Annotated in this window: 51 protein-coding genes and 1 pseudogene (2 of these 52 running past the window's edge); 16 read left to right on the top strand and 36 right to left on the bottom strand. The window is 59.4% G+C overall.

What is annotated here, in order from left to right:
- The 5 genes from AC1RS8_RS17260 to AC1RS8_RS17240 form a co-directional block, all read left to right on the top strand.
- On the top strand, positions 1 to 1683 hold the end of the coding sequence (locus tag AC1RS8_RS17260) for a translocation/assembly module TamB domain-containing protein (RefSeq protein ID WP_489338878.1). 1989 nt of this gene lie to the left of the window's left edge; 1683 of the gene's 3672 nt are visible here — the last part of the coding sequence; the start codon falls outside the window, past its left edge; its stop codon occupies positions 1681 to 1683.
- A gap of 237 nt (positions 1684 to 1920) precedes the next feature.
- Positions 1921 to 2394, top strand: a complete 474-nt coding sequence (locus tag AC1RS8_RS17255) for a MarR family winged helix-turn-helix transcriptional regulator (protein WP_090456640.1) — start codon at positions 1921 to 1923, stop codon at positions 2392 to 2394.
- Complete coding sequence (locus tag AC1RS8_RS17250; protein WP_489338877.1) at positions 2391 to 3860, top strand: efflux transporter outer membrane subunit; 1470 nt, start codon at positions 2391 to 2393, stop codon at positions 3858 to 3860. Before AC1RS8_RS17255 ends, AC1RS8_RS17250 begins: the two co-directional genes overlap by 4 nt.
- Before the next feature lie 15 nt (positions 3861 to 3875).
- Entirely contained in the window at positions 3876 to 5078 is a 1203-nt protein-coding gene (locus AC1RS8_RS17245; protein ID WP_489338876.1) for an EmrA/EmrK family multidrug efflux transporter periplasmic adaptor subunit, read from the top strand.
- Positions 5079 to 5224: 146 nt separating this feature from the next.
- Complete coding sequence (locus AC1RS8_RS17240; protein WP_489338875.1) at positions 5225 to 6757, top strand: DHA2 family efflux MFS transporter permease subunit; 1533 nt, start codon at positions 5225 to 5227, stop codon at positions 6755 to 6757.
- A 125-nt stretch (positions 6758 to 6882) separates the two neighbouring features.
- On the opposite strand, the gene lpxH is transcribed toward AC1RS8_RS17240, so the two are convergent.
- Together lpxH and AC1RS8_RS17230 are read right to left on the bottom strand one after the other, a co-directional pair.
- On the bottom strand, positions 6883 to 7635 hold the full coding sequence (lpxH, locus tag AC1RS8_RS17235) for a UDP-2,3-diacylglucosamine diphosphatase (RefSeq protein ID WP_090456633.1): 753 nt from the start codon (positions 7633 to 7635) through the stop codon (positions 6883 to 6885).
- Entirely contained in the window at positions 7632 to 8135 is a 504-nt protein-coding gene (locus AC1RS8_RS17230) for a peptidylprolyl isomerase (protein ID WP_008053603.1), read from the bottom strand. Before AC1RS8_RS17230 ends, lpxH begins: the two co-directional genes overlap by 4 nt.
- Before the next feature lie 250 nt (positions 8136 to 8385).
- On the opposite strand from AC1RS8_RS17230, the gene AC1RS8_RS17225 reads away from it, so the two are divergent.
- The gene (locus tag AC1RS8_RS17225; RefSeq protein ID WP_150812606.1) at positions 8386 to 10083 is read left to right on the top strand and encodes a glutamine--tRNA ligase/YqeY domain fusion protein; all 1698 of its coding nucleotides are present in this window, start codon (positions 8386 to 8388) and stop codon (positions 10081 to 10083) included.
- 20 nt (positions 10084 to 10103) lie between these two features.
- Positions 10104 to 11486 (top strand): cysteine--tRNA ligase, encoded by a 1383-nt coding sequence (gene cysS / locus AC1RS8_RS17220; RefSeq protein WP_007970481.1) that lies wholly within the window; start codon positions 10104 to 10106, stop codon positions 11484 to 11486.
- A gap of 214 nt (positions 11487 to 11700) precedes the next feature.
- On the opposite strand, the gene AC1RS8_RS17215 is transcribed toward cysS, so the two are convergent.
- Positions 11701 to 13539: a sigma-54-dependent Fis family transcriptional regulator gene (locus AC1RS8_RS17215; RefSeq protein WP_218496193.1), complete on the bottom strand. Its 1839-nt coding sequence runs from the start codon at positions 13537 to 13539 to the stop codon at positions 11701 to 11703.
- 376 nt (positions 13540 to 13915) lie between these two features.
- On the opposite strand from AC1RS8_RS17215, the gene AC1RS8_RS17210 reads away from it, so the two are divergent.
- The 6 genes from AC1RS8_RS17210 to AC1RS8_RS17185 are packed head-to-tail and all read left to right on the top strand — an operon-like array spanning position 13916 to position 19869.
- On the top strand, positions 13916 to 15010 hold the full coding sequence (locus AC1RS8_RS17210; protein WP_057714145.1) for an ABC transporter ATP-binding protein: 1095 nt from the start codon (positions 13916 to 13918) through the stop codon (positions 15008 to 15010).
- On the top strand, positions 15010 to 16125 hold the full coding sequence (locus AC1RS8_RS17205; RefSeq protein ID WP_057714146.1) for an ABC transporter ATP-binding protein: 1116 nt from the start codon (positions 15010 to 15012) through the stop codon (positions 16123 to 16125). The genes AC1RS8_RS17210 and AC1RS8_RS17205 overlap by 1 nt, the downstream gene beginning before the upstream one ends.
- Positions 16122 to 16988 carry a carbohydrate ABC transporter permease gene (locus AC1RS8_RS17200; protein ID WP_008046507.1) on the top strand — a complete coding sequence of 289 codons (867 nt, stop codon included), beginning with the start codon at positions 16122 to 16124 and terminating at the stop codon, positions 16986 to 16988. Before AC1RS8_RS17205 ends, AC1RS8_RS17200 begins: the two co-directional genes overlap by 4 nt.
- Before the next feature lie 7 nt (positions 16989 to 16995).
- The gene (locus tag AC1RS8_RS17195; RefSeq protein WP_008046506.1) at positions 16996 to 17796 is read left to right on the top strand and encodes a carbohydrate ABC transporter permease; all 801 of its coding nucleotides are present in this window, start codon (positions 16996 to 16998) and stop codon (positions 17794 to 17796) included.
- 10 nt (positions 17797 to 17806) lie between these two features.
- Positions 17807 to 18079 (top strand): DUF2160 domain-containing protein, encoded by a 273-nt coding sequence (locus AC1RS8_RS17190; RefSeq protein WP_057716585.1) that lies wholly within the window; start codon positions 17807 to 17809, stop codon positions 18077 to 18079.
- A gap of 47 nt (positions 18080 to 18126) precedes the next feature.
- Positions 18127 to 19869 (top strand): ABC transporter substrate-binding protein, encoded by a 1743-nt coding sequence (locus tag AC1RS8_RS17185; RefSeq protein ID WP_150755568.1) that lies wholly within the window; start codon positions 18127 to 18129, stop codon positions 19867 to 19869.
- Between the two features lie 175 nt (positions 19870 to 20044).
- Here the strand turns inward: AC1RS8_RS17185 and AC1RS8_RS17180 are convergent, their stop codons facing one another.
- From AC1RS8_RS17180 to AC1RS8_RS17045, 28 genes and pseudogenes are all read right to left on the bottom strand, one after another.
- Complete coding sequence (locus AC1RS8_RS17180) at positions 20045 to 21079, bottom strand: 2Fe-2S iron-sulfur cluster-binding protein (protein WP_159390264.1); 1035 nt, start codon at positions 21077 to 21079, stop codon at positions 20045 to 20047.
- Between the two features lie 68 nt (positions 21080 to 21147).
- Positions 21148 to 22059, bottom strand: coding sequence for a diiron oxygenase (locus AC1RS8_RS17175; protein ID WP_407515626.1), 912 nt, complete (start codon positions 22057 to 22059; stop codon positions 21148 to 21150).
- 43 nt (positions 22060 to 22102) lie between these two features.
- Positions 22103 to 22801 carry a glutamine amidotransferase gene (locus AC1RS8_RS17170; protein ID WP_493163142.1) on the bottom strand — a complete coding sequence of 233 codons (699 nt, stop codon included), beginning with the start codon at positions 22799 to 22801 and terminating at the stop codon, positions 22103 to 22105.
- A gap of 446 nt (positions 22802 to 23247) precedes the next feature.
- A pseudogene (locus AC1RS8_RS17165) lies at positions 23248 to 23364 on the bottom strand (PIN domain nuclease); the annotation flags it as partial.
- Positions 23361 to 23531 carry a hypothetical protein gene (locus AC1RS8_RS17160; RefSeq protein WP_493163140.1) on the bottom strand — a complete coding sequence of 57 codons (171 nt, stop codon included), beginning with the start codon at positions 23529 to 23531 and terminating at the stop codon, positions 23361 to 23363. The gene AC1RS8_RS17160 and the pseudogene AC1RS8_RS17165, both read right to left, overlap by 4 nt.
- A gap of 213 nt (positions 23532 to 23744) precedes the next feature.
- Positions 23745 to 25208 carry an NADH-quinone oxidoreductase subunit NuoN gene (nuoN, locus tag AC1RS8_RS17155; protein ID WP_489338873.1) on the bottom strand — a complete coding sequence of 488 codons (1464 nt, stop codon included), beginning with the start codon at positions 25206 to 25208 and terminating at the stop codon, positions 23745 to 23747.
- A gap of 7 nt (positions 25209 to 25215) precedes the next feature.
- Positions 25216 to 26748, bottom strand: a complete 1533-nt coding sequence (nuoM, locus tag AC1RS8_RS17150; RefSeq protein ID WP_104447789.1) for an NADH-quinone oxidoreductase subunit M — start codon at positions 26746 to 26748, stop codon at positions 25216 to 25218.
- A gap of 39 nt (positions 26749 to 26787) precedes the next feature.
- On the bottom strand, positions 26788 to 28647 hold the full coding sequence (gene nuoL / locus AC1RS8_RS17145; RefSeq protein WP_493163137.1) for an NADH-quinone oxidoreductase subunit L: 1860 nt from the start codon (positions 28645 to 28647) through the stop codon (positions 26788 to 26790).
- On the bottom strand, positions 28644 to 28952 hold the full coding sequence (gene nuoK, locus AC1RS8_RS17140) for an NADH-quinone oxidoreductase subunit NuoK (RefSeq protein WP_007946416.1): 309 nt from the start codon (positions 28950 to 28952) through the stop codon (positions 28644 to 28646). Before nuoK ends, nuoL begins: the two co-directional genes overlap by 4 nt.
- A 2-nt stretch (positions 28953 to 28954) precedes the next feature.
- Positions 28955 to 29458 (bottom strand): NADH-quinone oxidoreductase subunit J, encoded by a 504-nt coding sequence (gene nuoJ / locus AC1RS8_RS17135; RefSeq protein ID WP_053161453.1) that lies wholly within the window; start codon positions 29456 to 29458, stop codon positions 28955 to 28957.
- Between the two features lie 9 nt (positions 29459 to 29467).
- Positions 29468 to 30013: an NADH-quinone oxidoreductase subunit NuoI gene (gene nuoI / locus AC1RS8_RS17130; RefSeq protein ID WP_191622226.1), complete on the bottom strand. Its 546-nt coding sequence runs from the start codon at positions 30011 to 30013 to the stop codon at positions 29468 to 29470.
- A 12-nt stretch (positions 30014 to 30025) separates the two neighbouring features.
- Complete coding sequence (gene nuoH / locus AC1RS8_RS17125) at positions 30026 to 31033, bottom strand: NADH-quinone oxidoreductase subunit NuoH (RefSeq protein ID WP_090456620.1); 1008 nt, start codon at positions 31031 to 31033, stop codon at positions 30026 to 30028.
- Complete coding sequence (gene nuoG, locus AC1RS8_RS17120) at positions 31030 to 33744, bottom strand: NADH-quinone oxidoreductase subunit NuoG (protein WP_489338871.1); 2715 nt, start codon at positions 33742 to 33744, stop codon at positions 31030 to 31032. Before nuoG ends, nuoH begins: the two co-directional genes overlap by 4 nt.
- A 135-nt stretch (positions 33745 to 33879) precedes the next feature.
- Positions 33880 to 35235 carry an NADH-quinone oxidoreductase subunit NuoF gene (nuoF, locus tag AC1RS8_RS17115; RefSeq protein WP_057714158.1) on the bottom strand — a complete coding sequence of 452 codons (1356 nt, stop codon included), beginning with the start codon at positions 35233 to 35235 and terminating at the stop codon, positions 33880 to 33882.
- The gene (gene nuoE / locus AC1RS8_RS17110; RefSeq protein ID WP_008020715.1) at positions 35232 to 35729 is read right to left on the bottom strand and encodes an NADH-quinone oxidoreductase subunit NuoE; all 498 of its coding nucleotides are present in this window, start codon (positions 35727 to 35729) and stop codon (positions 35232 to 35234) included. Before nuoE ends, nuoF begins: the two co-directional genes overlap by 4 nt.
- A 2-nt stretch (positions 35730 to 35731) precedes the next feature.
- Positions 35732 to 37516, bottom strand: a complete 1785-nt coding sequence (gene nuoC, locus AC1RS8_RS17105) for an NADH-quinone oxidoreductase subunit C/D (protein WP_057714159.1) — start codon at positions 37514 to 37516, stop codon at positions 35732 to 35734.
- Positions 37517 to 37588: 72 nt separating this feature from the next.
- Positions 37589 to 38263 (bottom strand): NuoB/complex I 20 kDa subunit family protein, encoded by a 675-nt coding sequence (locus AC1RS8_RS17100; RefSeq protein ID WP_046037844.1) that lies wholly within the window; start codon positions 38261 to 38263, stop codon positions 37589 to 37591.
- Between the two features lie 10 nt (positions 38264 to 38273).
- The gene (locus AC1RS8_RS17095) at positions 38274 to 38687 is read right to left on the bottom strand and encodes an NADH-quinone oxidoreductase subunit A (RefSeq protein ID WP_003223812.1); all 414 of its coding nucleotides are present in this window, start codon (positions 38685 to 38687) and stop codon (positions 38274 to 38276) included.
- 644 nt (positions 38688 to 39331) lie between these two features.
- Positions 39332 to 40657 carry an isocitrate lyase gene (gene aceA / locus AC1RS8_RS17090; RefSeq protein ID WP_034146910.1) on the bottom strand — a complete coding sequence of 442 codons (1326 nt, stop codon included), beginning with the start codon at positions 40655 to 40657 and terminating at the stop codon, positions 39332 to 39334.
- A 473-nt stretch (positions 40658 to 41130) separates the two neighbouring features.
- The gene (locus AC1RS8_RS17085; protein ID WP_489338870.1) at positions 41131 to 41892 is read right to left on the bottom strand and encodes a secretin N-terminal domain-containing protein; all 762 of its coding nucleotides are present in this window, start codon (positions 41890 to 41892) and stop codon (positions 41131 to 41133) included.
- A gap of 361 nt (positions 41893 to 42253) precedes the next feature.
- On the bottom strand, positions 42254 to 42679 hold the full coding sequence (locus tag AC1RS8_RS17080; protein WP_057714161.1) for a GNAT family N-acetyltransferase: 426 nt from the start codon (positions 42677 to 42679) through the stop codon (positions 42254 to 42256).
- Positions 42672 to 43841, bottom strand: a complete 1170-nt coding sequence (locus tag AC1RS8_RS17075; protein WP_489338869.1) for a ribosomal protein uL16 3-hydroxylase — start codon at positions 43839 to 43841, stop codon at positions 42672 to 42674. The genes AC1RS8_RS17080 and AC1RS8_RS17075 overlap by 8 nt, the downstream gene beginning before the upstream one ends.
- An 87-nt stretch (positions 43842 to 43928) precedes the next feature.
- On the bottom strand, positions 43929 to 45299 hold the full coding sequence (gene purB, locus AC1RS8_RS17070) for an adenylosuccinate lyase (RefSeq protein WP_007972090.1): 1371 nt from the start codon (positions 45297 to 45299) through the stop codon (positions 43929 to 43931).
- Between the two features lie 124 nt (positions 45300 to 45423).
- A complete protein-coding gene (gene hflD / locus AC1RS8_RS17065; protein ID WP_057714163.1) occupies positions 45424 to 46047 on the bottom strand; it encodes a high frequency lysogenization protein HflD in 624 nt (207 codons plus the stop codon).
- The gene (gene mnmA, locus AC1RS8_RS17060) at positions 46044 to 47177 is read right to left on the bottom strand and encodes a tRNA 2-thiouridine(34) synthase MnmA (RefSeq protein WP_489338868.1); all 1134 of its coding nucleotides are present in this window, start codon (positions 47175 to 47177) and stop codon (positions 46044 to 46046) included. The genes hflD and mnmA overlap by 4 nt, the downstream gene beginning before the upstream one ends.
- 59 nt (positions 47178 to 47236) lie before the next feature.
- Positions 47237 to 47683, bottom strand: a complete 447-nt coding sequence (locus AC1RS8_RS17055) for an NUDIX hydrolase (protein ID WP_489338867.1) — start codon at positions 47681 to 47683, stop codon at positions 47237 to 47239.
- A 215-nt stretch (positions 47684 to 47898) separates the two neighbouring features.
- On the bottom strand, positions 47899 to 50124 hold the full coding sequence (locus AC1RS8_RS17050; protein ID WP_489338866.1) for an NADP-dependent isocitrate dehydrogenase: 2226 nt from the start codon (positions 50122 to 50124) through the stop codon (positions 47899 to 47901).
- A gap of 327 nt (positions 50125 to 50451) precedes the next feature.
- Positions 50452 to 50619 (bottom strand): hypothetical protein, encoded by a 168-nt coding sequence (locus AC1RS8_RS17045; protein WP_167362871.1) that lies wholly within the window; start codon positions 50617 to 50619, stop codon positions 50452 to 50454.
- On the opposite strand from AC1RS8_RS17045, the gene icd reads away from it, so the two are divergent.
- Positions 50618 to 51874, top strand: coding sequence for an NADP-dependent isocitrate dehydrogenase (gene icd, locus AC1RS8_RS17040; RefSeq protein WP_007972065.1), 1257 nt, complete (start codon positions 50618 to 50620; stop codon positions 51872 to 51874). The genes AC1RS8_RS17045 and icd overlap by 2 nt on opposite strands.
- An 80-nt stretch (positions 51875 to 51954) precedes the next feature.
- Here icd and cspD read toward each other — a convergent pair whose 3' ends face one another.
- Complete coding sequence (gene cspD / locus AC1RS8_RS17035) at positions 51955 to 52221, bottom strand: cold shock domain-containing protein CspD (protein WP_057714167.1); 267 nt, start codon at positions 52219 to 52221, stop codon at positions 51955 to 51957.
- Positions 52222 to 52445: 224 nt separating this feature from the next.
- On the opposite strand from cspD, the gene clpS reads away from it, so the two are divergent.
- Entirely contained in the window at positions 52446 to 52829 is a 384-nt protein-coding gene (clpS, locus tag AC1RS8_RS17030) for an ATP-dependent Clp protease adapter ClpS (protein ID WP_020799529.1), read from the top strand.
- 30 nt (positions 52830 to 52859) lie between these two features.
- Positions 52860 to 55130, top strand: coding sequence for an ATP-dependent Clp protease ATP-binding subunit ClpA (clpA, locus tag AC1RS8_RS17025; protein WP_057714168.1), 2271 nt, complete (start codon positions 52860 to 52862; stop codon positions 55128 to 55130).
- Positions 55131 to 55480: 350 nt separating this feature from the next.
- Here clpA and infA read toward each other — a convergent pair whose 3' ends face one another.
- The 4 genes from infA to trxB form a co-directional block, all read right to left on the bottom strand.
- Positions 55481 to 55699 (bottom strand): translation initiation factor IF-1, encoded by a 219-nt coding sequence (gene infA, locus AC1RS8_RS17020; protein WP_002553999.1) that lies wholly within the window; start codon positions 55697 to 55699, stop codon positions 55481 to 55483.
- Between the two features lie 111 nt (positions 55700 to 55810).
- The gene (locus AC1RS8_RS17015; RefSeq protein ID WP_489338865.1) at positions 55811 to 56518 is read right to left on the bottom strand and encodes an arginyltransferase; all 708 of its coding nucleotides are present in this window, start codon (positions 56516 to 56518) and stop codon (positions 55811 to 55813) included.
- 57 nt (positions 56519 to 56575) lie between these two features.
- The gene (aat, locus tag AC1RS8_RS17010) at positions 56576 to 57256 is read right to left on the bottom strand and encodes a leucyl/phenylalanyl-tRNA--protein transferase (protein WP_057714170.1); all 681 of its coding nucleotides are present in this window, start codon (positions 57254 to 57256) and stop codon (positions 56576 to 56578) included.
- 62 nt (positions 57257 to 57318) lie between these two features.
- Positions 57319 to 57456: the 3' portion of a thioredoxin-disulfide reductase gene (gene trxB / locus AC1RS8_RS17005; RefSeq protein ID WP_057714171.1), read on the bottom strand. Its footprint extends 822 nt past the window's final position; only the last 138 of its 960 coding nucleotides appear in the window; its start codon lies off the right edge, out of view; its stop codon occupies positions 57319 to 57321.

The following is a 57456-nucleotide window of genomic DNA, read 5'->3' as shown; positions in this document are numbered from 1 at the left end:
CAAGGGCCAGCGAAACTCGAACGTCTGGCGGACGGCAAAATCACCTTTGGCGCCCATTGCTGGGCCTCCGGCCAGGCCAGCCTCTGCGGTGAAGACGCGCGCCTGATGCCCGAGCCGAAGCTGCGTTATCACCTCAAGCAATTCCCGATCGACAGCCTCGCGCAGTGGTTGCCGAAGGATTTCGCCTGGCAGGGCCGGCTCAACGCCGACCTGCAACTGGACCTGCCGGCCAGTGGCCCGAACGGCCAGGTCAGCGTCGATGCCGGCGGCGGCACGTTGCGCATCAAGGACAAGGATCAGTGGCTGGACTTCCCGTACCAGACCCTGAAACTCACCAGCAAACTCACGCCCAAGCGCATCGACACCGAGCTCAACTTCGTCGGTGGCAAACTCGGCGAGCTGATGGTGCAGGCGCAGCTCAATCCGTTGCCGAAGAACAAACCGTTGAGCGGCTCGTTCCGCTTGAGCGGGCTGGACCTGTCGGTGGCGCGACCGTTCGTGCCGATGGTCGAGAAACTGACCGGGCGCTTGAATGGCAGCGGCACGATTTCCGGTGGGCTGCTGGCACCGCAGGTCAATGGCAGCCTGCAACTCAGCGACGGTCAGATCTCCGGTCCTGAATTACCAATGGAGCTGAAAAATCTGCACCTCCAGGCGCTCATCGCCGGTGAAAGCGTGCAACTGAACGGTGGCTGGGACAGCGGCAAGGCCGGGCATGGCAGCCTGAACGGCAACGTCGCGTGGGGCCAGGCGCTGGTGGTGGATCTGGCGCTCAAGGGTTCGCAGTTGCCAGTCACCGTCGAGCCTTACGCCAAGCTGGAAGTCGCGCCTGACCTGAAAATCTCGATGAAGGGCGATGAGTTGGCCATCGCCGGCAAAGTGCTGGTGCCCAGGGGCGACATCACCATTCGTGAATTGCCGCCATCGACGGTCAAGGTCTCCGATGACACGGTGATCGTCGGTCAGCAGACCGAGGAGGGCAAGCCGCCGCTGGCAATGAAAATGGACATCGAAGTGCTGGTCGGTGAGGACAAGCTGAGCTTTGCAGGATTTGGCCTGACCGCGAATGTGCAGGGGCATGTGCACATCGGCGACAACATGGACACCCGTGGCGAGCTGTGGCTCAACGATGGGCGATATCGCGCCTACGGCCAGCGGCTATCGGTGCGCCGGGCACGCTTGCTGTTCGCAGGTCCCATCGATCAGCCGTACCTGGACATCGAAGCCATTCGCAAGACCGACGACATCATCGCCGGCATTCGTTTGAGTGGCAGCGCCGAGCAGCCGACCACGCAGATCTTTTCCGAACCGGCCATGAGCCAGGAGCAGGCCCTGTCCTATCTGGTGCTCGGGCGTCCGCTGAGCAGCAATGGCGAAGACAACAACATGCTCGCCCAGGCGGCCCTCGGGTTGGGCTTGATGGGTAGCTCCGGGGTGACCAGCGGCATCGCCAAGAACCTGGGCATCCAGGACTTCCAGCTGGACACCCAGGGCAGTGGCGATGCCACCAGTGTGGTGGCCAGCGGCAATATTTCCGAGAAGCTCAGCCTGCGCTATGGCGTCGGCGTGTTCGAACCGGCCAACACCATTGCCCTGCGCTACAAGCTGAGCAAGAGGGTCTACCTCGAAGCCGCCGGCGGCGTGGCCAGTTCGCTGGACATCTTCTACAAGCGGGATTTCTAGGCCTGCGTTTTCGTTAAAACCGAGTCGCCCCCATCGCGAGCAGGCTCGCTCCTACAAGGTCCAGTGCGATCCCTTTGGGAGCGAGCTTGCTCGCGATGGCGTCAGTGTGGCCGCAACAAATTCCGACGCCATTGATCAGCTATTTACCAAGCATGCTAACTATTGCGTTGACATTCGCTGCCTAGGCAGTAACATCTTGACATACATTCACTGCCTAGGCAGCTAATTGGTGGTCAGATGAAACATTTCTCCCCGGAAGATTTCCAGAATTGCCATCTCGGCCTGTTGCTCGGGCGTGCCGCGCTGCTCAAGGACCGGATCATCGACACCCACATGGAACCCCACGGCATCACCGCCGCGCAGTTCAAGGTGTTGATCATCATCGCCCAGTACGGCGTCGATTCGCCGGGCGAGTTGTGCCGGCACCTGTCCCTGGACAGCGGCTCGATGACGCGCATGCTCGATCGTCTGGAACAGAAAGGTTTCCTTGCCCGCCAACGCTCCGAGGCAGATCGCCGCCAGGTGCAGCTTGTGCTCACGGAAGAAGGGCAGAAGCTCGCCGGGCGGTTGCCGCATATCGGCGCCGAAGCCATGAATGAACTGGCCGGTGCCATCACTCCGGAAGAACTGAAAACCCTGGAGTTGATCCTGAAGAAAATTTTGGTGGCAGCCGGTGACGCGATCACCCTGCTGCGGGTAGGTGACAAATGAGCAGTAACCCCTTGCGTACCGGCTTGAGCCTGGTGCTGTTGGCCATGAGCGTCGCCGGTTGCGCCAGTTACAGCGGCCTGAAAACCGAAGGCGTCAGCCTCGACGCGAAGACCCTCAAGGCGGGGCAATCTCTCAGCGGTGTGACGTTGTCCCCCGCGGCCTGGCCAAAAAGCGACTGGTGGAAAAGCCTCGGCGACCCGCAACTCGATGACCTGATCCGCGAGGCCCTGCGCGACAGCCCGGACATGCAGATCGCCGATGCCCGTGCCCATCAGGCCAGCGCCGCAGCCTACGCCGCCGACGCTGCGCGGATGCCGACCCTGGATGCCAGCGCTGGTATCAGCCGCTCGCGCCTGGCCCGGGACCAGGACCCGCTCGGGCAGGGTGACGCTTACGCCACCGTTCGCAACATCAGCACCGGTTTCAACTACGACTTCGACCTGTGGGGCGGTCAACGCGATGCCTGGGAAGCGGCCCTCGGCCAGGCTCGCGCCGCCGAAGTCGACCAGCAGGCTGCGCAACTGACGCTGGCCGCCGATGTCGCCCGGGCCTATAGCGATCTCGGTCAGGCGCACATCGTCTACGACCTGTCCAACGAAGACCTCAAGCGCACCCGGCAAATGCTCGACCTCAGCCAGCGGCGCCTGACTGCCGGGATTGACAGCCAGTACCAGTTCCAGCAGACCGAAAGCCTGGAAGCCACTTCCCGGGCCAACCTGATCGACGCCGAAAAACGCTTGAACAGCGCGAAAATTGCCCTGGCCGTTCTGCTCGGCAAAGGCCCGGACCGCGGCAATGAAATTGCCCGCCCGAACATTCTTCAGTCGAGTGCGGTAGCGCTACCTTCGGTGCTGCCGGCCGAGTTGCTGGGGCGTCGCCCGGACCTGGTGGCCGCGCGCTGGCGGGTCGAAGCGGCGAGCAAAAGCATCGACGCCGGCAAGACCCGGTTCTATCCCAACCTGAACCTCAGCGCCGCCGCCGGTGCCGAATCCTTGCTGGGCGATGCGATGTTTGGTTCGGCCAGCCGCTTCTTCAACATTGCACCGACGATCTCTGTGCCGATCTTCGACGGTGGCCGCTTGCGCGCCGACCTCGATTCCCGCGACGCCGATTACGACCTCGCCGTGGCGCAGTACAACAAAAGCCTGGTCAAGGCGCTGGGGGATGTCAGTGACAGCGTCAACCAGCTGCGTGACATCGGCCGGCAGATCGCCGCCCAGCAGCACGCCACCGACATCGCCCAGGATTCCTACAACACCGTGGTCCAGCGTTACGGTTCCGGCATCGGCAACTACCTGGACGTGCTCAGCATCGAGCAGCAATTGCTCCAGGCCCAGCGCCAGCTGGCCAACCTGAATGCCGAGCAGATTGACCTGTCGATCCAACTGATGCAGGCGCTGGGCGGCGGTTTCCAGCCTGAGGCCATCGCCTCGGCCAACACCGCGCCAGCCACGCTGACCCACTAATTCAAGGTACTTGTCATGGCCACTGCCGATACAACTCAACCTCCTGAAAACACCCAGGGCAACCCCAATTCGGGCAAGCGCAAGTTCATGCTGCTGGTCCTGGCTGCCGTCGTCGTGCTCGGTTGCGCGGGTGTCTGGGCCTACCACGAGTTCTACGGGCGCTGGAGCGAAAGCACCGACGACGCCTATGTGAACGGCAACGTGGTGGAAATCACGCCGCTGGTCACCGGCACCGTGGTCAGCATCGGCGCCGATGATGGCGATCTGGTGCACGAAGGCCAGGTGCTGGTGAACTTCGACCCGAACGACGCCGAAATCGGTCTGCAAAATGCCCAGGCCAATCTGGCGCGTACCGTGCGTCAGGTGCGTGGCTTGTATAGCGATGTGGACGGCATGAAGGCCCAGGTCAACGCCCAGAAAGCCGAAGTGCAAAAGGCCCAGGACAACTTCAGCCGCCGCAAGAACCTCGCCGCCGGCGGGGCGATTTCCCAGGAAGAGCTGTCCCACGCCCGTGACGACCTGACCTCGGCGCAAAACGCCCTGGCCAATGCCGAACAAAAGCTCAAGACCACCAGCGCGCTGGTCGATGACACCGTGGTTTCATCGCACCCGGATGTGATGGCCGCCGCCGCGCAACTGCGCCAGGCCTACCTGAACAACGCCCGCAGCACCTTGATTGCGCCGGTGACCGGTTACGTGGCCAAGCGTTCTGTACAACTTGGCCAGCGCGTGCAACCGGGTACCGCGCTGATGGCGGTGATTCCCCTGGATCAGCTGTGGATCGACGCCAACTTCAAGGAAACCCAGTTGCGTGACATGCGCATCGGCCAACCGGTGCAGATCGAGACGGACCTGTATGGCAGCAGCGTCAAATACAGCGGCACCATCGACAGCCTCGGCGCCGGGACCGGCAGTGCGTTTGCCTTGCTGCCAGCGCAAAACGCCACCGGCAACTGGATCAAGATCGTGCAGCGCGTGCCGGTGCGAGTCCACGTCAACGCCGAGGAGCTGGCCAAACATCCGCTGCGGGTCGGCCTGTCGACCATGGTCGATGTGGACCTGCACGACCAGAGCGGGCCGGTGCTGGCGCAACAGCCGCCGCAGAAGGCTTCGTTCAGCACCAGCGTCTATGACCGTCAGCTGACCGAGGCCGACGCGATGATCACCCAGTTGATCCACGACAACAGCGCCGCGGTCAGCAAGACCGCACAACGCTGATATGCCATCACATCGACCCTGTGGGAGCGAGCTTGCTCGCGATAGCGGACTGACATTCAACATCAATGTCGACTGAACCAACGCTATCGCGAGCAAGCTCGCTCCCACAGGGTTAGCGGCGCTAGCCGAGTTTCAAAGGATTTGCGATGAGCAATAACGCGTCTTTCACACCGCCCAGCCTGTTGCTCAGCACCATCGGCCTGTCGCTGGCGACCTTCATGCAAGTGCTCGACACCACCATCGCCAACGTGGCGCTGCCGACGATTTCCGGCAACCTGGGCGTGAGTTCGGAGCAGGGCACCTGGGTCATCACCTCGTTCGCCGTGAGCAACGCCATCGCCTTGCCGCTGACCGGTTGGCTCAGTCGGCGTTTCGGCGAGGTGAAGCTGTTTGTCTGGGCGACACTGCTGTTCGTACTGGCTTCGTTCCTGTGCGGGATTTCCACCTCGATGCCGGAGCTGGTGGGCTTCCGGGTGCTGCAAGGGGTAGTGGCCGGGCCACTGTACCCGATGACCCAGACCCTGCTGATTGCGGTTTACCCCCCGGCGAAACGGGGGCTGGCGCTAGCGCTACTGGCGATGGTCACGGTGGTCGCGCCGATTGCCGGGCCGATCCTCGGCGGCTGGATCACCGACAGCTACAGCTGGCCGTGGATTTTCTTCATCAACGTGCCGATCGGCCTGTTCGCGGCATGGGTGGTCACCCAGCAGATGAAAAAGCGCCCGGTGGTCACCAGCCGCCAACCGATGGATTACGTCGGTCTGATCGCGCTGATCATTGGCGTCGGGGCTCTGCAGATCGTGCTCGACAAGGGCAATGATGCCGATTGGTTCGAATCCAGCTTCATCGTGATCGGCTCGGTGATTTCGGTGGTGGCCCTGGCGTTCTTCGTGATCTGGGAAATGACTGACGAACACCCGGTGGTCAACCTGCGCCTGTTCGCCCATCGCAATTTCCGCTACGGCACCATCGTGCTGATCCTGGGCTATGCCGGGTTCTTCGGGATCAACCTGATTTTGCCGCAGTGGCTGCAAACGCGGCTGGGTTATACCGCGACCTGGGCCGGTTTTGCCGTGGCCCCGCTGGGGATCCTGCCGGTGCTGCTGGCGCCGTTTGTCGGCAAGTACGCACCGAAATTCGACATGCGCCTGCTGGCGGGCGGGGCATTCCTGGCCATCGGCCTGAGCTGTTTCATGCGCGCAGGCTTCACCAATGAAGTGGACTTCCAGCACATCGCCATGGTGCAGTTGTTCATGGGGATCGGCGTAGCGCTGTTCTTCATGCCGACCCTGACCATCCTGCTCTCGGACCTGCCACCGAACCAGATTGCCGACGGTTCGGGGCTGGCGACGTTCTTGCGGACCTTGGGCGGCAGTTTCGCGGCGTCGTTGACCACCTGGATCTGGATTCGTCGGGCGGACCAGCACCACGCCTACCTGACCGAAAGCATCACCCCCTTCGATCCGGCGACCCGCGAAGCGCTGACCCACCTGGGCGGGGCAGGGGCCAAGGCCTATACGCAGCTGGACCAGATGGTGATCAGCCAGGCGTACATCATGTCCACGGTGGACTACTTCACCTTGCTGGGCTGGATGTTCGTGGGGTTGATACTGATTGTCTGGCTGGCAAAGCCGCCGTTTACGGCGAAGGCCGGGCCAGAGGCTTCCACGGGGCACTGACAAACACAGTGGAATCCATGTGGGAGCGAGCTTGCTCGCGATAGCGGTGGATCAGTCAACAAAGATGTTGGATGTTAATCCGCTATCGCGAGCAAGCTCGCTCCCACAGGGATCTCCTACAGCCTTCAGTTCGCGGGTGCTGCCAGTTGCGGTGGCGGAGTGAAATCAAACGGCGCCAGCGCAAACCCTTGCTCATCCACCTGCAATGCCCACCCTTGACGATCCCAATCCCCCAGCACAATGCGCCGGGCCGCTTGCTCGCCAAGCTGCAACTTGTGAATCGCGGGGCGGTGGGTGTGCCCGTGGATCAAGGTCTTCACGCCGAATTCCTGCATGATCCGCGGAATCTCTTCGGGCGTGACATCGACGATGTCATTGGCCTTCATCCGCGTTTGCGCACGGCTTTCACTGCGCAGTTTGCGCGCCAGCTTGTGCCGGGTGCGCAGCGGCAGATGCCGCAGGATGAACAGGGTGATCGGGTTGCGCAGGTAGCGACGCAGCTTCATATAGGCTTCGTCGCGGGTACAGAGGCTGTCGCCGTGCATCAGCAGCACCGGCTCGCCGTTGAACTGCACGACACTCGGATCCTTCAACAAGGTGCAGCCGGCTGCTTTGCAGAAGGCCTTGCCCAACATGAAGTCGCGATTGCCGTGCATCAGGAAAATGGCCGTGCCGCTGTCGCTCAATTCGCGCAGGGCCTGGCAGATGGAACGCTGGAAGGGTGTCATGGCGTCGTCGCCAATCCACACCTCGAAGAAGTCGCCCAGAATGTACAACGCACTCGCCGAGCGGGCGCGTCCGGCGAGCAAATCCAGAAACGCCCGGGTAATGTCCGGGCGCTCCTCTTCCAGATGTAAATCTGAAATCAGCAATATCACTCAATGATCTCGGCTTTCTCGATGATCACGTCGTCTGCCGGTACGTCCTGGTGGCCGGACTTGGAAGTGGTGGCCACGCCTTTGATCTTGTCGACAACGTCGGTGCCGGCGGTCACTTTACCGAATACCGCGTAGCCCCAGCCCTGAACGTTCTTGCCGCTGTGGTTCAGGAAGCTGTTGTCCGCCACGTTGATGAAGAACTGTGCGGAAGCCGAATGCGGCTCCATGGTGCGGGCCATGGCGACGGTGTATTTGTCGTTGGAAAGACCGTTGTCGGCTTCGTTCTGGATGCTTGGACGCTTGTCTTTCTTTTCTTTCATGCCTGGCTCGAAACCGCCGCCCTGGATCATGAAGTTACCGATGACACGGTGGAAAACGGTGTTTTCGTAGTGACCGGCTTTAACGTACTCAACGAAGTTGGCCACGGTGATCGGGGCTTTGTCGGCGTTCAGTTCGAGGACGATGTCACCGAAGTTGGTAGTCAGTTTGACTTGGGTCATGATCGTTACTCACTAGAGGAATTCGTGGTGTTGGAACATCGCGTCCCGCCACCGGTTCAGCCTTTTTGGCCAAGGTGCGCAGTTTAGCGTGCCAGACGCGAATTTCGAGGCTGTTTTTTCATTTACGGCCTATTAAATGCGACGGTTTACAGAGTGCGCTCTGTCAGGTACTTGACGGCATCGGCTATGATAGCGGCTTTGTTTTGTCCGGCCTTCATTACGGCCACGCACTTGTACGTTCAAGGATCCTATGAGCAAGCCCACTGTCGACCCTACCTCGAATGCCAAGACCGGCCCTGCCGTGCCGGTCAACTTCCTGCGGCCGATCATCCAGGCAGACCTGGACTCGGGCAAGCACACGCAGATCGTCACCCGTTTTCCGCCTGAACCCAACGGCTACCTGCACATCGGCCACGCCAAGTCGATCTGTGTGAACTTCGGCCTGGCCCAGGAGTTCGGCGGCGTCACGCACCTGCGTTTCGACGACACCAACCCGGCCAAGGAAGACCAGGAATACATCGACGCGATCGAAAGCGACGTCAAATGGCTGGGCTTCGAATGGTCCGGTGAAGTGCGCTACGCCTCGCAGTATTTCGACCAGTTGCATGACTGGGCGGTGGAGTTGATCAAGTCCGGCAATGCCTACGTCGACGACCTGACCCCGGAACAAGCCAAGGAATACCGCGGCAGCCTGACCGAGCCGGGCAAGAACAGCCCGTTCCGCGACCGCAGCGTCGAAGAGAACCTGGACCTGTTCGCCCGCATGAAAGCCGGCGAGTTCAAGGACGGCGCACGGGTGCTGCGGGCCAAGATCGACATGGCCTCGCCGAACATGAACCTGCGTGACCCGATCATGTATCGCATCCGTCACGCTCACCACCACCAGACCGGTGACAAGTGGTGCATCTACCCCAACTACGACTTCACCCACGGTCAGTCGGACGCCATCGAAGGCATCACCCATTCGATCTGCACCCTGGAGTTCGAAAGCCACCGTCCGCTGTACGAGTGGTTCCTCGAGCACTTGCCGGTACCGGCCAACCCGCGCCAGTACGAGTTCAGCCGCCTGAACCTGAACTACACCATCACCAGCAAGCGCAAGCTCAAGCAGCTGGTCGATGAAAAGCACGTCAATGGCTGGGACGACCCGCGCATGTCCACGCTGTCGGGTTTCCGCCGCCGTGGCTACACGCCTAAATCGATCCGCAACTTTTGCGAAATGATCGGCACCAACCGTTCCGACGGCGTGGTCGACTTCGGCATGCTCGAATTCAGCATCCGCGACGACCTCGACCACAGCGCCCCGCGCGCCATGTGCGTGTTGCGTCCGCTGAAAGTCGTGATCACCAACTACCCGGAAGGCCAGGTCGAAAACCTCGAACTGCCGTGCCACCCGAAAGAAGACATGGGCGTGCGCGCGTTGCCGTTCGCCCGTGAAATCTACATCGACCGTGACGACTTCATGGAAGAGCCGCCGAAGGGCTACAAGCGCCTGGAGCCGGCCGGTGAAGTGCGTCTGCGTGGCAGCTACGTGATCCGCGCCGACGAAGCGATCAAGGACGCCGATGGCAACATCGTCGAACTGCGCTGCTCCTACGATCCGGACACCCTGGGCAAGAACCCGGAAGGTCGCAAGGTCAAAGGCGTGATCCACTGGGTGCCGGCCGCTGCCAGCGTCGAGTGCGAAGTGCGTCTGTACGATCGTCTGTTCCGTTCTCCAAACCCGGAGAAGGCCGAAGACAGCGCCAGTTTCCTGGACAACATCAACCCTGATTCGCTGCAGGTACTCACCGGTTGTCGTGCCGAGCCTTCGCTGGGCAATGCACAGCCGGAAGACCGTTTCCAGTTCGAGCGCGAAGGTTACTTCGTCGCCGATCTCAAGGACTCGAAACCAGGTCAGCCGGTATTCAACCGTACCGTGACCCTGCGTGATTCGTGGGGCCAGTGATTTAGCGTCAAGGAATAAACGTGCTTACGATCTACAACACGCTCACCAAGAGCAAAGAAGTCTTCAAGCCGCTCGATGGCAACAAGGTGCGCATGTACGTGTGCGGCATGACCGTGTACGACTATTGCCACCTGGGCCACGGCCGCAGCATGGTCGCGTTCGACCTGGTGACGCGCTGGTTGCGCTTCAGCGGCTATGACCTGACCTACGTGCGCAACATCACCGACATCGACGACAAGATCATCAATCGGGCCAACGAGAACGGCGAGTCGTTCGAAGCCTTGACCGAGCGCATGATCGCGGCGATGCACGAAGATGAAGCGCGCCTGAACATCAAGAAGCCGGACATGGAGCCGCGTGCCACGGATCACATCCCTGGCATGCACGCGATGATCCAGACCCTGATCGACAAGGGCTACGCCTACGCCCCGGGCAATGGCGACGTGTACTACCGCGTCGGCAAGTTCATGGGCTACGGCAAGCTGTCGCGCAAGAAGATCGAAGACTTGCGCATCGGCGCACGCATCGAAGTCGACGAGTCCAAGCAGGACCCGCTGGACTTCGTTTTGTGGAAAGCCGCCAAACCGGGCGAACCGAGCTGGGAATCGCCGTGGGGCGCCGGGCGTCCGGGCTGGCACATCGAGTGCTCGGTGATGTCCACCTGCTGCCTGGGCGAGACATTCGACATTCATGGCGGCGGCAGCGACCTTGAGTTCCCGCACCACGAAAACGAAATTGCCCAGAGCGAAGCGGCCACCGGCAAGACCTACGCCAACGCCTGGATGCATTGCGGCATGATCCGTATCAATGGCGAGAAGATGTCCAAGTCCTTGAACAACTTCTTCACCATTCGCGACGTGCTCGACAAGTACCACCCGGAAGTCGTGCGTTACCTGCTGGTGTCGAGCCACTACCGTAGCGCCATCAACTACTCGGAAGACAACCTCAAGGACGCCAAAGGCGCTCTGGAGCGTTTCTACCACGCGTTGAAAGGCCTGCCGAACGTGGCGCCAGCGGGCGGCGAAGCCTTCGTCGAGCGCTTCACCCAGGTGATGAACGACGACTTCGGTACTCCGGAAGCCTGTGCGGTGCTGTTCGAGATGGTCCGCGAGATCAACCGCCTGCGTGAGAGTGACCTGAACGCTGCGGCCGGTCTGGCCGCCCGTTTGAAAGAACTGGCCAGCGTGTTGGGTGTGTTGCAACTCGAAGCCGATGACTTCCTGCAGGCTGGCGCCGAAGGGCGCGTGGACGCAGCCGAAGTCGAGGCGCTGATTGCCGCGCGTCTGGCGGCACGCGCTGGCAAGGACTGGGCCGAATCCGACCGCATCCGCGACCAGCTCACCGCCATGGGCGTGGTGCTGGAAGACGGCAAGGGCGGCACGACCTGGCGTCTGGCTGACTGACAGCTGTAGTGCTTGAAAACAAAACCCGCCTTGTGCGGGTTTTTGTTTATGGGGTTGGACTCCAGGCTTGTGTTGACAGGGCTGACACCATCGCGAGCAAGCTCGCTCCCACAGGTTCTGTGGTATGCGCAGATTTTGTGTTCGACACGGACACTGTGGGAGCGAGCTTGCTCGCGATGGTCTCAAGCCGAATATTACCGCTGCGATTCACTCGTCATTCAGTCTGGCGCAACCGCTTGTAAAGGGTATTGCGACTAACCCCCAACCGCCGCGCCAGATGGGAAATATTCCCCCCAACCGCCTGCAGCTGCCGATTCAACTCCTCGGCATCATCAAGATCAACCGCCAACGGCTCCTGCGACTCCACCGGTTCCATCTCCAGATCGACAAAAAAATCATCCGGCAAATGCTCCGGCCTTATCGGTTGTTCCTCGGCCATAGCCAACGCCACCTGCATCACGCTGCTGACCTGACGCAGGTTTCCCGGCCACGGATGGCGCTCGAACAGCTCCAATACCTCGCGGCTCAGTCCGGCCCATTGGCTTGGCTCGCGATGCTGTTCCCACAGGCGTTTGAACAACGCCTCTTTATCACTGCGCTCTCTTAACGGTGGCAGTTCCAGGGTCAGGCCGCCGATGCGGTAATACAGATCTTCACGAAACCGCCCCAGTTGTACCTGTTCGCGCAACGAGCGATTGGTCGCTGAAATGATGCGCAAGTCCACAGGAAACAACTCGCTGCTGCCCACGGGCTGCACGCAACGCTCCTGCAACACCCGCAACAGTCGTGCCTGGGTTGGCAGTGGCATATCGCCGATTTCATCGAGGAACAGCGTGCCTTTGTCAGCCTTGCGGATCAGGCCGATGCTGCCTTTCTGGTTGGCGCCGGTGAACGCGCCTTTCTCGTAGCCGAACAGCTCTGACTCGACCAATTCGGCGGGGATCGCTGCACAGTTCACCGCAATAAACGCCTGTTTGCTGCGGGAGCTGGCCTGATGCAAGGCTTTGACGAAAACTTCCTTGCCGACGCCAGTCTCGCCGTGGATTAACAGCGGAATGTCTTTTTCCAGCAAACGCTCGGCCTGGCGCACAGCTTTTTCCACGCGGCTGTCGCCGAAGTGCAGGGTGTTGAGGCTGATCGCGGCCGGTGTTGGCGCAGTCACGGCAGGTTCGGCGAACACTCGCGGTTGAATCGGAACCTGCTTGGGTCTTTTCAGCAGACACTGGAAGCGGTTGCGCCCGGAAGCCTGCAGCGAGAAGGGCAAGCCTTCGGGTTGGTTCAGCAACTCCAGCAGCGAGACCTTGAACAGGCTTTCGACACTGACCCGCGACAGGCTGATGCCCAGCAGGTTGTCGGCCCGGCGGTTGGCCGACAGCACCTGGCCGGTTTCATCAAATATCAGCAATCCGGCCCACTGACTGTCGAGGTTATTCAGCCCGGTGTTGAACGTCAGTTGGAAATGCTGGCCATGGAACAGGTTGAGGATCAACCGGTTTTCCACGGTCTGGCTCATCATCTTGACCATGCCCAGAGTGTGGGAGGGCGGCAGGTAGCTGTCGCTGGACACGTCCAGCACCGCGATCACCTTGCGCTCGGTATCGAATATCGGCGCGGCGGAACCGGTCATGAAGCGGTTGGCCTTGAGGAAATGTTCGTCGTGCTCGATGTGCACCGCTTGCTCGCAGGCCAGGGCGGTGCCAATGGCGTTGGTACCGGTGCAGCGTTCCATCCAGCTGGCGCCGGCGCTGAAACCCCGGGCCAGTTTCGGTTCGATAAAGCGCTGGGTGCCCCACGACGTGAGCACCTGGCCCTGATGGTCGGCGAGCATGATCAGGCAATTGGAGTTGCTCAGGATGTTCTCGTAGTAGGGCAGCACTTCCTGATGGGTGGTTTGCACCAGTGAATGCTGGCTCTCCAGCAGTTGCGCGATGCCTGCGGCCGGCAATTGGTCGAATGCCGGCGTGCTCTGATGACTGAGGCCGAACGCGCGGCAACGGGACCAGGAGTCCTGGATGATGGCGTCGTGGGACAACGGCGATGCGGGTGCGGCCATGGCAGTCGATCTCTGAGCAAGCTTTTATTGTTGTTATTCAATTACACATGGCGCCCTGTAGGAGCGAGCTTGCTCGCGATGGACGTGAGGTCGCCTCGTTCCTTCAGGCAGCCCTCGTCACGTTGACCTCCATCGCGAGCGAGCTCGCTCCTACAAGGGCCGGAATACGGTCTGTAGAGTGTTGTTCACTAATGTTCATTGTCAACCGTTGAAGTGTTCAGTTGTTCAGTCGCGGTTGTTCATTTGTGTTCAGCAATGAACGTGACTCTGTAGTCATTTTCAGGAATTTCAAACTGAATCAATCGTTTGCAATTTCTGGCACAAATGTCGCTATACAGCTCCGGTCGCTTGACTCCAATAAGAAAAAGGCCGAGCCATGTCACTCACCCTGGAACACGTCAGCCGCACCGTCGAGGGCCAGACCTGGATCGACGATGCCAACCTGAGTTTTGAACCCGGTTCCTTCAACGTTTTGCTGGGTCGCACCTTGTCCGGCAAGACCAGCCTGATGCGCCTGATGGCCGGTCTGGACAAGCCCGACAGCGGCCGCATCCTGATGAATGGCGTCGATGTCACCCAGCGCCCCGTGCGCTTGCGCAATGTGTCGATGGTCTATCAGCAGTTCATCAACTACCCGACCATGACGGTGTTCGACAACATCGCCTCGCCGCTGCGTCAGGCTGGTGTTTCCAGCGAGCAAATTCAGAGCAAGGTGCTGGAAACCGCGAAGATGCTGCGCATCGAGAAGTTTCTCAAACGCTATCCGCTGGAGCTTTCCGGTGGTCAGCAACAACGCACGGCCATGGCCCGGGCGCTGGTCAAGGACGCCGAACTGATCCTGTTCGACGAGCCGCTGGTCAACCTCGACTACAAGTTGCGCGAAGAGCTGCGCCAGGAAATGCGCGAGCTGTTCAAGGCGCGCCACACCATCGCGATCTACGCCACCACCGAGCCCAACGAGGCCCTGGCCCTGGGCGGCACCACCACCATTCTTCACGAAGGCCGGGTGATCCAGAGCGGCCAGTCTTCGTCGGTCTATCATCAGCCGCAAACGGTGCTGGCGGCGGAGCTGTTTTCCGAGCCGCCGATCAACCTGATGCCGGGGCGCATTGCCGGCAACGAAGTGAGTTTCGCCAATTTCGTGCACTTCCCGCTGAACGTCGATCTGCGCCCGGTGGGCGAGGGCGAGTTCCGTTTCGGCGTGCGGCCCAGCCATATCTCGCTGGTGCCGAGCAACGACGATGACCTCGAATTGGCGGTGACTGTCGAAGTCGCGGAAATCAGTGGCTCGGAAACCTTCCTGCACGTGCGCAACGAGCATTTCCTGCTGGTGCTGCACTTGCCCGGCGTTCACGAATACGACGTCGATGCGCCGATCCGCATCTACATCCCGACCCATAAACTGTTTGTGTTCGATACGCAGGGGCGGCTGGTCCAGGCGCCGGGCCGGCGTGTCACGAGGGTTGCCTGATGGCCGAAATCCGTTTGCAGAACCTCGCCCACAGCTACACCAAGACTCCGGCGGGGCCGGAGGACTACGCGATCCGCGAGATGGACCACATCTGGGAGCAGGGTGGCGCCTACGCCTTGCTCGGTCCGTCGGGCTGCGGTAAATCAACCTTGCTCAACATCATTTCCGGGCTGCTCAGCCCGTCCCAGGGCCATGTGCTGTTCGACGGCAAAGCGGTCAACAACCTGACCCCGGAGAAGCGCAACATCGCCCAGGTTTTCCAGTTCCCGGTGGTCTACGACACCATGACGGTGTTCGACAACCTGGCCTTCCCGCTACGCAATCAGGGCATGGCCGAGGCCCGGGTGCATAGCAAGGTGCAGGAAATCGCCGAAGTTCTCGACCTGCAGAACCTGTTGAGCAAAAAGGCCCGCAACCTCACCGCCGACGAAAAACAGAAAGTCTCCATGGGGCGTGGGCTGGTGCGCGACGACGTGTCGGCGATCCTGTTCGATGAACCGCTGACGGTGATCGACCCGCACCTCAAGTGGAAGCTGCGGCGCAAGCTCAAGCAGATCCACGAACAGTTCAACATCACCATGGTCTACGTCACCCACGATCAGCTGGAGGCCTCGACCTTCGCCGACAAGATTGCGGTGATGTACGGCGGGCAGATCGTGCAGTTCGGTACGCCAAGGGAGTTGTTCGAGCGCCCGAGCCACACCTTTGTCGGCTACTTCATTGGCAGTCCCGGGATGAACCTGATCGAGGTGCAGCCGCAACCGGGTGGCGTCGGTTTCGCCTCGACTCACCTGCCGCTGTCCGAGGCGATGCAGCAGCGTATTGCTGAATCGGAGTGGAAAACCCTGAAGGTCGGCATTCGTCCGGAGTTCGTCCATGTGTGGGACGAAGCCTTTGATGACGCGCTGCGGGCACAGGTCGTACACGTCGAAGACCTGGGCACCTACAAGATCATGACCCTCAACCTCGATGGCGTCCCCCTGAAAGTGCGCCTGGCCGAAGACAAGCCGGTGCCGCAAGGCACGGCGTACATCAGTTTTCCGGCGCAGTGGCTGATGGTCTACGCCGATGAATTCCTGCTCGAAGCCAATGCCAACCAAGAGGCGCAGCCATGAACAAGGTGCAGAACAACAAGGCCTGGTGGCTGGTGCTGCCGGTGTTCCTGCTGGTGGCGTTCAGTGCGGTGATCCCGATGATGACCGTGGTCAACTATTCGGTGCAGGACATCTTCGACCAGTCCAGCCGCTACTTTGTCGGCGCCGATTGGTACAAGCAGGTGCTGCTCGATCCGCGCCTGCACGACTCGTTGCTGCGCCAGTTCATCTACTCGGCTTGCGTGCTGTTGATCGAGATCCCGCTGGGGATTGCGATTGCCCTGACCATGCCGACCAAAGGGCGCTGGTCGTCGGTGGTGCTGATCATCCTGGCGATTCCGTTGCTGATCCCGTGGAACGTGGTCGGCACCATCTGGCAGATCTTCGGCCGGGCCGACATCGGTCTGCTGGGGGCGAGCCTCAAGGCCATGGGCATCAGCTACAACTATGCGGCGAACACCATGGACGCCTGGGTCACCGTACTGGTGATGGACGTCTGGCACTGGACCTCGCTGGTGGCGCTGTTGTGCTTCTCCGGCCTGCGGGCGATTCCGGATGTGTATTACCAGGCGGCGCGGATCGACCGTGCCTCGGCCTGGGCGGTGTTCCGGCATATCCAGTTGCCCAAGCTCAAGAGTGTGCTGCTGATCGCGGTGATGCTGCGCTTCATGGACAGTTTCATGATCTACACCGAGCCCTTCGTGCTTACGGGTGGCGGTCCGGGCAATTCCACGACCTTCTTGAGCCAGACCCTGACGCAAATGGCGATCGGGCAGTTCGACCTGGGGCCGGCCGCCGCATTCTCGCTGGTGTACTTCCTGATCATCCTGTTGGTGTCCTGGCTGTTCTACACCGCCATGACTCACTCCGACGCCAACCGCTGAGGCCATCATGAGCAAGAGAAAGCTGATTCCACTGCTGATCTACATCCTGTTCCTGCTGGTGCCGATCTACTGGCTGCTGAACATGTCCTTCAAGAGCAACAGCGAAATCCTCGGTGGCCTGACGTTGTTTCCGCAGGATTTCACCCTGGCGAACTACAAGGTGATCTTCACCGATCCGAGCTGGTACACCGGCTACATCAACTCGGCGTACTACGTGAGCCTGAACACGATCATTTCCCTGACCGTGGCCTTGCCGGCGGCCTATGCGTTCTCGCGCTACCGCTTCCTCGGTGACAAGCACCTGTTCTTCTGGCTGCTGACCAACCGCATGGCGCCACCGGCGGTGTTCCTGTTGCCGTTCTTCCAGCTGTATTCCTCGATCGGGCTGTTCGATACCCACATCGCCGTGGCCCTGGCCCACTGCCTGTTCAACGTGCCGCTGGCAGTGTGGATTCTCGAAGGCTTCATGTCCGGCGTGCCCAAGGAGATCGACGAAACCGCCTACATCGATGGCTACAGCTTTCCCAAGTTCTTCGTGAAGATTTTCATCCCGCTGATCGGCTCCGGCATCGGCGTCACGGCGTTCTTCTGCTTCATGTTTTCCTGGGTCGAACTGCTGCTGGCGCGAACCCTCACTTCGGTGAACGCCAAACCGATCGCAGCGGTGATGACCCGCACGGTCTCGGCATCCGGTATCGACTGGGGCGTGCTGGCGGCGGCGGGGGTATTGACCATCCTGCCGGGCATGTTGGTGATCTGGTTTGTTCGCAACCACGTGGCCAAGGGCTTTGCCCTGGGCCGGGTATGAGGAACTGATGATGGAATGGATGAGTTGGACCGTCCCCACGGCGGCGTTCTTCGGCGTCATTGCCTTGATCCTGGTGGGCATGACCACCTGGGAATTGCGTTCGCCGAGCGTGCTCAGGCGAGGTTTTCTACCGATTGCCACCACCCGTGGCGATCGGCTGTTCATCGGTCTTCTCGGCAGCGCCTACCTGCATCTGCTGGTAATCGGCGTCACCGACTGGAGCATCTGGGTCGCCTTCGCGATGTCCCTGGTGTGGCTGTTGGCTGTGATGCGTTGGGGCTAGTCGAATCGCTCGGCAATGTTGCTCCGAAACTCAATAAGGAGGTCTCTATGTTCGACAAAAACAATAAGCTGCGACATAGCATTTCATTGGCAGCCATGCTGGCACTCAGCGGTTTGAGCGCATCTGCCTGGGCCGATGCCTATGAAGACGCGGCGAAGAAATGGATCGGCAGTGAATTCAAGCCGTCCACCCTGACGGCCGATCAACAACTCGAAGAGCTGAAGTGGTTCATCAAGGCGGCGGAGCCGTTTCGCGGGATGAGCATCAAAGTGGTGTCGGAAACCATCGCCACCCACGAGTATGAGTCCAAGGTGCTGGCCAAGGCCTTCACCGAGATCACCGGGATCAAGCTGACCCACGACCTGCTGCAGGAAGGCGACGTGGTGGAAAAGCTGCAGACCCAGATGCAGTCGGACAAGAACATCTATGACGGCTGGGTCAACGACTCGGACCTGATCGGTACACACTTCCGTTACGGCAAGACCGAATCGATCACCGACCTGATGGCCAACGAGGGCAAGAACTTCACCTCGCCGACCCTCGACATCAAGGACTTCATCGGCATCTCCTTCACCACCGCGCCGGACGGCAAGATCTATCAATTGCCCGACCAGCAGTTCGCCAACCTGTACTGGTTCCGCGCCGACTGGTTCGAGCGTGCGGACCTGAAGGCCAAGTTCAAGGAAAAGTACGGCTACGAGTTGGGCGTACCGGTGAACTGGTCGGCCTATGAAGACATCGCCAAATTCTTCAGCGAAGACGTCAAGGAAATCGACGGCAAGCGCGTTTACGGGCACATGGATTACGGCAAGAAAGACCCGTCGCTGGGTTGGCGTTTCACCGATGCCTGGTTCTCCATGGCAGGCGCTGGCGATAAAGGCATACCTAACGGCTTGCCGGTGGACGAGTGGGGGATCCGCGTCGAGGATTGTCATCCGGTCGGCTCCAGCGTGACCCGCGGTGGCGACACCAACGGCCCGGCAGCAGTGTATGCGACCACCAAGTACGTTGACTGGATGAAGAAGTACGCGCCACCGGAAGCGGCGGGCATGACTTTCTCCGAATCAGGTCCCGTGCCATCCCAGGGCAACATTGCCCAGCAGATCTTCTGGTACACCGCATTTACCGCCGACATGACCAAGCCTGGCCTTCCGGTGATGAACGCCGACGGCACGCCGAAATGGCGCATGGCGCCTTCGCCGAAAGGTCCATATTGGGAAGAGGGCATGAAGCTCGGTTATCAGGACGCCGGTTCCTGGACATTCATGAAGTCCACGCCTGAGAAACAAAAACTGGCGGCCTGGCTGTACGCGCAGTTCGTGACCTCGAAAACCGTGTCGCTGAAGAAAACCATCGTCGGCCTGACCCCGATCCGCGAATCGGACATCAACTCCCAGGCCATGACCGACCTGGCGCCGAAACTCGGTGGCCTGGTGGAGTTCTACCGCAGCCCGGCCCGCGTGCAATGGACCCCGACCGGGACCAACGTGCCTGATTATCCTCGCCTCGCGCAGTTGTGGTGGAGCCACATCGCCGAAGCCGCCAGCGGCGAGAAAACCCCGCAAGAGGCGCTGGATGGCCTGGCCAAGGATCAGGACGCAATCATGACCCGTCTGGAACGCTCGAAGGCACAAGCCACCTGCGCCCCGAAAATGAATCCAGAGCGCGATGCTCAATATTGGTTCGACCAACCGGGCGCCCCGAAACCGAAACTGGCGAACGAAAAGCCTAAGGGTGAAACCGTGAGCTACGCCGAACTGCTGAAATCGTGGGAGGCGGCGCGCAAGTAAAGCACTGGAGTTGTGAAAGGCGAACGGCACCGGGAGGTGCCGTTTTTTATAGTTGCTTGTGTCACCGCATTCGCCGGCAAGTTGGCTTGTTGGGTCGCCGCATCGCAGCGAAAACGTCGTTGAAACGATGTCGATAGTTCAGATCACCGCGCCACCCTCGGTTCGTGCAAGCCGGTCAGATCTCAATTGAGAGCTCGCCACCCTCGGCATATGTGCAACAAGCTAATGCGAAACCCGCCTCCAGTTCCGTAGTGCTGAGCGAGAAGTCAGGCGCTCTTTTGCATGCCCCGGAAATAACCTTGATCCTGCAACTGCCACAGATGCCTGAGCGACACTGACTGCGGATGGGTACCTGGTTGGCTTCCAACGCATCAAGCAGCGTTTGTCCACTACTGACCTGGAAATGGTGGTCCTGCTGATTTGATCGAGCACAGACAGTGGTCAGCGGGCTGTGTTCGGCTGCTGGTTCTGACTGTTCCACGCTGCTGAACGCTTCAATGAAACAGGGGATGTTGTGATTCAGCTCCTTGACCAATACCTGCTGGGCGACGGAAAAGCCATGGCTGCCGCAAATGACTGCCGCGTCGACGGGAACTGAATCCGGTAAGGAAAGTTTAACCAGCCGTCCTCCGGTAAAGTGGTGAGAGTGTGTATCGATTGATTCTCGAGTAATAAAAAAACGAACGTTGAACCAGTTCGATCGAAACGCTAAGGCGAGGAGTTCCGCGAGGAAAGGTATGCTCGCAATCGTAGGTGAACTAACCAGCAGCGTTACTCTGGGAATGGGTTTATCTTTGCTTTCAAGCTCGACAAGGCTACGGATCAGCGCGATCGGCAATGTGATGCCGATACCGCCTGCCAGCATCAAGACATGCCGGTAGGCGATAATACTGTCCGAAGTGATGTTGCCACCAACGTTGGAAAAACAAAGGAGTGATCCGCAGCCGACGTTCGAATACAAAGTGTCCGATACTCCATTGTTGCCGGTGCGCTTGACCGTGATTTCAATTTGATTGATATCTCGCACCGCCGTGATCGAGTAATTACGTTGTTGTGCCGTGCCAGAGCGGTCTGGATGATTGATCGCAATATATCGTCCCGGCTTTAATTCATTGGGTTCAATGCATTGGGGCAATCGCAGCAGGTAAGTCTTCGTGTTGGTTGCTGCATCTGAGATTTTCTCGCAACTCAAGAACGTAAGCCGCTCCATGGTCGTCCCCTTCATGGTAAAGAGATAAGTACGTTTTTAATGAGTTGTTCAAGAAGTGCCAGCTGATATCAGTGGGTTTCTTCGAGACCTATTCTGCTCAGTAATTTGTCGACCGATTCGGTGTAAACGTTGACTTCGCCAAGTGTCGCCGTGTCGTGGATGATGTCCGCATAGCGAGGCAGGCGAGCATGAGAAAATGCCATTTCCCAAGCCCCCATTTCATTGTTTGCAAACATTGATACGGTTTTTTTAATAATGGCCTTTAAATGCGTTTTTTCATGTTGAGATAGCGTCGATATCAGATCTGCCGCTACATAACTGAATACACTGGAATGACTCCATTCATCCATCGCATGGGTCTTGGTGACTTGATGGCAAATGCTTTGAACGGAACTGTCTTCGGCCAACGTTTTAAGATAGTCCGTAATCAGCGTTTCACTGGCGCAGGCGATACCGAAGCGAGTGAGTCTGCGCTCCCATTCGGCAGAACAGGACGATAGCACCCAATTCTTCCATTTGATCAGGTTGAAGTCGGTGAAATTCAGGTGTGCAAGATCTCTGTGGTGATAAATGTAGTTGCATGCGGTGACCGACATCTTGGTGTGCAGTGCTTCGTCAAGCAGTGCTTCGGAGATGGACTCCTGAAGCAATGCTCGATTCCTGGTTGCGCTGGGTGGCGTTTTGATGATGTCTTCGCAGGCTGGCGTGACGATGTCGCATTCGATATAAATGGTTTTCAGGTTGTAGATGATCCATGCATAGGAAAGGCATGTTGATTTCATTTCGGAAGAGGCTTCGATCCAGGCAGGGTGATTTCTGAAGGGAAGCAAGCTCTCGCAAAAGTCGTTTTTGCCGGGATCGAAGGCTAGCTCGGAATAAGTAGGTTGTTTGTTATTGACTGCGGCTCGGGTGCTCCAAAGCACCGAAAGTTTTTCGAGCATCTGTGCAACCGAGTAAGTTTGAATGTCGTGGGTGTTCATGATAGTTACCTTTTGTTCTAAATAGTCGACCCGATGAGCTTTGTTAGAGTGGCAGGTCGAGCCAGTTTGAAATGATTTTCGGGGCAACGGTTTTCAATGACTTACCGTGTAAAGCTACCTGTCGACGCAAGTCGCGAGGGTCAATTGAGGCCATGTTCAATTCGGCTGCGTGACCGATCAGCCATTGTTCAAAGCGGTCAGGATCAATTTCCAAGTGGAACTGTAGACCCAGTATGTTTTTGCCGACACTATACGCCTGATTGGCACAGAGTTTACTGCTCGCCAAGTGATGAGCCCCTTTGGGGATGTCGAATTGATCTCCGTGCCAATGCAATACGGCGACATCGTCGTTCAATAGATCAAGGCAGGAAGGGTGTGCGTCATTAATCAACTGTAAAGGGCTGAAGCCAATCTCCAAGTGCCCCATTGGATAAACGGAGGCTCCCAACACCCTCGCTATCAGCTGGGCACCAAGACAGATTCCCAACGTTTTCTTGTTGCTTTGCAAACGTGCGTTGATAAGTGCAATTTCATTTTCTATGAATGGGTATTTTTTTTCATCATAAGCACCGATCGGCCCTCCCAATATCACCATCAGATCAGGCGTTATGGGATCAACTGCCTGCAGCTCTTCCGAAGTGGCATCAATAATATGAATATTATAATTGCGTTGAATCAACGGCTGTTCAAGTGTGCCAAGATCTTCAAAGTTTAAGTGTCGAATCACGAGTGCGTTTTTCATTGTGGCCCGTTTCTTGTAGTTGATCTGGGCGATAAATTAAACTCGGTACTCAGGTGTTGTCGAACGGCAAAATGTAAGAATTATGCAATAACATTTTTATTTGTTTGGGTTTTTATCCGTCGCCGGCCTCAATTCACTATGAATGCGAGGACTTTCTGACTCAGTCTTTAGGGGGGCGTGATGCAAGCGCCGAATAAAGATTGAATATATGTGACAAGAACTGACGTTCACATGGGAAGCATCCCTTCGGAAACCTGAATCAATAGCTGCTTGCAATGCTTGGTTCTTGCTGTCGGCGATTTCTGATGGGACATACAGATATTCTCCGGCAATAAGGTGGGCATCGATCTTAAAAAAACCAAACGCAAAAACGCCACTCGGAGGTGCCGTCTTGTTTGGCCAGTGCCCCCGGATCGCCCCCGGAGCAGGCTCGCGAACAGGCCATCCGCTGCGCTGACATAAATGTCGGCAGCGTTCTCAATGAGCTTTCTGGCTTTACCCGAAAGCTGCGGATCATCACTGAGTGTCCAGAGTAAATTACGCGTGTCGAGTAGAAGCCTCATTCGTGAGTGCCTTCAAAAACATCAAGCATTTCAACTGGTAGTGGCGCGTCAAAATCTTCTGGAAGCACCAATTTGCCTTTCATCGTTCCGATTCGCTGCCCGACATTACCTTTGCGTTCGGCAGCAAAGGCATCGAAACCCTCTACGATTTCGGAAAAAAATCTCACGTTTTATTGTTAGTTCTCGCATTGGTTTATCAATCTAGAAGTCATTCAAGATAGAACCAAGTGCTCAATGCTGGATGTAGGACGAGGCGGGTAATCCCGCGTGAGCTTTCGGGGATTGTCGGAGGAGGGGAGCGCGCCGGTAACATATCCTACAAACGCAAAAACGGCACCCGAAGGTGCCGTTTCTGTTTACTACTGAATGGCTCTAAGCGATCAACCCGCCAGGCCCGACTGTTGAACCAGGTTCAGCAGCGGTTGTGGGTACAGGCCGAGGAAGAAAGCCAGTACCGCGATGGCCAGCAGCATCACGCCGCCTGCCTTCTGTTCCCAGTGCAATTGAGCGTCGACGCGGCGCAGGTTTGGCTCGATCAGGTACAGGGTGACCATCACTCGCAGGTAGTAGAACACGCCGATGGCACTGCCCAGTACCAGGGAGCCGACCAGCCACCACTGATGGGACTCGACGCCGGTGGCGATGATGTAGAACTTGCCGATGAAGCCTGCGGTCAGCGGGATACCGGCCAGGGACAGCATCATCACGGTCAGCACGGCGGTCAGGTACGGACGGCGCCAGAACAGGCCGCGGTATTCGTACAGGGCGTCTGCGTCACGGCCTTTGTACGGCGAGGACATCAGGGTGATCACACCGAAAGCGCCGAGGCTGGTGATCACGTAGGTGACCAGGTACACGCCGATGGCTTCCACGGCCAGGCCCTTGCTCGCCACCAAGGCGATCAGCAGGTAGCCGAAGTGGGCGATGGACGAGTAACCCAGCAGACGCTTGAGGTTGCTCTGGGTCAGGGCCAGCAGGTTACCGAACAGGATCGACGCGATGGCGATGATGGTCAGCACGTTGCTCAGGACGCCGCTGCTTGCAGCAGGGGAGATCTGGAACAGGCGCACCATGACCGCGAACACCGCCACTTTGGCAGCGGTCGCCAGGAACGCGGCAACCGGCGCCGGGGCCCCTTCGTAAACGTCCGGAGTCCAGAGGTGGAAGGGTACCAGCGACAGCTTGAACGCCAGGCCGATCAGCATCATGCCCAGGCCCAGTTGTGCCAACGAGCTTGGCAGACCGGTAGCCGCCAGCGCCTGGCCGATGCCGACGAAGCTCAGGGAGCCGGCGTCAGCGTAGAGCAGGGCCATACCGAACAACAGGAACGCGGAACCGGCCGCCGATAGCACCATGTACTTGATACCGGCTTCCAGCGAGCGCTTGTTGAAGAAGGCATAGGCCACCAGACCGTAGACCGGCACCGACAGCAGTTCCAGACCGACGAACAACCCGGCCAGGTGCTGTGCGCTGACCAGCACCAGGCCACCGGCGGCGGACATCAGGATCAGCAGGTACAGTTCTTCACGGTTGCCCGGGTAACCCGTGCCACCATCGCCGAGGTAGGCGTGGGCGAGGGTGACACAAGCGAGGGTGGCGACCAGGATCAGCGCCATGTACAAGCAAGCGAAGCTATCGATTTGCAGCAGTGGGGTCACAGCCAGTGGCGCGACCTTCAAGGCTGGCAGGATCGACAGCAACGCCAGGTTCAGACCCGCCACCGACAGCAGGAAGGTCTGGGAGTGGTTGCGGCGCCAGGCAATTGCCAGCATCACCACGATGATCGTGGCGCTGGTAATCAACAGCGGCGCTAGCGCGATAAAGTGTTGAGTCGTGAATTCCATAGCGCTCTTACCGGGCCGAAGCGAGTTGAGTGAAGGCGGTGCCGAGCCATTGCTGCACGCCATGCATCGTAGCGGCAGAGGTATCGAGGAACGGTTGTGGGTACACGCCGATGTAGATCAGCAGTGCAGCCAGACCGACCACCATGATCATTTCGCGACCATCCATGCCATGCAGTACCGCGTCCGATTTGGCCGGGCCGAAGTAGGCACGATGGATCATGATCAGCGAGTAGACCGAACCGAACACCAGGCCGGACGTCGCGATGATGGTGACCCATGGAGCGATCGGGAAGGTGCCGATCAGGATCAGGAACTCACCGACGAAGTTACCGGTACCCGGCAAGCCCAGGGACGCCGCGGCGAAGAACAGGCTGAGAGCCGGCAGGTAGGCGATCTTCGACCACAGGCCACCCATCTCGCGCATGTCGCGGGTGTGGGTGCGTTCGTACAACTGGCCACTCAGGATAAAGAGTGCCGCCGCCGACAGACCGTGGGCCAGCATCTGCATCACCGCGCCCTGCAGCGCCAGTTGGCTGCCGGAGTAGATGCCGATCAGAACGAAGCCCATGTGGGAAACGGACGAGAAGGCAATCAGACGCTTGATGTCGGTTTGCGCGAACGCCAGGAACGCACCGTAGAAAATCCCGATCAGACCCAGGGTCATGGCGAACGGCGCGAACTCGGCCGACGCATTCGGGAACAGCGGCAGGGCGAAACGCAGCAGGCCGTAGGCAGCGGTTTTCAGCAAGATACCGGCGAGGTCGACGGAACCTGCAGTCGGCGCCTGGGCGTGAGCGTCAGGCAACCAGGAGTGGAACGGCACGACTGGCAGCTTCACCGCGAAGGCGATGAAGAAGCCGAGCATCAGGATGTACTCGGTGGTCGTCGACATCTTGGTTTTCAACAGGTCGGCGTAGTTGAAGGTAATCACGCCGGTGTCGTTGAAGTTGACCAGTACCAGACCCAGGATCGCCACCAGCATGATCAGGCCGGAAGCCTGAGTGAAGATGAAGAACTTGGTCGCCGCGTAGATCCGGGTTTTCTTGCCGTCCGAAGAACTGTGACCCCAGAGCGCGATGAGGAAGTACATCGGCACCAGCATCATTTCCCAGAAGAAGAAGAACATGAACAGGTCGAGGGCGAGGAACACGCCGACGACACCGCCCAGGATCCACATCAGGTTCAGGTGGAAGAAGCCCACGTGACGCTGGATCTCTTTCCACGAGCAGAGTACCGAGAGGACACCCAGCAGACCGGTCAGCATGATCATCAACAGCGACAGGCCGTCGAGGGCCAGGTGCACGTTGATGCCGAAGCGCTGGATCCAGACGTGCTTGAACTCAAGCGCCCAGGTCGGGTCGGCGCCAGGCGCCGGGGCAAATGAATAATCACCGTTGGCCCACAGCCAGAGGCCGAGGGAGAGCAACAGGGACATGGTGATCAGCGCAATCCAGCGGGGGAGGGTGGCGCCGAAGCGCTCACCCATCCAGCACAGCAGGCCGCCGATGAAGGGGATCAGGATTAGCCAAGGCAGAATCATGACGGGCTCAATTCCTTTCGCAAGTTCGCAAGGTTCATATCAGACCGCTACCAGCACGACGGCGCCGATAACCAGCACGGCACCAGCAGCCATCGAGGCGGCATACCAACGCAGTTGACCGGTCTCGGTACGGCTCAGGGCGGTGTGACCGCCTTTGGCCATGCGCGGGATCAGACCGATGGTCTGGTCCAGCGGGTCTTTGCGCAGGATGTGGATGATCGCCAGGTACGGCTTGACGAACAGTTTGTCGTAGATCCAGTCGAAGCCCCAGGCAGCGAACCACCAGGCCGAGAGGATACGGCCGATGCCGCTGTTGGCGATGGCGATGGCGGTGACGAAGCGACGCTTGCCGAGGAACAGCAATGCGGCCAGCAGGATGCCGGCCAGGGCGATGGCGCCCGAGGCGATTTCCAGGCTGTGCTTGGCTTCGCCGCCGGCATGGCCGACGCTTTGCGGCAGTACGCCGTGCAGCGGTGGAACGATCATCGCGCCGACGAAGGTTGACAGTACGATCAGCACCGACAGTGGCAACCAGTGAGCGATGCCGTGACCGGCGTGGGCTTCGGTCTTCGCTTCACCGTGGAACGCGATGAAGATCAGGCGGAAGGTGTACAACGAAGTCATGAATGCGCCGACCAGACCTGCGTAGAGCAGACCGTTGTTGCCGCTGGCGAACGCTTCCCAGAGGATTTCGTCCTTGGAGTAGAAGCCTGCGGTTACCAGTGGCAGGGCCGCCAGGGCCGCGCCGCCGACGATGAAGCTGGCGTAGGCCAGTGGCAGCTTCTTCCACAGACCACCCATCTTGAAGATGTTCTGCTCGTGGTGGCAGGCAACGATCACCGCACCGGAGGCAAGGAACAGCAGGGCCTTGAAGAAGGCGTGGGTCATCAGGTGGAAGATCGCGCCGTCCCAGGCGCCGACGCCCAGGGCCAGGAACATGTAGCCGATCTGGCTCATGGTCGAATAGGCGAGGATACGCTTGATGTCGGTCTGAACCAGGGCTGCGAAGCCGGCCAGAACCAGGGTCACGCCACCGACGATGCCGACCAGGTGCAGGATTTCCGGCGCCAGGGTGAACAGGCCATGGGTACGGGCGATCAGGTAGACACCGGCGGTCACCATGGTTGCGGCGTGGATCAGTGCCGAAACCGGGGTAGGACCGGCCATCGCATCCGCCAGCCAGGTTTGCAGCGGCAGTTGCGCGGATTTACCGACAGCACCACCGAGCAGCATCAGGGTGGCCATGACCATCCAGAAGTCGCCGGACTGGAATTTCTGCGGAGCCAGTACCAGCAGTTCCTGAACGTTCAGCGTGCCCAGTTGGGCAAACAGAATGAACAGGCCGATGGCCATGAACACGTCACCGATACGGGTCACGATAAAGGCTTTGAGTGCCGCGTTACCGTTGTTGCGGTTGCTGTAGTAGAAACCGATCAACAGGTAGGAGCACAGGCCCACGCCTTCCCAGCCGAAGTACAGGAACAACAGGTTATCGCCCAGCACCAGGAACAGCATGCTGGCGATAAACAGGTTGGTGTAGGCGAAGAAGCGCGAGTAACCGGCTTCACCGCGCATGTACCAGGACGCGAACAGGTGGATCAGGAAGCCGACGCCAACCACCACACCGAGCATGGTCAGGGACAGACCATCCAGGTACAGCGCGAAGTTCGGCGTGAAGCCTTCCACCGCCATCCACTGCCACAACACCTGGGTGTAGTGGCCGCCTTCAGGTGGTGCGACATTGAATTGCCAGATCACGTAAGCCGCGACGATGGCGGACAAGCCGACGGAACCGACGCCGATCAGCGCCGAAAGGTTTTCCGAGAGACGGCCGCGAGAAAACGCCAGCAGCAGGAAACCGATGAGAGGGAACAGGAAAGTCAGATAGAGAAGATTCATCCGCGCATCTCACTGGCAGCGTCGATATCGAGCGTGTGGAAGCGGCGATACAGTTGCAGCAGGATCGCCAGGCCGATACTGGCCTCGGCGGCTGCCAGGCTGATCACCAGGATGAACATGATCTGTCCATCCGGCTGTGCCCAGCGGCTACCGGCAACGATGAACGCCAACGCGGAGGCATTCATCATGACCTCCAGGCTCATCAGCACGAAAAGGATGTTGCGGCGGACCATCAGGCCGACCAGACCGAGGCAGAACAGGATGCCGGCGACCGCCAGACCATGCTCCATGGGGATAGCAGGCATCGTCATTGCTCCTTGGCTTCGTTGCGGCCCAAGTGGAACGCCGTGACGGCTGCGGCGAGCAGCAGCATCGAGGCGAGTTCGACCACCAGCAGGTACGGACCGAACAGGCTGATGCCCACGGCCTTGGCGTCTACGGTGGTGTGGCCAATGGCTTCACCGGTCTGGTGGGAGAACAGCACGTACAGCAGTTCCACCAGCAGCAGCGCAGCGAGGAGCACCGGGCCGCCCCAGATACCGGGCTTGAGCCAGACGCGCTCTTGCTGAACCGAGGCCGGGCCAAGGTTCAGCATCATCACCACGAACACGAACAGCACCATGATGGCGCCAGCGTAGGCGATCACTTCCAGGACGCCGGCGAACGGCGCGCCGAGGGCGAAGAAGGTCATCGCCACGGCAATCAGCGAAATGATCAGGTAGAGCAGGGCGTGCACAGGGTTGGTGTTGGTGATCACGCGAAGCGTGGACACCACAGCGATACCCGATGCGAAATAGAAAGCGAATTCCATCTTTCTTCCTTAAGGCAGCAAGCTCTTCACGTTGATCGGCTGGGCTTCGTTCTGCGCGGAGCCTTTCGGCTTCCCGGCAATCGCCATACCTGCAACACGATAGAAGTTGTAATCAGGGTTTTTGCCGGGGCCGGAGATCAGCAGATCTTCTTTCTCGTAAACCAGGTCCTGACGTTTGAACTCGGCCATTTCGAAATCCGGTGTCAGCTGGATCGCGGTGGTCGGGCAGGCTTCCTCGCAGAGGCCGCAAAAAATGCAGCGCGAGAAGTTGATGCGGAAGAAGTCCGGGTACCAGCGACCGTCTTCGGTTTCAGCTTTCTGCAGCGAGATGCAACCGACCGGGCACGCCACGGCGCACAGGTTACAGGCTACACAACGCTCTTCGCCGTCGGGGTCGCGGGTCAGGACGATACGACCACGGTAGCGCGGCGGCAGGTAGACCGGTTCTTCCGGGTACTGCAGCGTGTCGCGCTTGCGGAAGGCGTGGCCGAAAATCATCACCAGGCTGCGAAGCTGGGTGAAGAAGCCATGCACGATGTCAAATATGTACTTCATGATTCTCTATCCTCACTGAGCCGCGACGGCGGGCGTGTTGAGCAACACGATCGCAGCGGTCACCAGCATGTTGACGAGGGTCAGCGGCAGGCAGAACTTCCAGCTGAAATCCATCACCTGGTCATACCGTGGGCGCGGAATCGAAGCGCGCAACAGGATGAACATCATGATGAAGAACGCGGTTTTCAGTGCGAACCAGATGAACGGGATCTGCGGCAGGATGCCGAACGGACCGTGCCAGCCACCGAAGAACAAGGTCACCAGCAGCGCCGAGATCAGCACGATGCCGATGTACTCGCCGACGAAGAACATGCCCCATTTCATGCCGGCGTATTCAATGTGGTAACCGTCTGCCAGTTCCTGTTCCGCTTCCGGCTGGTCGAACGGGTGACGGTGAGTCACGGCCACGCCAGCGATGAAGAAGGTCAGGAAGCCGAAGATCTGCGGAATGATGAACCACAGGTTCTGCGCTTGATATTCAACGATGTCGCGCATGTTGAACGAGCCGACCTGGATCACGATGCCCATCAGCGACAGGCCCATGAACACTTCGTACGACACGGTCTGCGCCGAGGCGCGCAAGCTGCCCAGCAGGGCGAACTTGTTGTTGCTCGACCAGCCGGCGAACAGCACCGCGTAGACCGACAGGCCAGCCATGGCGAAGAAGAACAGGATACCGATGTTGATGTCCGCCACGCCCCAGGTCGGGGTGATCGGGATGATCGCGAAGGCAATCAGCAGGGCGCTCATGGCCACTACCGGTGCCAGGGTGAAGATCATCTTGTCGGCGAATGGAGGCGTCCAGTCTTCCTTGAAGAACATCTTGATCATGTCGGCGGCGATCTGGAACGCGCCGAACGGACCGACGCGGTTCGGACCGTAACGGTCCTGCCAGAGGGCGAGCAGACGACGCTCGACCCAGCTCAGCAGGGCACCGCAAACCACCACGGCGAGCAGAATCACCACGGCCTTGAGGACCGTGATGATGATGTCGATCACTTCAGGAGTGAACCAGGTCATTGAGCTGCCTCCTGCAGACCGTCAACGGATTTGCCAAAGATCGCTGGCGGAATGCCGGCGATGCCCGCAGGCAGTGCCACCAGACCGGCGCCCAGCTCTTCGTTGATGCGCAGCGGCAGACGCAGGGTCTGGCCAGCGACATTCAAGCTCAGCATCGCGCCGTCATTGACACCCAGGCGGTCGGCTTCGGACTTGGCCAGCGACACGTAGGCGGCCGGGATGCGTTCCTGAACCGGCGCGGCTTTCGAAGAGTTCTCTTCGCTGCCGAACAGGTGGAAGAACGGCACGACTTGCCAGGTGCCTTGTGCCGGGTTGAACGCGCGCGGAACACTGGCGAACCAGTTCAGCGAGTCACCGCTGCTTTCGATCAGGCGGGTGCCCGGGTCGCCAGCGCGGATGTGACCACCGACTTCGTCCTGGAACTTGTTCCAGGCCTGCGGCGAGTTCCAACCCGGAGACCAGGCGAATGGCACTTGCTGACGCGGTTCGACCGAGCCCGAGTAACCTTCCATCGAGAAGTTGAACGCGGTGTCGTTGTCTTGCGGGGCACGCGGTTCGTGCACGTTGATGTCAGCGCGCATGGCGGTACGACCGGAGTAACGCAGCGGTTCGCGGGCCAGTTTCATGCCCTTGATGCGGAACGCGGCGGACGGTGCGGCATCGATGATGCGATTCAGGATCGAAGTGCTGGAAGCGACGGCGGCGGTGGCGTGGTCCAGTTGGGTCCAGTCGATCGGCTGGTTCAGCAGGGTCGCGCGCAGGGCATGCAGCCAGCGCCAGCCTTCGTGAACCAGGATGCTCGCGTCCATGTACTTCGGATCGAAGACCTGGAAGAAGCGCTGGGCGCGGCCTTCCTGGCTGACCAGGGTGCCGTCGCCTTCAGCGAAGCTGGCGGCTGGCAGAACCAGGTGCGCGCGATCGCTGGTGGCAGTCTTCTGATGGTCGGCGACGATCAGCACTTTGGCGGCGGTCAGGGCGGCATCGACCTTGGCCTTGTCGGTACGGGTATACAGATCGTTTTCCAGCACGACGATGGCGTCGGCACGGCCATCAATCACGGCTTGCAGCGCGGCGTCGACCGATTCGCCACCGAGCATGGCCAGGCCGAGGCTGTTGGCCTCTGGCACGATCAGGCTGATGGAACCGTTCTTCTCGCGCAGCTTCAACGCTTTGGCGATGTTCGCAGCAGCTTCGATCAACGCCTTGGAACCCAACGAGGTACCGGCAATGATCAATGGACGCTTGGCAGCGAGCAGGGCGTCGGCAATGCGCTTGGCCAGTTCGAGTGCTTCAGCATCCAGGCCTTCAACGGCCGGAGCGCTGGCGTCGAGGGCGTGAGCCACGGCGAAACCGATGCGGGCCAGGTCGTCTGGAGCGGCGTGAACGCATTCTTCAGCGATGTCGTCGAGCTTGGTTTCAGCCAGGCTGGCGATGAACAGCGGGTTCAGCGCGTGCTGGCCGATGTTCTTCACCGCGGCGTCGAGCCAAGGCTGGACGCGCATGGCGTCGGCCATGTCTTCGGCCTTGCCCTTGACCGATTGACGCAGGGACAGGGCCATGCGCGCAGCAGTCTGGGTCAGGTCTTCACCGAGGACGAACACGGCGTCGTGGTCTTCGATGTCGCGCATGTTCGGTACTGGCAGCGGGCTGTCTTTGAGCACTTGCAGGACCAGGCGGATACGCTCCAGCTCGGCAGCTTCGATACCGGAGTAGAAGTGCTCGGCACCGACCAGTTCGCGCAACGCGTAGTTGCTTTCGAGGCTGGCGCGGGGCGAACCGATACCGACGATGTTGCGACCGCGCAGCAGGTCCGCGGCTTTATCCAGCGCTTCGTCGAGGCTCAGCTTGGTGCCGCCCGCCAACTGCGGCTGGCGTGGGCGGTCTTCGCGGTTGACGTAGCCATAGCCGAAACGGCCACGGTCGCACAGGAAGTACTGGTTCACCGAACCGTTGAAACGGTTTTCGATACGACGCAGTTCGCCGTAACGCTCGCCCGGGGAGATGTTGCAACCGCTGGAGCAGCCATGGCAGATGCTCGGCGAGAACTGCATGTCCCACTTGCGGTTGTAGCGCTCGGAGTGAGTCTTGTCGGTGAACACACCGGTCGGGCAGACCTCGGTGAGGTTGCCGGAGAACTCGCTTTCCAGGGTGCCGTCTTCAACGCGACCGAAGTACACGTTGTCGTGGGCGCCAAACACACCGAGATCGGTGCCGCCGGCGTAGTCCTTATAGAAGCGCACGCAGCGGTAGCAGGCGATGCAGCGGTTCATTTCGTGGGAAATGAACGGGCCCAGTTGCTGGTTCTGGTGGGTACGCTTGGTGAAGCGGTAACGGCGCTCGTTGTGGCCGGTCATTACCGTCATGTCTTGCAGGTGGCAGTGACCGCCTTCTTCACAGACCGGGCAGTCGTGAGGGTGGTTGGTCATCAGCCATTCGACAACACTGGCGCGGAAGGCCTTGGATTCTTCATCTTCGATGGAGATCCAGGTGTTGTCGGTGGCAGGGGTCATGCAGGACATCACGATACGACCACGGGTGTCGTTCTCGTCGGTGTACTGCTTGACCGCGCACTGGCGGCAAGCGCCAACGCTGCCGAGGGCAGGGTGCCAGCAGAAATACGGAATATCGAGGCCCAGAGACAGACATGCCTGTAACAGGTTGTCTGCCCCATCGACTTCGAGCGCTTTGCCGTCTACGTGGATAGTGGCCATGGTTCAAAGTTCTTCGTTGGCCCGGTGTCAGCGGGCGTGGCTAATGGAATCTTGTTATCCGCGTGAATCAACACAGCCGTTAAAGGCGTCATCACACGAAAAGCGAAGGGCGCGGACCCTTCGCTTTTTAAGCGTTTACGCGCCGACTACGATCGGCCTTGCCAGAGGCGGGACGGCGGCGCTGACTGGCGCGATACCGGCTTCGAACTCATGGCGGAAGTATTTGATTGCGCTGCCCAACGGTTCCACGGCGCCCGGTGCGTGAGCACAGAAGGTCTTGCCTGGGCCGAGGAAACCGACCAGACCCAGCAGGGTCTCGATGTCGCCTGGCTGGCCTTCACCGTTCTCGATGGCCATCAGGAGCTTGACGCTCCATGGCAAGCCATCGCGGCAAGGGGTGCAGAAGCCGCAGGATTCGCGGGCGAAGAACTGCTCCATGTTGCGCAGCAGGGACACCATGTTGACGCTGTCGTCCACCGCCATGGCCAGGCCGGTACCCATGCGGGTGCCCACTTTGGCGATGCCGCCGGCGTACATTTGTGCGTCCAGGTGTTCCGGCAACAGGAAACCGGTACCGGCGCCGCCAGGCTGCCAGGCCTTGAGCTTGTAACCGTCGCGCATGCCGCCAGCGTAGTCTTCGAACAGCTCGCGACCGGTGACGCCGAACGGCAGTTCCCACAGACCCGGGTTCTTGACCTTGCCGGAGAAGCCCATGAGCTTGGTGCCCATGTCTTCGCTGCCTTCGCGAGCCAACGATTTGTACCAGTCCACGCCGTCGGCAATGATCGCCGGCACGTTGCACAGGGTTTCGACGTTATTCACGCAAGTCGGCTTGCCCCACACGCCAACGGCGGCAGGGAAGGGCGGCTTGGAGCGCGGGTTGGCGCGACGGCCTTCGAGGGAGTTGATCAGTGCGGTTTCTTCACCGCAGATATAACGCCCGGCGCCGGTGTGAACGAACAGCTCGAAATCAAAACCCGAACCCAGGATGTTCTTGCCCAGCAGGCCGGCTGCCTTGGCTTCTTCCACGGCACGGTTGAGGTGCTTGGCGGCGGTGGTGTATTCGCCACGCAGGAAGATGTAGCCACGGTAGGTTTTCAGTGCGCGGGCACTGATCAGCATGCCCTCGATCAGCAGATGGGGCAGTTGCTCCATCAGCATGCGGTCTTTCCAGGTGTTGGGCTCCATTTCATCCGCGTTGCACAGCAGGTAGCGGATGTTGATGGATTCATCCTTTGGCATCAGGCCCCACTTCACGCCAGTGGGGAAGCCTGCACCGCCGCGGCCTTTGAGGCCGGAGTCTTTCACGGTCTGGACGATGTCGTCCTGGGCCATGTCGGCGAAGGCCTTGCGCGCAGCGGCGTAACCGTTCTTGGCCTGGTACTCGTCGAGCCATACGGCTTCGCCGTCGTCACGCAGACGCCAAGTCAGCGGGTGAGTCTCGGCCGAACGCTTGATGCGGTTGGCCGGACCGAAGGAAGTCAGGGTCATACGTAGCCCTCGAGCAATTTGGCAACGCCTGCAGGCTGCACATCACCGAAAGTGTCGTCGTCGATCATCAACGCCGGCGCCTTGTCGCAGTTGCCGAGGCAGCAGACCGGCAGCAGGGTGAAACGACCGTCGGCGGTGGTCTGACCCAGGCCGATGCCGAGCTTGCTCTGGATTTCGCTGACCACGGACTCGTGGCCGCCGATGTAGCAGACCATGCTGTCGCAGACGCGGATGATGTGACGGCCCACTGGCTGACGGAAGATCTGGCTGTAGAACGTCGCCACGCCTTCAACGTCGCTGGCCGGGATGCCGAGGATCTCGCCGATGGCGTACAGGGCGCCGTCCGGCACCCAGCCACGTTCCTTCTGGACGATCTTCAAGGCTTCGATCGACGCCGCGCGCGGGTCTTCGTAGTGATGCAGCTCGTGCTCGATGGCCGAGCGCTCGGTTTCACTCAAGGTGAAACGGTCTGTCTGGATAAGCGTGCTGTTCATGCTTAGCGGTCCACGTCGGCCATAACGAAATCGATACTACCCAGGTACGCAATCAAGTCCGCGACCATGCTGCCTTTGATCACCGAAGGGATCTGCTGCAAGTGCGGGAAGCTTGGGGTACGAATCCGGGTGCGGTAGCTCATGGTGCCGCCATCGCTCGTCAGGTAATAACTGTTGATGCCCTTGGTCGCTTCGATCATCTGGAAGGATTCGTTGGCCGGCATGACCGGGCCCCACGAAACCTGCAGGAAGTGCGTGATCAAGGTTTCGATGTGCTGCAGGGTGCGCTCTTTCGGCGGCGGCGTGGTCAGCGGGTGATCCGCCTTGTACGGGCCTTCCGGCATGTTGCGCAGGCACTGGTCGATGATCCTGATGCTCTGGCGCATCTCCTCGACACGCACGATGCAGCGGTCGTAGGCATCGCCATTGGCGGCCAGCGGTACTTCGAATTCGAAGTTCTCGTAGCCCGAGTACGGACGCGCTTTACGCAGGTCGAAATCGCAACCGGTCGAACGCAGGCCGGCACCGGTGACGCCCCATTCCAGGGCCTCTTTGGTGTTGTAGTCGGCGACGCCGATGGTCCGGCCACGCAGGATGCTGTTGTCCAGTGCGGCTTTCTGGTATTCGTCCAGACGCTTGGGCATCCACTCGACGAAATCCTTGACCAGTTTTTCCCAACCACGCGGCAGGTCGTGGGCGACGCCACCGATGCGGTACCAGGCCGGGTGCAGGCGGAAACCGGTAATGGCTTCGATCACCGTGTACGCGCGCTGGCGGTCGGTGAAGGTGAAGAACACCGGGGTCATGGCGCCGACGTCCTGGATGTAGGTACCCAGGAACAGCAGGTGGCTGGTGATCCGGAAGAACTCGGCCATCATGATGCGGATGACGTCGACCTTCTCCGGCACCTTGATGCCGGCCAGCTTCTCGACCGAAAGCACGTACGGCAGGTTGTTCATCACGCCGCCGAGGTAGTCGATACGGTCGGTGTACGGGATGAAGCTGTGCCAGGACTGACGCTCGGCCATCTTCTCGGCACCACGGTGGTGGTAACCGACGTCCGGTACGCAGTCTACGATCTCTTCACCGTCCAGCTGCAGGATGATGCGGAACGCACCGTGCGCGGACGGGTGGTTCGGGCCGAGGTTGAGGAACATGTAGTCCTCGTTCGGACCGGAACGCTTCATGCCCCAGTCTTCCGGCTTGAAGCGCGCGGACTCTTCCTCAAGCTGTTGCTTGGCCAGGTTCAGGGTGAACGGGTCGAACTCGGTGGCACGGGCCGGAAAGTCCTTGCGCAGCGGGTGACCTTCCCAGGTCGGCGGCATCATGATGCGCGACAGGTGAGGGTGACCTTTGAAGTCGATGCCGAACATGTCCCAGACTTCACGCTCGTACCAGTTGGCGTTCGGCCAGATGCTGGTGACGGTCGGCAAGCTGAGGTCGCCCTCGGACAAGGCAACCTTGATCATTACGTCACTATTACGTTCGATCGACATCAAGTGATAGAACACGGAGAAGTCGACGCCGTTCGGCAGCCCTTGACGCTTGGTGCGCAGACGCTCGTCCACGCCGTGCAGGTCATAGAGCATGACGTACGGCTTGGGCAGGTTACGCAGGAAGGTCAGGACTTCGACGAGTTTGGCGCGGGCAACCCAAAGCACCGGCATGCCGGTGCGGGTCGGCTGGGCGGTGAACGCCTCCGGGCCAAAACGGTTGTTCAGTTCGACGACCACATCCTGGTCGTCTGCCTTGTAAGGCGGGATGTACAGAGCACTGCCTGTAGTCATGGTTATTTATCGCTTTCGGTCAACGTAAAGAATGAAGCCAGGTTCTCGTTCTATTTAAGAAGCAGATCTGGATCAGACTTCGTCGGGGCTGCGCAGGTTGGTGACTGCGATTCGCTGTTCGCGGCGCTTTTCCTTCTCGGAAGGCATCTCGGCGCGATAGACGCCTTGATCACCAACGACCCAGGAAAGCGGGCGACGCTCCTGTCCAATCGACTCCTGCAACAGCATCAAGCCTTGCAGGAAAGCCTCAGGGCGGGGCGGGCAGCCAGGCACGTAGACGTCCACGGGCAGGAACTTGTCCACCCCTTGAACGACGGAGTAGATGTCGTACATGCCACCGGAGTTGGCGCACGAACCCATGGAAATGACCCATTTAGGCTCGAGCATTTGCTCGTAGAGACGCTGAATGATCGGCGCCATCTTGATGAAGCAGGTACCGGCGATAACCATGAAATCCGCCTGACGCGGCGATGCCCGGATAACCTCGGCGCCAAAGCGCGCGATGTCGTGGGGCGCCGTGAAGGCGGTGGTCATTTCCACGTAGCAGCACGAAAGACCGAAGTTATACGGCCACAGGGAGTTCTTGCGCCCCCAGTTGATCGTGCCGTTAAGCACGTCTTCGAGCTTGCCCATGAAAATGTTTTTGTGGACTTGATCTTCTAACGGATCGGAAACGGTTTCCCGCTGGCCAATCGGATACTGCTCGTTAGGAGCATCGGGGTCGATCCTGGTGAGATTGTATTGCATTGCCAAAGCCTCATTGTTTCAGCTTCGCTTGCCGCTTGCGCCGAGCTTCCGGAGCCCAGTCAAGGGCGCCCACTCGGAATAGGTAGACAAGGCCTGCCAACAGAATTGCTATGAAAACGAGAGCTTCGACGAATCCGGTCCAGCCGCTTTCGCGGACGGACACAGACCATGCAAAGAGAAAGAGGGCTTCGATATCGAAGATCACGAACAACATCGCGACCAGATAGAATTTGGCTGAGAGCCGCAAGCGGGCGCCACCTGTAGGTAGCATGCCGGACTCGAACGGTTCGTTTTTGCTGCGGCCCCAGGCTTTTGACCCAAGGAGGCTGGAGACGCCCAGCATGAAGGCACAGAGGCCGACGACGCCTAGAAGGAAAATGGCAAAGCCCCAGTTGTGGGCCATGAGTCCTGTCGCTTCGGGCATGCTGGTAATCCTTAACAGAGAGCAAAGGTCTCTGAGCTTGAAAAGAAACAAAAGCAGTGACGATATGTCGCAGCAATCAATCCCGCTGATTTTATGGCTAAACACCCGGCAAGTAAAATTCCTATAGCGAAATTATTTATAGGAATAAGGACATAGCGCGCTTCAAAAGCCCCGCAGGCCTTGCGCCTTGGGCATTAGCCGGCATTTCGTCAATTATGTTTTGTAGGGAATGTAACGAACATAGTTCGTGCTAAATGATAATCAATATTGTTTGGCTTGGTTTTTAAACTGCTTATCCTTCGGATACTCCGGAAGTTGTCTTATATGGGCGTTACAGCAAGTAGCGGCGGAGAGCGTTTTAGCGGATTTTTCTGACGGTCGTAGCGCTCTGGATCAATGTTTTTCCAGGTCACCACCATCCCCTGTAGGAGCAAGCCTGCTCGCGATGGTGGTCAACGATGACGCTGGGGGCCTGAAACCCAGCGGCGTCCTCAGGTTCATCGCGAGCAGGCTCGCTCCTACAGAGGGGCGCTCATTGAATCGCAGGCAAAAAAACGCCCCGAACCAGTCGGGGCGTCAGAGGTGCAGCGCTGCGGTTAGCTTTCTATTCGGTCCGCAGCGGCTGATGTCTCAGGCGAAGCAGATCAGTGGAACTGTTCTTCTTCAGTCGAACCGGTCAGTGCGGTTACCGAGGACGAGCCACCCTGGATCACGGTGGTCATGTCGTCGAAGTAGCCGGTGCCCACTTCCTGCTGGTGCGCCACGAAGGTGTAACCCTTGGAAGCGTCAGCGAATTCCTGCTCTTGCAGCTTCACGTAGGCAGTCATGTCGTTGCGGGCGTAGTCGTGCGCCAGGTTGAACATGCTGTGCCACATGTTGTGAATGCCGGCCAGGGTGATGAACTGGTGCTTGTAACCCATGGCGGACAGTTCGCGCTGGAACTTGGCGATGGTCGCGTCGTCCAGGTTTTTCTTCCAGTTGAAGGAAGGCGAGCAGTTGTACGACAGCAGTTGGTCCGGGTATTCCTTCTTGATCGCTTCAGCGAAGCGACGAGCCTCGTCCAGATCCGGCTTGGCGGTTTCGCACCAGATCAGGTCGGCGTACGGAGCGTAGGCCAGGCCACGAGCGATGGCTTGATCCAGGCCGGCGCGCACTTTGTAGAAGCCTTCCTGGGTACGTTCGCCAGTCACGAATGGCTGGTCGTACGGGTCGCAGTCGGACGTCAGCAGGTCAGCGGCGTTAGCGTCGGTACGGGCCAGGATGATGGTCGGAGTACCGGCAACGTCAGCAGCCAGGCGAGCAGCGGTCAGCTTCTGTACGGCTTCCTGGGTAGGAACCAGTACCTTGCCGCCCATGTGGCCGCATTTCTTCACGGAAGCCAGCTGGTCTTCGAAGTGAACGCCGGCGGCGCCTGCTTCGATCATGCTCTTCATCAGCTCGTAAGCGTTCAGTACGCCACCGAAACCGGCTTCGGCGTCAGCCACGATTGGCGCGAAGTAGTCGATGTAGCCGTCGTCGCCCGGGTTCTTGCCGGCTTTCCACTGGATCTGGTCGGCACGACGGAACGAGTTGTTGATGCGCTTGACCACGGTTGGAACCGAGTCCACCGGGTACAGCGACTGGTCCGGGTACATCGATTCGGCGGAGTTGTTGTCCGCAGCCACTTGCCAGCCAGACAGGTAGATCGCCTGGATGCCGGCCTTGACTTGTTGTACAGCCTGGCCGCCGGTCAGGGCGCCCATGCAGTTGACGAAATCTTTCTCAGGACGGAAGGCTGGCTTGGCACCCTGGGTCACCAGGTTCCACAGCTTCTCGGCGCCCATTTTTGCAAAGGTGTGCTCAGGTTGAACCGAGCCACGCAGGCGGACGACGTCAGCAGCGGAGTAAGTGCGTGTCACGCCTTTCCAGCGCGGGTTTTCAGCCCAGTCTTTTTCGAGGGCTGCAATTTGCTGTTCGCGTGTCAGTGCCATGGGAGATAAACCTCGTCGCGTCTTTATGAAAAGTTGTTCTGCGGTGGAAAATTCCTGCGCTCGCTGACCAGAAGCTTAAGCGGTCAAGTCGGATTCGGCGGGGAGGGCGACGGGATGAACGATCGGCTCGAGGGGAAGTGAGCAGGTAAAGGCGAACTGCGGGCGCATTCGGGCGTCGTGGGCCTTGGTGCGAACATCAGTGTGGTGCCGGGTTACCTATTACGCTTCCGTCCCTCGGGACAACTTCGTTCCAGTCGACAACCTCGTCAAACACACCTTGTGGGCGGTACAGACACGAAGCGGTTCGCGGGGTAGGTGCGAACATCGCCTCGAAGGCCCTTGCCAGGGCCTCTGATTAGCGGGAGCGAGGCCATCATGCCTTCGCTTTTTTGGCTCGTCAAACGTTTTGTAGTGCTTTTTTTCAGGCACTACATCTTTGGTCTAATACGACTCGTCAGTCAGTTTTTGGTGCTTTAGTCCAAGGTGTCGACTTTCACCCGCAAAGTCATGTCGTTGCGGCTCTGGGTCGAGTAGCTGCGGGTCAGGCCCTGTTTGTCGGCCTGGGTCTGGCCGTTGACCCCGGCCAGCAGGATCCACTCACCGAGGTGGCCGGTGACGGTTGTGTCGGTGCTTTGTACGTTCACTACATCGGGACGTTCCTGGCTCATGCGGTCACGGTTGGTACTGATCGACAGATGAACGATGTCGCCGGTGACGTTTGCGGTGACGTAGAAGCCCTGAGTGACGTTGCGGTATTCGGTCTGGCTGCGCAGGTCGCCGTAGGAATCGGTTTGCGAGCTGGTCAGCGGCACGCTCTGGCCGACCTGGATCAGCGCCGGTGTGCCTTCGCTGGCCTGCACCTGCTGAATGCCGCCGTCACGACTGTCGGTGGTGTAGTTGATGATGCGGGACTGGCTTGGCTTGGCGCCGTTCACCGAATAACCCTGGTCACCCTGGAAGTTGCTGTCGCTGGTATCGACGGTGATCAGCAGGCGCTTGGGTGCGGTGTCGAGTTGGGAAAGAAGGGCTTTAAGTTCGTCGATCTTGCGTTGATCGGCGTTGACGATCAATTGATTGCCGTAGGCGCTTACCTGTCCGTCCTTGCCGACGAAATCCTGCGCCACCGGCAGCAGGTCGGCACTGGTGTGGTATTTGAGGGGGATGATTTCTGTGGCAGCCAGCACCGAAAAACTGCAGCCGAGCAGTAGGGTGGTGAGCAGGGTGCGTAGGGACATGTCCGTTATCTCCGCGTTCTAAAAGCTTGATATTGCCACTTTGTCGGCCCGGGGTTTGCAGGAGCGAGCTTGCTCGCGATGGGCGTGAACGATAATGCTGGAAGTCTGACACCCCGCGGCGTTCTCAAGACCATCGCGAGCAGGCTCGCTCCTACAGTTTGTCGGCCCGGGGTGGGGTAAGTTGAATCGTAGACAGCAAAACGCCCCGGCATCTGGAGATGGCGGGGCGTTTTGTGGTGTTTCGTCGGGCCTCATCGCGAGCAGGCTCGCTCCCACAGGGATCGATGGTGTTGCTGAAATCTTCAGCAGCGCACAAATCCAATGTGGGAGCGAGCTTGCTCGCGATGGCGGCACCTGGGCCTTATGCCGAATGGCGAACCATGTCCACGTGTGGAATCCCGGCTTCCAGGAACTCCTCACTGACCATGTGAAAGCCCAGCCGCTCATAGAACGCCGTGGCTTGTACCTGGGCGCTGAGCATCTGCTGCTTCAGCCCGCGCTCTTCGGCTTCACCAATCACTGCGTGCATCAGCGCATCGCCGACTTTCAGGCCGCGCCAGTCCTTGAGTACCGATACCCGGCCGACGTGACCGTCAGGCAGCAGGCGGGCGGTGCCAATCGGGAAGTCGCCTTCGAGGGCGAGGAAATGCACGGCCGTTACATCATCGGCATCCCATTCCAGCTCGGGCGGAACGGATTGCTCGGCGACGAACACCGTCTCACGAATGCGCCGGATCTCGGCGTTGTCCTTCTGCCAGTCTGCGACACGTACGTGAATCTTATTCATCGGCAAACCCCAGGCTTCCTTGCTTGACCAGTTCGCACAGCAGCCCGCGACCGTCTTCGTCGCTCAGCCAGTCGCCAAGGTTGTCGGCGTGCAGCGCGTCGGCGGCGCAGATCATCTTCAACAATTCGCGCAGTTTGGCCGGCAGGTAACGGCTCTGGCCGCTGGCGAACAGCAGCAGGTCGTCATCGACTTCAGACCACGCCAGGCGTGCGCTCGGGTTGCGAATCAGGATCGCGCCTTGTTCCAGGGCGGACATGAAGTCCTCTTCTTCGACGTCTTCCGGGCCCACCACCAGTTCCGGGTAGCGTGGCTCGGTCATGAACTGGCCGAACCAGGTCAGCAGCAGGCGCTCGTCGCTCATGTGCTCGGCCAGCAGGCCTTTGAGGCGGTCGAGTGCGTCGCGCTGGATCTGGTGAGGGTCGGCGGCCGGCAAGGCGTCGGCGTCGGTGTAGCGTTCTTCGTCCGACAGGAACTGGCTGAGGAAGTCGGTGAAGTGGGTCAGTACTTCAGCGGCGCTCGGTGCGCGGAAACCGACCGAGTAGGTCATGCATTCATCAACGGCAACGCCGCAATGGGCCAGGCGCGGTGGCAGGTAGAGCATGTCGCCCGGTTCCAGCACCCATTCATCGGTGGCTTCGAATTCGGAGAGGATGCGCAGGTCGGCGTGGGCCAGCATCGGGCTCTCGGTGTTGCACATCTGGCCGATCTTCCAGTTGCGCTTGCCGTGGCCTTGCAGCAGGAACACGTCGTAGTTGTCGAAGTGCGGACCAACGCTGCCACCCGGTGCGGCGTAGCTGATCATCACGTCGTCGATGCGCCAACTCGGCAGAAAGCGGAAGTTTTCCAGCAGTTCGCTGACTTCCGGGACGAACTGATCCACGGCTTGAACCAGCAGGGTCCAGTCAGTTTCAGGCAGCTTGCTGAATTCATCTTCGGCGAACGGGCCGCGACGCAGTTCCCAAGGGCGCTCGCCATTCTCGATGATCAGTCGCGATTCGACTTCTTCTTCCAGCGCCAGGCCGGCCAGTTCGTCGGCGTCGATCGGGCTTTCGAAATCAGGAATGGCCTGACGGATCAGCAGCGGCTTTTTCTGCCAGTAGTCGCGCAGGAATTCCCGTGCCGTGATGCCGCCCAGAAGTTGAAGAGGAATATCAGGATTCATGTGTAACCTATTGAAAAAATGCACTTTTCAGACGGGAATAAAAACGCCCGGCGCGGCCGGGCGTCTTATAAAGGGTCTAGCGGTCGATCAGATGCGTTTGGCTTGTTCTACAGCGTTGCCGATGTAGTTCGCCGGGGTGAGCAATTTCAGCTCGGCCTTGGCGGCGGCTGGCATGTCCAGGCCGTCGATGAAAGTCTGCAGCGCTTCCGGGCTGATGCCCTTGCCGCGGGTCAGTTCTTTCAGCTTTTCGTACGGGTTTTCGATGTTGTAGCGACGCATCACGGTCTGGATCGGCTCGGCCAGTACTTCCCAGCAGGCGTCCAGGTCGGCGGCAATCTTCTGCTCGTTGAGCTCAAGCTTGCTGATGCCCTTGAGGCTGGCTTCGTACGCGATCACGCTGTGGGCGAAGCCGACACCGAGGTTGCGCAGTACGGTGGAGTCGGTCAGGTCGCGCTGCCAGCGGGAGATCGGCAGTTTGCTCGCCAGGTGCTGGAACAGTGCGTTGGCGATACCCAGGTTGCCTTCGGAGTTTTCGAAGTCGATCGGGTTGACCTTGTGCGGCATGGTCGACGAACCGATTTCGCCAGCGATGGTGCGCTGTTTGAAATAACCCAGGGAGATGTAGCCCCAGATGTCGCGGTCGAAGTCGATCAGGATGGTGTTGAAGCGGGCAATCGCGTCGAACAGCTCGGCAATGTAGTCGTGCGGTTCGATCTGCGTGGTGTACGGGTTGAAGCCCAGGCCCAGCTCGTCTTCGATGAAGGCGCGGGCGTTGGCTTCCCAGTCGATCTCAGGGTAGGCCGACAGGTGGGCGTTGTAGTTGCCGACAGCGCCGTTGATCTTGCCCAGCAGCGGAACGGCAGCGACCTGGGCGATCTGGCGCTCCAGGCGGTAAACCACGTTCGCCAGCTCTTTGCCCAGGGTGGTCGGCGAGGCCGGCTGACCGTGGGTGCGCGACAGCATCGGCACGTCGGCGAAACGGATGGCCAGTTCGCGGATGGCGTTGGCAGTCTGGCGCATCAGCGGCAGCATCACGTCATCACGGCCTTCGCGCAGCATCAGGGCGTGGGACAGGTTGTTGATGTCCTCGCTGGTGCAGGCAAAGTGGATGAATTCACTGACCTTGGCCAGCTCCGGCAGCTTGGCCGCTTGCTCTTTGAGCAGGTACTCGATGGCCTTGACGTCGTGGTTGGTGGTGCGCTCGATCTCTTTGACGCGCTCGGCGTGCTCCAGAGAGAAGTTTTCCGCCAGGGTGTTGAGCACAGCGTTGGCTTCGGCGGAGAACGCCGGCACTTCACTGATGGCAGGGTGAGCGGCCAGGCGCTGGAGCCAGCGCACTTCAACCAGAACGCGGGCACGGATCAGGCCGTACTCGCTGAAAATTGGGCGCAGGGCCTGGGTTTTGCCGGCGTAGCGGCCGTCAACAGGGGAAACCGCAGTGAGCGAAGAAAGCTGCATGGGGTGTTCTCGGACAGTCGGGCAACGAAATGGGGCGCGTATCATACATGAAAAAATCCGCCGGTCCGTCGCCAACTGACCGGCGTATTACGCGTATTGCTGAGTTCGGTTCTGTCGATGCGGGTTATTCGTTACGCATCAAGGGGTAAAGCTCTTTGAGCAATTTGCGGCGGCTGATCACCAGTTGCCAGCGATGACCGCCCAATTGCCGCCACAGGCGTGCTGAGCGAATGCCGGCCAGCAGCAGGGCGCGAATTTTCGAGGCGTTGCTCGGTTGTTGCAGGTTGCGCATGTCGCCGTGCACCTGAATGCGCTGGCGCAGTGTGCTCAGGGTGTCCTGATACAGCGCGCCGCAGGCGGCGATCACGTTTTCGTGGGCCGGGCCGAAGTGTTCGACCTGGGACTGAATCTGCGGCAGGCGTTTGCCGATCACGTCGAGCATGTCCCCACGTTTGGCCAACTGACGCTCAAGGCCGAGCATGGCTAGGGCATAACGCAGGGGCTCGCGCTGCAGGGCGCTTGGGTCGCGTTCGAGGGCGCCGATCAGTGCGCGGTAGCCTTCGCGCAGGTTGATGTCGTCGCCACCATAGACTTCCAGCGTGTCCTTGGGGTCGCGGATCAGCAGGCTACCGAGCATACAGCTCAGGCCGGCTTCGTTGGTCTGGCCGGTCTTGGCGATCCTGTCCACCAGCACCGCGGCGAGAAACACCCCGCCCAGTGCCGTCAGTTGCTCCTGAATCGGGTTCATAGGGCCTGGCCCTTGCTCGTCCACGGCTCGGCTACTTCAATCACGCCGCCGCCGAGGCAGATTTCACCGTCATAGAACACCACGGACTGGCCCGGAGTGACCGCACGTTGCGGATCATCGAAGGTCGCGCGATAACCGGTGGCGGTTTTTTCCAGGGTGCAGGGCTGGTCGCTCTGGCGATAACGCACCTTGGCGGTCAGTGTACGCGGCTCGGTCAAATCGATCGGATTGACCCAATAGATGTCCGAGGCGAGCAGGGCGCGGGAGAACAAGTAAGGGTGATCATTGCCCTGGCCAACGATCAGTTCGTTGTGTTCCAGGTCTTTGATCAGCACATACCATGGCTCGTCACCGGCGTCTTTCAGGCCGCCGATGCCCAGCCCCTGACGCTGGCCGATGGTGTGGTACATCAGGCCGTGGTGACGACCGATGACTTCGCCTTCGGTGGTCTTGATCTCGCCTGGCTGGGCCGGCAGGTATTGCTTGAGGAAGTCGCTGAAGCGGCGTTCGCCGATAAAGCAGATCCCGGTGGAATCCTTTTTCTTCGCGGTCGCCAGTTCGTACTTCTCGGCAATGGCGCGCACTTGCGGTTTTTCCAGCTCGCCGACCGGGAACAGGGTCTTGGCGATCTGTTCGCCACCGACGGCGTGCAGGAAGTAGCTCTGGTCCTTGTTCGGGTCCAGGCCCTTGAGCAGTTCGGTGCGACCATCGATGTCGCGGCGACGCACGTAGTGGCCGGTGGCGATCAGGTCGGCGCCAAGCATCATGGCGTAGTCGAGGAACGCCTTGAACTTGATTTCGCGGTTGCACAGGATGTCCGGGTTCGGCGTGCGTCCGGCCTTGTATTCGGCCAGGAAATGCTCGAACACGTTGTCCCAGTACTCGGCGGCGAAGTTGGCGGTGTGCAGCTTGATGCCAATCTTGTCGCACACGGCCTGGGCGTCCGCCAGGTCATCCATGGCGGTGCAGTATTCCGTTCCATCGTCTTCTTCCCAGTTCTTCATGAACAGGCCTTCCACCTCATAACCCTGCTCGATCAGCAGGAGGGCGGAAACGGAAGAGTCCACGCCGCCGGACATGCCGACAATGACGCGCTTCTTTTGTGTGTCAGAAGGGGCTGGATCACGCATAGGGATTCAATGAGTGTCTTGAAAAAGGACGCGATTCTAGCAGGCTCGGGCCCGCAAGGCTAAAGAGAAGGACGGATCAATTCGAGGTCGAAGTGTTGGCCTGCCAGATAGTCGTCGATGCAGCGGATGATCAGCTCGCTGCGCCAGTTGTCGCGCTGCTCGATTAATTCCTCGCGGGTCAACCACTTGGCGCCGACGATGCCGTCATCCAGTTGATAATCCGCGTGGTGTTTCAGTGGTTTGGCGATGAAGCAGACCCGCTGGTAGGTCACGCCATTGCTCGGGGCGGTGTAGAGGTAAATGCCCAGTACGCCGGTCGGTTCGACGTCCCAGCCGGTTTCCTCGAGGGTTTCGCGCACGGCGGCTTCGGTCAGGGTTTCATTCGGATCCAGATGGCCGGCGGGCTGATTGAGCACCACGCGTCCGTGCTTGAGTTCCTCGACCATCAGGAAGCGGCCGTTGTCTTCGACGATGGTGGCGACGGTGATGTGGGGTTTCCAGTCCATAAAACTTCCTCGGTTTTGAATGTTGAAACACTATCCCTATGGGGGCGAGCTTGCTCGCGATGGCGGCGAGTCAGTCACCAGAGGTGTTGGATGATATACCGCTATCGCGAGCAAGCTCGCTCCCACAGGGGTTGTGTGTTTATTCGGTATTGTGTGAGGTCCGGAAAACACAAACCCCGGCACAGGGCCGGGGTTTGTGATGTTCCCTTACAACCTTAAACCAGCGCAGCAACAGCCGCGTTGAAGGTTGCGCTTGGGCGCATGGCCTTGCTGATCAGCTCGGCGTCGGCGTGGTAGTAACCGCCGATGTCCACTGGCTTGCCCTGAACGGCGTTGAGTTCGGCAACGATGGTCGCCTCGTTCTCGGTCAGGGTCTTGGCCAGGGTCGCGAACTGCGCTTGCAGTGCAGCGTCTTCGGTCTGGGCAGCCAGGGCCTGAGCCCAGTACAGCGCCAGATAGAAGTGGCTGCCGCGGTTGTCGATGTTGCCGACTTTGCGCGATGGCGACTTGTTGTTGTCCAGGAACTGGCCAGTGGCCTGGTCCAGGGTCTTGGCCAGAACCAGCGCCTTGGGGTTGTTGTAGGTCACGCCCAGGTGTTCCAGGGACGCGGCCAGGGCCAGGAATTCACCCAGCGAATCCCAGCGCAGGAAGTTTTCTTCCAGCAGTTGCTGAACGTGCTTCGGAGCCGAACCGCCGGCGCCGGTTTCGAACAGGCCACCGCCGTTCATCAGCGGCACGATCGACAGCATCTTGGCGCTGGTGCCCAGTTCCATGATCGGGAACAGGTCGGTCAGGTAGTCGCGCAGTACGTTGCCGGTTACCGAGATGGTGTCCTTGCCGGCGCGGGTGCGCTGCAGGGTGGACTTCATCGCGTCGACCGGTGCCATGATCTGGATGTCCAGGCCGGCAGTGTCGTGATCCTTCAGGTAAGCCTGAACTTTCTCGATCACTACGCCGTCGTGGGCGCGCATCGGGTCCAGCCAGAAGATCGCCGGGGTGCTGCTGGCGCGAGCACGGTTGACGGCCAGTTTGACCCAGTCCTGGATCGGCGCGTCTTTGGTCTGGCACATGCGGAAGATGTCGCCGGCTTCAACAGCCTGTTCCATCAGCAGGTTGCCCTTGCTGTCGGTGACGCGAACAACACCGTCAGCCTTGATCTGGAAAGTCTTGTCGTGAGAACCGTACTCTTCGGCTTTCTTCGCCATCAGGCCAACGTTCGGCACGCTGCCCATGGTGGTCGGATCGAACGCACCGTTGGCTTTGCAATCTTCGATCACGGCCTGGTAGATGGTGGCGTAGCAGCGATCCGGGATCACGGCTTTGGTGTCGTGCAACTGGCCGTCGGTGCCCCACATCTTGCCGGAGTCACGGATCATTGCCGGCATCGAGGCGTCGACGATCACGTCGCTCGGCACGTGCAGGTTGGTGATGCCTTTGTCGGAGTTGACCATCGCCAGGGAAGGGCGAACGGCGTAGACCGCCTGGATGTCAGCTTCGATCTGCGCTTGCTGCTCGGCAGGCAAAGCCTTGATACGAGCGTACAGGTCGCCGATGCCGTTGTTCAGGTTGAAGCCGATCTGTGCCAGCACGTCAGCGTGCTTGGCCAGTGCGTCTTTATAGAACTCGGCAACGATCTGGCCGAACATGATCGGGTCGGAGACCTTCATCATGGTGGCTTTCAAGTGAACCGACAGCAGCACGCCTTGTGCCTTGGCGTCTTCGATTTCAGCCGCGATGAAGCTGCGCAGGGCGTTTTTGCTCAGTACCGCGCAATCGAGGATCTCACCGGCTTGTACGCTGGTCTTTTCTTTCAGGACGGTAGCGGTGCCGTCTTGGGCGATCAGCTCGATTTTCACGGCGTCAGCGGCGTCGATCAGGGCGGCTTTTTCGCTGCCGTAGAAATCGCCGTTGCTCATGTGCGCGATGTGGGACTTGGAGTCCTTGGCCCAAGCGCCCATTTTGTGCGGGTGCTTGCGTGCGTAGTTCTTGACCGACAACGGTGCGCGGCGGTCGGAGTTGCCTTCGCGCAGGACCGGGTTCACGGCGCTGCCCTTGATCTTGTCGTAACGCGCCTTGGCTTCCTTGTCGGCGTCGCAGGTCACGGTTTCCGGGTAGTCCGGCAGTGCGTAGCCCTGGGCTTGCAGCTCTTTGATCGCGGCTTGCAGTTGCGGAACCGAGGCGCTGATGTTCGGCAATTTGATGATGTTGGCTTCAGGCGTAACGGCCAGGGCGCCCAGTTCGGCGAGGTGGTCGGCTACGGCTTTGTCACCCAGTTGCTCGGGGAAGCTGGCCAGGATGCGCCCTGCAAGAGAGATATCGCGGGTTTCAACGGCGATATCAGCCGAGGCGGTGAACGCCTCTACGATAGGCAACAGTGAATAGGTGGCGAGGGCAGGAGCTTCGTCGGTGAAGGTATAGATGATCTTCGAGCGGGTGGGCATATTCGGATTAACTCTCTCTTCTTTGCTAAAGCGTGCGCAGAAACTCGAGGGCGCCGGGTAAGCGCGTTCGTTCAAAGTCATCCATGAGCCGAATATCGAGGTTTCGTTGCTGTGATGTTGGGTGCATCAGTAGGGCGTCAAGTAGCCGGACTGCGATAACAGGCCGGCTTGCCGGGCGGAAAGTCTCATCGTAGAGCACTTCAGCCGTCGTGACCCTGTGGTCAGCGGGCGGCATTATACATAGGTAGCTGGCAATCTGCCGATGGTTCATATGCAACGAATGTCGTCCATTGGTCTAAAGGTCGCAGGGGCGAGCAGGGCGTAAGGTCACTCGTCGTGCTTGGTTTTGGCGCTTTTCCCTTTGCTTTCAGGCTTGTAGCGCGCGAGTTGCAAGGCTTTGCGCCAGATCGATGGAACATAGGGTTTGCGCGCCGATTCAACTGGGTTACGCTCGAACCAAGCCAGATGTTCAATCCAATCAATGGAGTTCAGCATGGGTTACAAGAAGATTCAGGTTCCAGCCGTCGGCGACAAAATCACCGTCAATGCAGACCATTCTCTCAATGTTCCTAATAACCCGATCATCCCCTTCATCGAAGGTGACGGCATTGGTGTCGACATCAGCCCGGTCATGATCAAGGTTGTCGATGCTGCTGTTAAGAAGGCCTACGGTGGCGAACGCAAGATTTCCTGGATGGAGGTGTACGCCGGGGAGAAAGCGACTCAGGTTTACGATCAGGACACCTGGCTGCCTCAGGAAACCCTGGATGCGGTCAAGGATTACGTGGTTTCCATCAAGGGCCCGCTGACCACCCCGGTCGGTGGCGGCATCCGTTCCCTGAACGTGGCCCTGCGTCAGCAGCTCGACCTGTACGTCTGCCTGCGCCCGGTGCGTTGGTTCGAAGGCGTGCCTAGCCCGGTCAAGAAGCCAGGCGATGTCGACATGACCATCTTCCGCGAGAACTCCGAAGACATCTATGCGGGCATCGAGTGGAAGGCCGGTACGCCGGAAGCCACCAAGGTCATCAAGTTCCTGAAAGAAGAAATGGGCGTTACCAAGATCCGTTTTGACGAGAACTGCGGTATCGGCGTCAAGCCGGTGTCCCTGCAGGGCACCAAGCGTCTGGCGCGCAAGGCCCTGCAATATGTGGTCGACAACGATCGCGATTCGCTGACCATCGTGCACAAAGGCAACATCATGAAGTTCACCGAGGGTGCCTTCAAGGAATGGGCCTACGAAGTGGCGGCTGAAGAGTTCGGCGCGACCCTGCTCGACGGTGGCCCGTGGATGCAGTTCAAGAACCCGAAAACCGGCAAGAACGTCATCGTCAAGGATGCCATCGCCGACGCCATGCTCCAGCAGATCCTGCTGCGCCCGGCCGAGTACGATGTGATCGCGACCCTGAACCTGAACGGCGACTACCTCTCCGACGCTCTGGCGGCGGAAGTGGGCGGTATCGGTATTGCGCCGGGTGCCAACCTGTCCGACACCGTCGCCATGTTCGAAGCCACCCACGGTACGGCGCCGAAGTACGCCGGCAAGGACCAGGTCAACCCGGGGTCGTTGATCCTGTCGGCTGAAATGATGCTGCGCCACATGGGCTGGACCGAAGCGGCCGACCTGATCATCAAGGGCACCAACGGCGCGATTTCCGCCAAGACCGTGACCTATGACTTCGAGCGTCTGATGGAAGGCGCCAAACTGGTGTCGTCTTCCGGCTTCGGTGATGCGCTGATCTCGCACATGTAACAAAACGCAGGCACACAAAAACCGCCTGATTCAAGTAGATGAGTCAGGCGGTTTTTTTATGGCGCTATGACGGTGTGGACTTACACTGTAACGGTCTGTTGCGGGGCGGATGCCGTCGCTTTCGAAGCGCCCACCGGGCTGCCGATGTTGACCGCGTGCAGGCCTTTGGGGCCCTGGATGATGTCGAATACGACAGCTTGCCCGGCTTTCAGGGTTTTATAACCTTCCATCTGGATGGCGGAGTAGTGGGCAAACAGGTCTTCTGTCTTGCCGTCCTCATTGATGAAACCGTAACCCTTGGCATTGTTGAACCATTTGACCTTGCCGCTGACCTTGCCGCCTGACATACCCAACTCCCTCTGCAACACACTCCATCACTGGAGTATCATCCAGTACATCCGCAGTCGAATCTGTAAATAAGATTGACTCCGCGGACCTTTTTTACCCACTGTGGGCTCTATTGGTTGTAACACCGTTTTGCCGATAGTCAAGCTGACCCGGCAGTCGGAGTTGAAATCGCTGATAGCCGCCCCCACCACTGTATTTGAACAACTGACGAACCTTTCTTTCCATGCATGCAATCAGCCAGATTCGACTAACATTCAATCAGGATCGCCCGACTCTCCAGAAGGATCGCCCGGAGGAACACGACGACGATTCCGCAGGCATTGCTGTTCAGGAGGCCAAGCCTGCTTTACAGGCGCCGCCGATGTACAAGGTGGTTTTGTTCAATGATGACTACACACCGATGGATTTCGTCGTCGAAGTGCTCGAGGTGTTTTTTAACCTGAATCGCGAGCTGGCGACCAAGGTCATGCTGGCCGTCCACACAGAAGGACGGGCAGTATGTGGAGTGTTTACCCGCGACATCGCCGAGACCAAGGCCATGCAGGTCAACCAGTACGCCAGGGAAAGCCAGCATCCGCTACTCTGTGAAATCGAGAAGGACGGTTAATCGCCGGACACTTGGGTATGAGGTGAAGCTATGTTAAACCGCGAGCTCGAAGTCACCCTCAATCTTGCCTTCAAGGAAGCTCGTTCGAAGCGTCATGAGTTCATGACCGTCGAGCACCTCTTGCTGGCCCTATTGGACAATGAGGCTGCCGCCACCGTTCTGCGTGCGTGCGGCGCAAACCTCGACAAACTCAAGCATGACCTGCAGGAGTTCATCGACTCCACCACGCCATTGATCCCTGTTCATGACGAGGATCGCGAAACCCAGCCAACCCTGGGCTTCCAGCGTGTACTGCAACGTGCTGTGTTTCACGTACAGAGCTCGGGCAAACGCGAAGTGACTGGCGCCAACGTGCTGGTCGCGATCTTCAGTGAGCAAGAGAGTCAGGCGGTGTTCCTGCTGAAACAGCAGAGCGTTGCCCGTATAGATGTCGTCAACTACATCGCCCATGGCATTTCCAAAGTGCCGGGGCATGGCGATCACTCTGAAGGTGAGCAAGATATGCAGGACGACGAGGGCGGTGAGTCTTCTTCCTCAGGCAATCCCCTGGATGCTTATGCCAGCAACCTCAACGAACTCGCGCGCCAGGGTCGCATCGATCCGCTGGTGGGGCGTGAGCTGGAAGTCGAGCGCGTTGCGCAGATCCTGGCGCGTCGGCGCAAAAACAATCCGCTGCTGGTGGGCGAGGCGGGCGTGGGTAAAACCGCGATTGCCGAAGGCCTGGCCAAGCGCATTGTCGACGACCAGGTGCCGGATCTGCTGGCAAACAGTGTTGTTTATTCCCTCGATCTTGGCGCTCTGCTCGCGGGCACCAAGTATCGTGGCGATTTCGAGAAGCGCTTCAAGGCGTTGCTCAATGAACTGAAAAAACGTCCGCAGGCGATCCTGTTCATCGACGAGATCCACACCATCATTGGTGCGGGTGCCGCGTCCGGTGGCGTCATGGATGCCTCGAACCTGCTCAAGCCGCTGCTGTCCTCGGGTGATATCCGCTGCATCGGTTCAACCACCTTCCAGGAATTCCGTGGCATCTTCGAGAAGGATCGTGCCTTGGCCCGACGCTTCCAGAAGGTCGATGTGTCGGAGCCTTCGGTGGAAGACACCATTGGCATTCTGCGCGGCCTGAAGGGGCGTTTCGAAAGCCATCACAATATCGAATACAGTGATGAGGCCCTGCGCGCGGCTGCCGAACTGGCCTCGCGTTACATCAACGACCGTCATATGCCGGACAAGGCTATCGATGTCATCGACGAGGCGGGTGCCTATCAGCGCCTGCAACCGGTCGAGAAGCGTGTGAAGCGCATCGAAGTGCCGCAAGTCGAGGACATCGTCGCGAAAATCGCGCGGATTCCACCAAAACACGTCACCAGTTCCGACAAGGAGCTGCTGCGTAACCTGGAGCGTGATCTGAAATTGACCGTGTTCGGTCAGGATGCCGCGATCGACTCGCTGGCAACCGCGATCAAGCTGTCCCGTGCCGGCCTCAAGTCCCCTGACAAGCCTGTCGGTTCGTTCCTGTTCGCAGGGCCTACCGGTGTCGGTAAGACCGAAGCGGCGCGTCAGTTGGCCAAGGCCTTGGGTGTCGAGTTGATTCGTTTCGACATGTCCGAGTACATGGAGCGTCACACCGTATCGCGTCTGATCGGTGCGCCTCCTGGTTATGTCGGGTTCGATCAGGGCGGTCTGCTCACCGAAGCCATTACCAAGCAGCCACACTGCGTGTTGTTGCTCGATGAAATCGAGAAGGCGCATCCGGAAGTCTTCAATCTGCTGTTGCAGGTCATGGACCACGGTACGTTGACCGATAACAACGGGCGCAAGGCGGATTTCCGTAACGTGATCGTCATCATGACGACCAACGCCGGTGCCGAGACCGCAGCCCGCGCTTCGATCGGTTTCACCTATCAGGATCACTCGTCCGATGCGATGGAAGTGATCAAGAAGAGCTTCACGCCGGAATTCCGCAACCGTCTGGACACCATCATCCAGTTTGGTCGCCTCAGTCATGAGGTTATCAAGAGCGTGGTGGACAAGTTCCTTACCGAGCTTCAGGCGCAACTGGAAGACAAGCGAGTGTTGCTGGAAGTCACCGATGCGGCCCGCAACTGGCTGGCCGAAGGTGGTTATGACGCGGCGATGGGGGCTCGCCCAATGGCTCGCCTGATCCAGGACAAGATCAAGCGTCCGCTGGCGGAGGAGATTCTCTTTGGCGAACTGGCCGAGCATGGCGGTGTGGTACACATCGACATCAAGGACGGGGAGCTGACCTTCGAGTTCGAGACCACGGCCGAGATGGCCTGACGTTAAACCGCAATAAAGCAAAAAGGCGCCGGTTGGCGCCTTTTTGTTGTCTGCGAAATACACATCAAAGCCTGTGGGAGCGAGCTTGCTCGCGATGGCGGCGGGACAGATTGCACATTTACTGAATGTGCCGCACTCATCGCGAGCAAGCTCGCTCCCACAGGGGGGGCATTAAATCGCAGGCAAACAAAAACGCCCGGCATAAGCCGGGCGTTTTGTATTGACTTGCTTGGCGAGTGAGCCCTATCTCTGTAGGAGCGAGCTTGCTCGCGATGTTCGTCAATGATGATGCGGGGACTCTGACTTGACGCGGTACCGTCAGGTTTTTCGCGAGCAAGCTCGCTCCAACCTTATCGAGCGCGGTAAGTGATGCGCCCTTTGCTCAAGTCATAAGGAGTCAGCTCTACGCGCACTTTGTCGCCGGTAAGAATACGGATGTAGTTCTTGCGCATCTTGCCGGAGATGTGCGCGGTTACGACGTGCCCATTTTCCAACTCCACACGAAACATGGTGTTGGGCAGGGTGTCGACGACAGTGCCTTCCATTTCGAAGCTGTCTTCTTTCGACATGCAGTAAAGCCCTCGGTGTCCAATGAATGGCCCGGTGCAACTGCGCCAGGCAAAAGCGGCGTGCATTGTGCCCGAAAAATGGGGTTTAAGCCAAGGGGTTTAGGGTCTGCTCTAGTTTAGAACCACCCAGCGCTGATTAATCAGCAACTCAATAGGGCGATATTGAGTCTTGTAGTTCATTTTTTTGCAGTTTTTGATCCAGTAGCCGAGGTAGACCGCATCCAGCCCCAGCCGCCTGGCCTCGGCGATTTGCCACAGGATCGCATAGCGCCCAAGGCTGCGACGCTCTTCGGAGGGTTCGTAGAAGGTGTAGACCGCCGAAAGACCGTTCGGCAGTAAATCGGTGACGGCGACGGCCAGCAGCCGGCCATTCAGGCGAAATTCATAAAATCTTGAAAACGGCAGGTCCCGCACCAGGAATGTCGAAAACTGGTCGCGACTCGGCGGGTACATGTCGCCATCGGCGTGACGCTGTTCGATATAGCGCTGGTAAAGGTCGAAGTATTCTTCGTTGAAGCCGGGCTTGGCTGGACGTACCTGCAAATCCATGTTGCGCTTGAAGATGCGTTTCTGTTGCCGGTTGGGCGTGAACTGTCCCACGGGAATGCGCGCCGGAACGCAGGCATTGCAATTCTGGCAATGCGGCCGGTAGAGATGATCGCCACTGCGACGAAACCCCATCTCCGACAGGTCTGCATAGACATGCACATCCATGGGCTGGCTAGGGTCGAGGAACAGGGTTGTGGCCTGCTCCTCCGGCAGATAACTGCAAGAGTGCGGCTGAGTGGCATAGAACTTCAATCGCGCCAACTCGGTCATGATCAACCCTCGGGATAATGCTTTTGAATAAGTGTAAGCCACCTGCGCAAAAGTCGCTCAGCAAACCCAGCTAGCGCGATTGGGCTGGTCCAGATGCCTGGCCAGATAGTTGGCAAATTCATGGCGGGGTATCGCCCGGGCTCCGAGACTGTGCAGGTGATCGGTGGGCATCTGGCAATCGATCAGTACAAAACCCGAGTCTTTCAGATGCCGCACCAGTGTGGCAAAGCCGAATTTCGAGGCGTTGTCAGCGAGGCTGAACATGGACTCGCCGAAAAACAGCTGGCCCATCGCCAGGCCGTAGAGCCCGCCCACCAGTTCGTCCCCGTCCCACACTTCCACCGAGTGCGCGTGGCCACGCCTGTGCAGTTCGATGTAGGCGTCCTGCATGGCCTCGGTGATCCAGGTGCCGTCGGCGTAATCCCGGGGCGCGGCACAGGCGCGGATGACGGCGGCGAAGTCCTGGTCAAAGGTCACTTGATAGCGTTGCTGGCGTAGCAGTTTGTTCAGGCTGCGCGAGACGTGCAATTCGTCGGGAAACAGCACCGTACGCGGGTCCGGAGACCACCAGAGGATTGGCTGGCCCTCGGAAAACCAAGGGAAGCAGCCGTGGCGATAAGCCGAGATCAGCCGATCGGCGGACAGATCACCACCGGCAGCCAGCAGCCCGTTGGGGTCGCGCATGGCCTTTTCCAGTGGAGGGAAATGCAAGGTATTGCGTTGTAACCAAGTCAGCATGGCATCCGGGCTTGCAGAAGGGGAGGGCAGTGGCGGGTGTTGGCCCGCCATAAAGTTTGCCTTCAAACGGTTGGAATGTCGTCCAGGTATTTTTCAGCGTCCAGCGCCGCCATGCAACCGGCACCGGCAGATGTAACGGCCTGGCGATAAACGTGGTCGGCCACGTCACCGGCGGCAAACACACCTGCAATCGCCGTAGC

Source organism: Pseudomonas sp. GW821-FHT12A04 (genome assembly GCF_058807755.1).
The sequence above is the reverse complement of the archived record's forward strand: the minus strand, read 5'-3'. Positions and strand labels throughout refer to the sequence as shown.

Bases quoted from the DNA above. Each gene is read 5' to 3' on its own strand.
- nuoF (WP_057714158.1), bottom strand. From the start codon at position 35,235: ATGACCCTGACTTCCTTCGGTCCGGCCAACCGCATCAAGCGTTCGGCC.
- AC1RS8_RS17085 (WP_489338870.1), bottom strand. From the start codon at position 41,892: ATGTCCCTACGCACCCTGCTCACCACCCTACTGCTCGGCTGCAGTTTT.
- AC1RS8_RS17175 (WP_407515626.1), bottom strand. From the start codon at position 22,059: ATGAACACCCACGACATTCAAACTTACTCGGTTGCACAGATGCTCGAA.
- nuoE (WP_008020715.1), bottom strand. From the start codon at position 35,729: ATGAACAGCACGCTTATCCAGACAGACCGTTTCACCTTGAGTGAAACC.
- hflD (WP_057714163.1), bottom strand. From the start codon at position 46,047: ATGAACCCGATTCAGGAGCAACTGACGGCACTGGGCGGGGTGTTTCTC.
- AC1RS8_RS17205 (WP_057714146.1), top strand. From the start codon at position 15,010: ATGGCCGAAATCCGTTTGCAGAACCTCGCCCACAGCTACACCAAGACT.
- AC1RS8_RS17250 (WP_489338877.1), top strand. From the start codon at position 2,391: ATGAGCAGTAACCCCTTGCGTACCGGCTTGAGCCTGGTGCTGTTGGCC.
- AC1RS8_RS17230 (WP_008053603.1), bottom strand. From the start codon at position 8,135: ATGACCCAAGTCAAACTGACTACCAACTTCGGTGACATCGTCCTCGAA.
- nuoM (WP_104447789.1), bottom strand. From the start codon at position 26,748: ATGATTCTGCCTTGGCTAATCCTGATCCCCTTCATCGGCGGCCTGCTG.
- AC1RS8_RS17240 (WP_489338875.1), top strand. From the start codon at position 5,225: ATGAGCAATAACGCGTCTTTCACACCGCCCAGCCTGTTGCTCAGCACC.
- AC1RS8_RS17245 (WP_489338876.1), top strand. From the start codon at position 3,876: ATGGCCACTGCCGATACAACTCAACCTCCTGAAAACACCCAGGGCAAC.
- AC1RS8_RS17015 (WP_489338865.1), bottom strand. From the start codon at position 56,518: ATGACCGAGTTGGCGCGATTGAAGTTCTATGCCACTCAGCCGCACTCT.
- AC1RS8_RS17180 (WP_159390264.1), bottom strand. From the start codon at position 21,079: ATGGAGCGGCTTACGTTCTTGAGTTGCGAGAAAATCTCAGATGCAGCA.
- nuoI (WP_191622226.1), bottom strand. From the start codon at position 30,013: ATGAAGTACATATTTGACATCGTGCATGGCTTCTTCACCCAGCTTCGC.
- infA (WP_002553999.1), bottom strand. From the start codon at position 55,699: ATGTCGAAAGAAGACAGCTTCGAAATGGAAGGCACTGTCGTCGACACC.
- AC1RS8_RS17225 (WP_150812606.1), top strand. From the start codon at position 8,386: ATGAGCAAGCCCACTGTCGACCCTACCTCGAATGCCAAGACCGGCCCT.
- AC1RS8_RS17215 (WP_218496193.1), bottom strand. From the start codon at position 13,539: ATGGCCGCACCCGCATCGCCGTTGTCCCACGACGCCATCATCCAGGAC.
- AC1RS8_RS17050 (WP_489338866.1), bottom strand. From the start codon at position 50,124: ATGCCCACCCGCTCGAAGATCATCTATACCTTCACCGACGAAGCTCCT.
- AC1RS8_RS17200 (WP_008046507.1), top strand. From the start codon at position 16,122: ATGAACAAGGTGCAGAACAACAAGGCCTGGTGGCTGGTGCTGCCGGTG.
- nuoL (WP_493163137.1), bottom strand. From the start codon at position 28,647: ATGAATCTTCTCTATCTGACTTTCCTGTTCCCTCTCATCGGTTTCCTG.
- AC1RS8_RS17170 (WP_493163142.1), bottom strand. From the start codon at position 22,801: ATGAAAAACGCACTCGTGATTCGACACTTAAACTTTGAAGATCTTGGC.
- nuoC (WP_057714159.1), bottom strand. From the start codon at position 37,516: ATGACTACAGGCAGTGCTCTGTACATCCCGCCTTACAAGGCAGACGAC.
- aat (WP_057714170.1), bottom strand. From the start codon at position 57,256: ATGCTGACTTGGTTACAACGCAATACCTTGCATTTCCCTCCACTGGAA.
- AC1RS8_RS17100 (WP_046037844.1), bottom strand. From the start codon at position 38,263: ATGCAATACAATCTCACCAGGATCGACCCCGATGCTCCTAACGAGCAG.
- icd (WP_007972065.1), top strand. From the start codon at position 50,618: ATGGGTTACAAGAAGATTCAGGTTCCAGCCGTCGGCGACAAAATCACC.
- AC1RS8_RS17075 (WP_489338869.1), bottom strand. From the start codon at position 43,841: ATGAATCCTGATATTCCTCTTCAACTTCTGGGCGGCATCACGGCACGG.
- AC1RS8_RS17185 (WP_150755568.1), top strand. From the start codon at position 18,127: ATGTTCGACAAAAACAATAAGCTGCGACATAGCATTTCATTGGCAGCC.
- nuoH (WP_090456620.1), bottom strand. From the start codon at position 31,033: ATGACCTGGTTCACTCCTGAAGTGATCGACATCATCATCACGGTCCTC.
- cspD (WP_057714167.1), bottom strand. From the start codon at position 52,221: ATGTCAGGCGGCAAGGTCAGCGGCAAGGTCAAATGGTTCAACAATGCC.
- AC1RS8_RS17045 (WP_167362871.1), bottom strand. From the start codon at position 50,619: ATGCTGAACTCCATTGATTGGATTGAACATCTGGCTTGGTTCGAGCGT.
- AC1RS8_RS17080 (WP_057714161.1), bottom strand. From the start codon at position 42,679: ATGAATAAGATTCACGTACGTGTCGCAGACTGGCAGAAGGACAACGCC.
- AC1RS8_RS17195 (WP_008046506.1), top strand. From the start codon at position 16,996: ATGAGCAAGAGAAAGCTGATTCCACTGCTGATCTACATCCTGTTCCTG.
- aceA (WP_034146910.1), bottom strand. From the start codon at position 40,657: ATGGCACTGACACGCGAACAGCAAATTGCAGCCCTCGAAAAAGACTGG.
- nuoG (WP_489338871.1), bottom strand. From the start codon at position 33,744: ATGGCCACTATCCACGTAGACGGCAAAGCGCTCGAAGTCGATGGGGCA.
- AC1RS8_RS17190 (WP_057716585.1), top strand. From the start codon at position 17,807: ATGGAATGGATGAGTTGGACCGTCCCCACGGCGGCGTTCTTCGGCGTC.
- AC1RS8_RS17210 (WP_057714145.1), top strand. From the start codon at position 13,916: ATGTCACTCACCCTGGAACACGTCAGCCGCACCGTCGAGGGCCAGACC.
- nuoK (WP_007946416.1), bottom strand. From the start codon at position 28,952: ATGCCTGCTATCCCCATGGAGCATGGTCTGGCGGTCGCCGGCATCCTG.
- AC1RS8_RS17095 (WP_003223812.1), bottom strand. From the start codon at position 38,687: ATGCCCGAAGCGACAGGACTCATGGCCCACAACTGGGGCTTTGCCATT.
- nuoN (WP_489338873.1), bottom strand. From the start codon at position 25,208: ATGGAATTCACGACTCAACACTTTATCGCGCTAGCGCCGCTGTTGATT.
- clpA (WP_057714168.1), top strand. From the start codon at position 52,860: ATGTTAAACCGCGAGCTCGAAGTCACCCTCAATCTTGCCTTCAAGGAA.
- clpS (WP_020799529.1), top strand. From the start codon at position 52,446: ATGCATGCAATCAGCCAGATTCGACTAACATTCAATCAGGATCGCCCG.
- AC1RS8_RS17055 (WP_489338867.1), bottom strand. From the start codon at position 47,683: ATGGACTGGAAACCCCACATCACCGTCGCCACCATCGTCGAAGACAAC.
- AC1RS8_RS17255 (WP_090456640.1), top strand. From the start codon at position 1,921: ATGAAACATTTCTCCCCGGAAGATTTCCAGAATTGCCATCTCGGCCTG.
- nuoJ (WP_053161453.1), bottom strand. From the start codon at position 29,458: ATGGAATTCGCTTTCTATTTCGCATCGGGTATCGCTGTGGTGTCCACG.
- mnmA (WP_489338868.1), bottom strand. From the start codon at position 47,177: ATGCGTGATCCAGCCCCTTCTGACACACAAAAGAAGCGCGTCATTGTC.
- purB (WP_007972090.1), bottom strand. From the start codon at position 45,299: ATGCAGCTTTCTTCGCTCACTGCGGTTTCCCCTGTTGACGGCCGCTAC.